The sequence below is a fragment of the Streptomyces rectiverticillatus genome (assembly GCF_013394065.1).
In the GTDB taxonomy this organism is placed as follows: Bacteria; Actinomycetota; Actinomycetes; order Streptomycetales; family Streptomycetaceae; genus Streptomyces; species Streptomyces rectiverticillatus.
Genome location: NZ_CP040752.1, coordinates 4,064,504 through 4,121,771, shown reverse-complemented (window position 1 = coordinate 4,121,771; position 57,268 = coordinate 4,064,504). Strand labels below are relative to the sequence as shown.

48 protein-coding genes and 1 tRNA gene (2 of these 49 cut by a window edge) are annotated in these 57,268 nt (G+C 72.1%); 17 read left to right on the top strand and 32 right to left on the bottom strand.

The window, feature by feature from the left end:
- The 4 genes in view from FGW37_RS17905 to FGW37_RS17890 are tightly spaced (at most 32 nt apart) and all read right to left on the bottom strand, a layout consistent with a single transcriptional unit that may run on beyond the window.
- Window positions 1–130 carry the 5' portion of a dipeptide ABC transporter ATP-binding protein gene (locus FGW37_RS17905; RefSeq protein WP_179081964.1) on the bottom strand. The gene continues 1,493 nt to the left of window position 1, outside the view, so 130 of the gene's 1,623 nt are visible here — the first part of the coding sequence; it begins with the start codon at window positions 128–130; the stop codon falls past the left edge of the window.
- A complete protein-coding gene (locus tag FGW37_RS17900) occupies window positions 127–1,056 on the bottom strand; it encodes an ABC transporter permease (protein WP_246430429.1) in 930 nt (309 codons plus the stop codon). The genes FGW37_RS17905 and FGW37_RS17900 overlap by 4 nt, the downstream gene beginning before the upstream one ends.
- Window positions 1,056–1,997, bottom strand: a complete 942-nt coding sequence (locus tag FGW37_RS17895) for an ABC transporter permease (RefSeq protein WP_179081963.1) — start codon at window positions 1,995–1,997, stop codon at window positions 1,056–1,058. The genes FGW37_RS17900 and FGW37_RS17895 overlap by 1 nt, the downstream gene beginning before the upstream one ends.
- A gap of 32 nt (window positions 1,998–2,029) precedes the next feature.
- Entirely contained in the window at window positions 2,030–3,565 is a 1,536-nt protein-coding gene (locus FGW37_RS17890) for an ABC transporter substrate-binding protein (RefSeq protein WP_246430428.1), read from the bottom strand.
- Window positions 3,566–3,898: 333 nt separating this feature from the next.
- On the opposite strand from FGW37_RS17890, the gene FGW37_RS17885 reads away from it, so the two are divergent.
- Window positions 3,899–4,921 carry a TauD/TfdA family dioxygenase gene (locus FGW37_RS17885; protein WP_179081962.1) on the top strand — a complete coding sequence of 341 codons (1,023 nt, stop codon included), beginning with the start codon at window positions 3,899–3,901 and terminating at the stop codon, window positions 4,919–4,921.
- Here the strand turns inward: FGW37_RS17885 and FGW37_RS17880 are convergent.
- Both FGW37_RS17880 and FGW37_RS17875 read right to left on the bottom strand, forming a co-directional pair.
- A complete protein-coding gene (locus FGW37_RS17880; RefSeq protein ID WP_179081961.1) occupies window positions 4,893–5,678 on the bottom strand; it encodes a 4'-phosphopantetheinyl transferase family protein in 786 nt (261 codons plus the stop codon). The genes FGW37_RS17885 and FGW37_RS17880 overlap by 29 nt on opposite strands.
- Window positions 5,675–6,547, bottom strand: a complete 873-nt coding sequence (locus tag FGW37_RS17875; protein ID WP_179081960.1) for a metallophosphoesterase family protein — start codon at window positions 6,545–6,547, stop codon at window positions 5,675–5,677. Before FGW37_RS17875 ends, FGW37_RS17880 begins: the two co-directional genes overlap by 4 nt.
- A 237-nt stretch (window positions 6,548–6,784) precedes the next feature.
- Between FGW37_RS17875 and FGW37_RS17870 the strand changes: the two genes are divergently transcribed.
- Both FGW37_RS17870 and FGW37_RS17865 read left to right on the top strand, forming a co-directional pair.
- On the top strand, window positions 6,785–7,543 hold the full coding sequence (locus FGW37_RS17870; RefSeq protein WP_179081959.1) for a thioesterase II family protein: 759 nt from the start codon (window positions 6,785–6,787) through the stop codon (window positions 7,541–7,543).
- Between the two features lie 129 nt (window positions 7,544–7,672).
- Window positions 7,673–7,746, top strand: a tRNA-Thr gene (locus FGW37_RS17865).
- 73 nt (window positions 7,747–7,819) lie between these two features.
- Here FGW37_RS17865 and FGW37_RS17860 read toward each other — a convergent pair.
- From FGW37_RS17860 to topA, 4 genes are all read right to left on the bottom strand, one after another.
- A complete protein-coding gene (locus FGW37_RS17860; protein ID WP_179081958.1) occupies window positions 7,820–9,574 on the bottom strand; it encodes an alpha/beta hydrolase in 1,755 nt (584 codons plus the stop codon).
- Between the two features lie 264 nt (window positions 9,575–9,838).
- On the bottom strand, window positions 9,839–11,059 hold the full coding sequence (locus tag FGW37_RS17855) for a DNA polymerase III subunit delta' (protein WP_179081957.1): 1,221 nt from the start codon (window positions 11,057–11,059) through the stop codon (window positions 9,839–9,841).
- A 283-nt stretch (window positions 11,060–11,342) separates the two neighbouring features.
- The gene (tmk, locus tag FGW37_RS17850) at window positions 11,343–14,690 is read right to left on the bottom strand and encodes a dTMP kinase (RefSeq protein WP_179081956.1); all 3,348 of its coding nucleotides are present in this window, start codon (window positions 14,688–14,690) and stop codon (window positions 11,343–11,345) included.
- A gap of 124 nt (window positions 14,691–14,814) precedes the next feature.
- Entirely contained in the window at window positions 14,815–17,685 is a 2,871-nt protein-coding gene (topA, locus tag FGW37_RS17845; RefSeq protein ID WP_179081955.1) for a type I DNA topoisomerase, read from the bottom strand.
- 556 nt (window positions 17,686–18,241) lie between these two features.
- Here topA and FGW37_RS17840 point away from each other — a divergent pair.
- Window positions 18,242–18,955, top strand: a complete 714-nt coding sequence (locus FGW37_RS17840) for a hypothetical protein (protein ID WP_179081954.1) — start codon at window positions 18,242–18,244, stop codon at window positions 18,953–18,955.
- A gap of 113 nt (window positions 18,956–19,068) precedes the next feature.
- Here the strand turns inward: FGW37_RS17840 and FGW37_RS17835 are convergent, their stop codons facing one another.
- The 5 genes from FGW37_RS17835 to bldG all read right to left on the bottom strand — a co-directional run bounded on the left by FGW37_RS17835 (window position 19,069) and on the right by bldG (window position 25,468).
- Complete coding sequence (locus tag FGW37_RS17835; protein ID WP_179081953.1) at window positions 19,069–20,595, bottom strand: DUF7059 domain-containing protein; 1,527 nt, start codon at window positions 20,593–20,595, stop codon at window positions 19,069–19,071.
- A gap of 150 nt (window positions 20,596–20,745) precedes the next feature.
- Window positions 20,746–21,321, bottom strand: coding sequence for a small secreted protein (locus FGW37_RS17830; RefSeq protein WP_179081952.1), 576 nt, complete (start codon window positions 21,319–21,321; stop codon window positions 20,746–20,748).
- 271 nt (window positions 21,322–21,592) lie between these two features.
- Window positions 21,593–23,998: a sodium-translocating pyrophosphatase gene (locus FGW37_RS17825; protein ID WP_179081951.1), complete on the bottom strand. Its 2,406-nt coding sequence runs from the start codon at window positions 23,996–23,998 to the stop codon at window positions 21,593–21,595.
- Window positions 23,999–24,557: 559 nt separating this feature from the next.
- Window positions 24,558–25,010 carry an ATP-binding protein gene (locus FGW37_RS17820; protein WP_179081950.1) on the bottom strand — a complete coding sequence of 151 codons (453 nt, stop codon included), beginning with the start codon at window positions 25,008–25,010 and terminating at the stop codon, window positions 24,558–24,560.
- 116 nt (window positions 25,011–25,126) lie between these two features.
- Window positions 25,127–25,468: an anti-sigma factor antagonist BldG gene (gene bldG, locus FGW37_RS17815; RefSeq protein ID WP_030367299.1), complete on the bottom strand. Its 342-nt coding sequence runs from the start codon at window positions 25,466–25,468 to the stop codon at window positions 25,127–25,129.
- A gap of 54 nt (window positions 25,469–25,522) precedes the next feature.
- Here bldG and FGW37_RS17810 point away from each other — a divergent pair, with 54 nt between their 5' ends.
- On the top strand, window positions 25,523–27,967 hold the full coding sequence (locus FGW37_RS17810) for a DEAD/DEAH box helicase (protein ID WP_179081949.1): 2,445 nt from the start codon (window positions 25,523–25,525) through the stop codon (window positions 27,965–27,967).
- On the opposite strand, the gene FGW37_RS17805 is transcribed toward FGW37_RS17810, so the two are convergent.
- From FGW37_RS17805 to ssd, 7 genes are all read right to left on the bottom strand, one after another.
- A complete protein-coding gene (locus tag FGW37_RS17805; protein WP_179081948.1) occupies window positions 27,942–28,310 on the bottom strand; it encodes an Rv3654c family TadE-like protein in 369 nt (122 codons plus the stop codon). The two genes, FGW37_RS17810 and FGW37_RS17805, sit on opposite strands and share 26 nt — an antisense overlap.
- Before the next feature lie 7 nt (window positions 28,311–28,317).
- Window positions 28,318–28,695, bottom strand: a complete 378-nt coding sequence (locus FGW37_RS17800) for a TadE family type IV pilus minor pilin (protein WP_425506648.1) — start codon at window positions 28,693–28,695, stop codon at window positions 28,318–28,320.
- A 10-nt stretch (window positions 28,696–28,705) separates the two neighbouring features.
- Complete coding sequence (locus FGW37_RS34165; RefSeq protein ID WP_425506549.1) at window positions 28,706–29,050, bottom strand: DUF4244 domain-containing protein; 345 nt, start codon at window positions 29,048–29,050, stop codon at window positions 28,706–28,708.
- Window positions 29,051–29,052: 2 nt separating this feature from the next.
- Window positions 29,053–29,664, bottom strand: a complete 612-nt coding sequence (locus FGW37_RS17790; RefSeq protein WP_343067122.1) for a type II secretion system F family protein — start codon at window positions 29,662–29,664, stop codon at window positions 29,053–29,055.
- A 182-nt stretch (window positions 29,665–29,846) separates the two neighbouring features.
- On the bottom strand, window positions 29,847–30,767 hold the full coding sequence (locus FGW37_RS17785; RefSeq protein ID WP_179084756.1) for a type II secretion system F family protein: 921 nt from the start codon (window positions 30,765–30,767) through the stop codon (window positions 29,847–29,849).
- A gap of 14 nt (window positions 30,768–30,781) precedes the next feature.
- Window positions 30,782–31,939, bottom strand: a complete 1,158-nt coding sequence (locus tag FGW37_RS17780; RefSeq protein WP_179081945.1) for a TadA family conjugal transfer-associated ATPase — start codon at window positions 31,937–31,939, stop codon at window positions 30,782–30,784.
- Window positions 31,936–33,048: a septum site-determining protein Ssd gene (ssd, locus tag FGW37_RS17775; protein ID WP_179081944.1), complete on the bottom strand. Its 1,113-nt coding sequence runs from the start codon at window positions 33,046–33,048 to the stop codon at window positions 31,936–31,938. Before ssd ends, FGW37_RS17780 begins: the two co-directional genes overlap by 4 nt.
- A 453-nt stretch (window positions 33,049–33,501) precedes the next feature.
- Between ssd and FGW37_RS17770 the strand changes: the two genes are divergently transcribed.
- Window positions 33,502–34,353, top strand: coding sequence for an HAD family hydrolase (locus FGW37_RS17770; RefSeq protein ID WP_168096045.1), 852 nt, complete (start codon window positions 33,502–33,504; stop codon window positions 34,351–34,353).
- Between the two features lie 308 nt (window positions 34,354–34,661).
- Here the strand turns inward: FGW37_RS17770 and FGW37_RS17765 are convergent, their stop codons facing one another.
- The gene (locus tag FGW37_RS17765; protein WP_179081943.1) at window positions 34,662–35,483 is read right to left on the bottom strand and encodes a Fic family protein; all 822 of its coding nucleotides are present in this window, start codon (window positions 35,481–35,483) and stop codon (window positions 34,662–34,664) included.
- 101 nt (window positions 35,484–35,584) lie between these two features.
- Between FGW37_RS17765 and FGW37_RS17760 the strand changes: the two genes are divergently transcribed.
- A complete protein-coding gene (locus FGW37_RS17760) occupies window positions 35,585–36,574 on the top strand; it encodes an ATP-binding protein (RefSeq protein WP_179081942.1) in 990 nt (329 codons plus the stop codon).
- Here the strand turns inward: FGW37_RS17760 and FGW37_RS17755 are convergent.
- A complete protein-coding gene (locus tag FGW37_RS17755) occupies window positions 36,555–37,784 on the bottom strand; it encodes a polysaccharide deacetylase family protein (RefSeq protein WP_179081941.1) in 1,230 nt (409 codons plus the stop codon). The two genes, FGW37_RS17760 and FGW37_RS17755, sit on opposite strands and share 20 nt — an antisense overlap.
- Before the next feature lie 285 nt (window positions 37,785–38,069).
- Here FGW37_RS17755 and FGW37_RS17750 point away from each other — a divergent pair, with 285 nt between their 5' ends.
- The 6 genes from FGW37_RS17750 to FGW37_RS17725 all read left to right on the top strand — a co-directional run bounded on the left by FGW37_RS17750 (window position 38,070) and on the right by FGW37_RS17725 (window position 46,096).
- Entirely contained in the window at window positions 38,070–40,421 is a 2,352-nt protein-coding gene (locus FGW37_RS17750) for a SulP family inorganic anion transporter (protein ID WP_179081940.1), read from the top strand.
- Between the two features lie 96 nt (window positions 40,422–40,517).
- Window positions 40,518–42,560 carry an acetate--CoA ligase gene (acs, locus tag FGW37_RS17745; RefSeq protein WP_425506548.1) on the top strand — a complete coding sequence of 681 codons (2,043 nt, stop codon included), beginning with the start codon at window positions 40,518–40,520 and terminating at the stop codon, window positions 42,558–42,560.
- 189 nt (window positions 42,561–42,749) lie between these two features.
- Window positions 42,750–44,147 (top strand): Na+/H+ antiporter NhaA, encoded by a 1,398-nt coding sequence (gene nhaA / locus FGW37_RS17740; RefSeq protein ID WP_179081938.1) that lies wholly within the window; start codon window positions 42,750–42,752, stop codon window positions 44,145–44,147.
- A 66-nt stretch (window positions 44,148–44,213) separates the two neighbouring features.
- A complete protein-coding gene (locus tag FGW37_RS17735; protein ID WP_058045547.1) occupies window positions 44,214–44,681 on the top strand; it encodes a phage holin family protein in 468 nt (155 codons plus the stop codon).
- Entirely contained in the window at window positions 44,678–45,700 is a 1,023-nt protein-coding gene (locus FGW37_RS17730; protein WP_179081937.1) for an alpha/beta fold hydrolase, read from the top strand. The genes FGW37_RS17735 and FGW37_RS17730 overlap by 4 nt, the downstream gene beginning before the upstream one ends.
- Before the next feature lie 183 nt (window positions 45,701–45,883).
- Window positions 45,884–46,096 (top strand): hypothetical protein, encoded by a 213-nt coding sequence (locus FGW37_RS17725; RefSeq protein WP_179081936.1) that lies wholly within the window; start codon window positions 45,884–45,886, stop codon window positions 46,094–46,096.
- Window positions 46,097–46,204: 108 nt separating this feature from the next.
- On the opposite strand, the gene FGW37_RS17720 is transcribed toward FGW37_RS17725, so the two are convergent.
- From FGW37_RS17720 to nth, 3 genes are all read right to left on the bottom strand, one after another.
- Window positions 46,205–47,404 (bottom strand): MarP family serine protease, encoded by a 1,200-nt coding sequence (locus FGW37_RS17720; protein ID WP_179081935.1) that lies wholly within the window; start codon window positions 47,402–47,404, stop codon window positions 46,205–46,207.
- 81 nt (window positions 47,405–47,485) lie between these two features.
- Entirely contained in the window at window positions 47,486–48,169 is a 684-nt protein-coding gene (locus FGW37_RS17715) for an NUDIX hydrolase (protein WP_179081934.1), read from the bottom strand.
- Window positions 48,166–49,065, bottom strand: coding sequence for an endonuclease III (nth, locus tag FGW37_RS17710; protein WP_179081933.1), 900 nt, complete (start codon window positions 49,063–49,065; stop codon window positions 48,166–48,168). Before nth ends, FGW37_RS17715 begins: the two co-directional genes overlap by 4 nt.
- A gap of 250 nt (window positions 49,066–49,315) precedes the next feature.
- Between nth and FGW37_RS17705 the strand changes: the two genes are divergently transcribed.
- On the top strand, window positions 49,316–49,990 hold the full coding sequence (locus tag FGW37_RS17705; RefSeq protein ID WP_030367278.1) for a Crp/Fnr family transcriptional regulator: 675 nt from the start codon (window positions 49,316–49,318) through the stop codon (window positions 49,988–49,990).
- Between the two features lie 186 nt (window positions 49,991–50,176).
- Here the strand turns inward: FGW37_RS17705 and FGW37_RS17700 are convergent, their stop codons facing one another.
- The 4 genes from FGW37_RS17700 to sp36 all read right to left on the bottom strand — a co-directional run bounded on the left by FGW37_RS17700 (window position 50,177) and on the right by sp36 (window position 52,646).
- A complete protein-coding gene (locus FGW37_RS17700; protein ID WP_179081932.1) occupies window positions 50,177–51,010 on the bottom strand; it encodes an MBL fold metallo-hydrolase in 834 nt (277 codons plus the stop codon).
- Entirely contained in the window at window positions 51,007–51,894 is an 888-nt protein-coding gene (locus tag FGW37_RS17695; RefSeq protein ID WP_179081931.1) for an NUDIX hydrolase, read from the bottom strand. The genes FGW37_RS17700 and FGW37_RS17695 overlap by 4 nt, the downstream gene beginning before the upstream one ends.
- Window positions 51,895–52,026: 132 nt before the next feature.
- Window positions 52,027–52,491, bottom strand: a complete 465-nt coding sequence (locus FGW37_RS17690; RefSeq protein ID WP_058045540.1) for a RidA family protein — start codon at window positions 52,489–52,491, stop codon at window positions 52,027–52,029.
- Window positions 52,488–52,646, bottom strand: coding sequence for a Sp36 family protein (gene sp36, locus FGW37_RS17685; protein WP_086785308.1), 159 nt, complete (start codon window positions 52,644–52,646; stop codon window positions 52,488–52,490). Before sp36 ends, FGW37_RS17690 begins: the two co-directional genes overlap by 4 nt.
- A gap of 284 nt (window positions 52,647–52,930) precedes the next feature.
- Between sp36 and bagA the strand changes: the two genes are divergently transcribed.
- Window positions 52,931–53,923, top strand: coding sequence for an ATPase BagA (gene bagA / locus FGW37_RS17680; RefSeq protein ID WP_179081930.1), 993 nt, complete (start codon window positions 52,931–52,933; stop codon window positions 53,921–53,923).
- A 14-nt stretch (window positions 53,924–53,937) separates the two neighbouring features.
- Complete coding sequence (gene bagB / locus FGW37_RS17675) at window positions 53,938–55,464, top strand: ArsA family ATPase (protein WP_218650646.1); 1,527 nt, start codon at window positions 53,938–53,940, stop codon at window positions 55,462–55,464.
- Window positions 55,465–55,540: 76 nt separating this feature from the next.
- Here the strand turns inward: bagB and FGW37_RS17670 are convergent, their stop codons facing one another.
- Window positions 55,541–55,876 carry a WhiB family transcriptional regulator gene (locus FGW37_RS17670; protein WP_058045538.1) on the bottom strand — a complete coding sequence of 112 codons (336 nt, stop codon included), beginning with the start codon at window positions 55,874–55,876 and terminating at the stop codon, window positions 55,541–55,543.
- A 384-nt stretch (window positions 55,877–56,260) separates the two neighbouring features.
- Between FGW37_RS17670 and FGW37_RS17665 the strand changes: the two genes are divergently transcribed.
- On the top strand, window positions 56,261–57,268 hold the 5' end (the start) of the coding sequence (locus FGW37_RS17665) for a transglycosylase domain-containing protein (protein WP_179081929.1). It continues 1,221 nt past the right edge of the window; 1,008 of the gene's 2,229 nt are visible here — the first part of the coding sequence; the start codon lies at window positions 56,261–56,263; its stop codon lies off the right edge, out of view.

The following is a 57,268-nucleotide window of genomic DNA, read 5'->3' as shown; positions in this document are numbered from 1 at the left end:
CGGAGCCGGACTCGCCGATGATGCCGACGCGCTCGCCCCGGTCCACGGTGAAGCCGACGCCCCGCACGAGCGGCCGGTCGCCTGCGCCGACGGTGAGGCCGTCGACCTCCAGCAGCCTGCTCCTGCTCACCGGACACCTTCCAGCGTGGGGTCGAAGCGGTCCCGCAGGCCGTCGCCGAGGAGGTTCAGGCCGAGGACGGCGGCCGCGACGGCGAGGCCGGGCCACAGGCACAGCTCGGGCTTGTCGAAGAGGAGCTCCTGCGAGTCGAGCAGCATGCGGCCCCAGGACGGGGTGGGCGGCGGGGTGCCGAGCCCGAGGTAGGACAGCGCGGCCTCGGCCAGCACGGCGGTCGCGAAGGCCACCGACGCCTGCACGATGACGACGTCCCGGATGTTCGGCAGGACGTGCCGCACGGCGATGGCGGCGCGCGTGCGCCGGGCGAGCCGGGCGGCGTCGACGTACTCCGCGGCCATGACGCGCAGCGTGGCGGCGCGGGCCACGCGCGCGAAGCCGGGTGCCGAGGCGATGCCGATGGCCACCATGGCGGTCAGCGTGCTCGTGCCGTAGACCGCCGCCAGCATGATGGCGAGCAGCAGCGCGGGGAAGGCCAGCAGGAAATCGCTCACTCTCATCAGCAGCGCACTGAGCGGGCCGCCCGACATGCCTGCGGCGACCCCCATCGGCACACCGATGACGACGGCGAAGCCGACGGCCACGACCCCGACGAAGACGGTGGTGCGGGCGCCGGTCATCAGCCGGGCGGCGACGTCGCGCCCGAACTGGTCGGTGCCCAGGAGGTGCTCGCCGCCGGGCGGCAGCAGCCTGCGGGCGGCGTCCACGTGCGTCGGGTCGTAGGGCGCCCAGACCAGGGACAGCAGGGCCAGGGCGAGGACGAAGGCGACGAGGACGCCTCCGGCGGTGAGGGCAGGCCGGCGGGCGAGCCGACCGAGGAGGCTCCTGGGCCGCCGCACCGGCGGAGTCGCCGGCGCGACCGGCTCCGGCCTTTCAGGCCTGTTCCCGGCCGGGTTCTCGGGCAGTTCCATCGGCGGCTGCATCAGCGGCTCCGCAGGCGCGGGTCGAGCAGGTGGTAGAGCAGGTCGGTGACGACGTTGACCACGAGCACCGCCACGACCAGGACGATCACCACGCCCTGGACGACCAGCAGATCGCGGTCGGCGACGGACTGCAGCAGCAGATCGCCCAGCCCCGGGATGACGAAGACCCGCTCGACCACGACGGCTCCGACGAGGACGGTGGACAGCTGCAGCCCGAGGACGGTCAGGACGGGCACCGCCGCATTGGGCAACCCGTGCCGCCACAGCGCGGCGCGGCGCCGGCGTCCCTTGGCCCGCGCCGTGCGCAGGAAGTCCTGGTGCAGGACGGTGAGGACGGCGGAGCGTACGTAGCGGGTGAGCACCGCGCCCTGGACGAGCCCGAGGGACAGGCACGGCAGGACGAGCTGCCGCGCCCAGGCCGCGGGGTCCTCGGCGAGCGGGGTGTACCCACCGGCGGGCAGCGCCCCGGCCCGGACCGCGAAGACGTAGACGAGCAGGATGCCCGCGAGGAAGGCGGGGACCGCGATCCCCGCCTGGCTGAGCGCGGACAGCAGCGCACCGGCCGGCCTGCGGTGCCAGGCGGCGGCCAGCACGCCCGCGGGCAGCGCGAAGAGGACCGCCACGAGCATGCCGCCGAGCGCCAGCCAGCAGGTGACGCCGAAGCGGTCGGCGATCCGGGGGCCGATGGGGTCGTGGCTGATGTACGAGGTGCCGAAGTCGCCGTGCAGCAGGCCCTGCGCCCAGTCGGCGTACTGGACGACGAGCGGCCGGTCGGTGCCGAAGGCGTGGCGCAGTGCGGCCAGCTCCGCCTCGCCGGCGTTCGTCCCGAGGACGACCTCGGCCGGGTCGCCGGGCAGGACGGAGAGGAACGCGAAGACGACAAAACTGGCGATCACGGCGCTGACCAGCAGCGACGCCGCTTTACGCAGGTACACCCGCATGCCGGGGCCGCTTCCTGTTCCGATTCCTGTTCCTACTTCTTCTTCGCCCAGCGGACGTTCGCGAGGTCGAGGCCCTCGCCGACCTGGTTGACCGGCAGGCCGGTGACGTCCTTGTCGGCCACCATCAGGTTGGGCATCAGGTAGAGCCAGTCGGCCGCGGCGTCGTCGGAGAGCAGGCGCGCGGCCTCGCGGTAGCGGGCGGCCTCGTCCTCGGGCCGGCCGGAGTCGGCGTCCTTGAGGAGCTTGGCATAGGCCGGGTTGCCGTAGCGGAAGTAGTAGCCGGGGTCGGCGAACGTCCACAGGTCGCGCGGCTCGGCGTGGGCGATGACGGAGAGGTCGTAGTCGGCCTTGTTGTAGACCTCGGACAGCCAGCGCGCGGGGAATTCGAGGGGCTCGATCTCCGCCTTGAGCCCGACCTGGTCGAGCTGGGACTTCACGACCTGCGCGGCGGACATCGCGTACGGCATGTTGGGCACCCGGAACTTCACGGTCCGGCCCTCGGCGCCGGCGTCCTTCAGCAGCTGCTTCGCCTTGGCCGGGTCGTACGGATAGCTGCCGGTCAGGTCCTCGTACCAGGGGTCGGTGGGGACGGCCATGGTGCCGATGAGCTTGCCGTGGCCGGCGCGGGAGGTCTCCACGAGCGCCTTGTGGTCGATGGCATGGCGCACGGCCTGCCGTACGCGCTTGTCCTTGAAGGGCTCGCGAGAGTTGTTCATCGACAGGACGACCTCGCCGGTGGAGGAGCCCTCGATGACCTGGAACCGGTTCTTGTCGGAGAAGCGGGAGAGCGACTCGGGGGCCTGGACCGTGCCGACGACGTCGATGCCCTTGGTGAGCAGGGCGTTGTTCATGGCCCCGGCGTCCTTGAAGTACTTCAGCGTGACCTTGCCGAGCTCCGGCTTGCCGCCCCAGTAGGAGCCGTTGCGGTCGAGGACGATGCGGTCGCCCCGGCGGCGCTCGCCCAGCTTGAAGGGCCCGGTGCCGACGGGGTGATTGGCGAGGTCGGCGACGCCGGTGCGGCTGAACATGGCGCCGATGCGCGTGGTCATGGCGTAGAGCCAGCCGTTGCTCGCGTGGTTCAGCGTGACCTTGACCGTGTGGTCGTCGGTCTTCTCCGCCTTGTCGACGACGTCCATCTGGCGGGCCGTCTTCAGCTTCCAGTCCTTCTTCACCCGCTCGATGGAGAACACCGCGTCGTCGGCGGTGAACTCGGCGCCGCTGGTGAACTTCACGCCCTTGCGGAGATGGAAGGTGTACGTGCGGCCGTCGCCGGAGCGCTCGTAGCGCTCGGCTAGCAGGGGCTGGACCTTCCCCTGCTGGTCCACCCGGACCAGGCCCTCGTAGATGCTGCCCAGGGTGGCCTGCGGAACGGCGGCGCCGTCGGTGGTGGTGAAGTCGAGGCTGGCGGGCTCGGCGATGAGGCCGATGGCGAGCGCGTCGGACGGGCCGGAACCGGAGCTGCCGCCCCCGGAGCCGCACGCGGCCGCCAGGGTGCCGGCCAGCAGGGCGCAGCCGGTCGCGCGAGCGGTACGCCGCAGCGCCGCCCCGGAGGCCGGCCCGGACGCCACCCTGGGCGATGTCCCGGGCGATGCCCCGGAGGAGTCCCCTGACGCCGACCCTGACCTGGCGGTTGACTTGGCCACTGTGTCTCCGTGTCTGTGCGTCCCGCTGCCGTCTTTTCTTTCTGTGTCGCCGTGCCTTCCCGGAAACTAACCACCGGCGCACTCCCCGCACCACGGAAGGGCGCGAAGGTGATCGAGTTCACGCGCAATCGCGACACTCCGCCCCCGCCGCCGCGCCGCCAACTCCATTGACCCTGCGCGGGCTTCGATTCATGATCGATGTGCCGCACACTTGCCACACACTTGCCGCAAGCGCCGAGAATCCCGAGTGGAGTCCGTATGCCTGCACCGTCCGCCGATGCCGAGGCCGCTGCCATCCTCACCGAACCCGTCACCGGACCGAGCGCCTGGCGGGCTTCCGACTTTACCGGTGAACATGACTGGACGGTCGTCCTCACCCCTGAGGAAATCGGTGAGTTGCAGACGGCACTCACTGTGGCGAAGAGCCGCGGACTTCCGCTCGACCGGCTCACCGTCGACGACTTCCCCCTTCCCGTCCTCGGCAAGACCTTCGAAGCGGCCGTCCACGACCTGGAGTTCGGGCGCGGTTTCACGCTGATCCGCGGCCTTCCGGTGGAGACCTGGTCGCCGGAGGAGGCCCGTCTGGCGTACTGGGGCATCGCCCTGCACCTCGGCACCCCCGTCTCCCAGAACGCGGCCGGGGAATTGATCGCGCACGTGAAGGACTACGGGGAGGGCGAGGTCACCGAATCCGCCACCCGTGCCTACCGGACCCGCTCCGAGCTGCCCTTCCACACCGACAGCTCCGACATCGTGGGCCTGCTGTGCCTGCGCCAGGCGGGCGAGGGCGGCGTCAGCACCCTCAGCAGCTCCATGACCGTCCACAATCACCTCCTCGCCCACCACCGGGAGCTGCTCGGCCTGTACTACCGGGGATTCGTCTACGACCGGCGTACGGAGGAGGGCTCGGACGAACTCCCGTACTACCGGAACTCCGTGTACGGCTATTTCGACGGGAAGTTGAGCTGCCGCTTCTATATGACCCACTACATCGACTCCGCGGTACCGAAGTCGGGAATTCCGCTGAGCGGGATCGAGCAGCACGCCCTGCGGGTCTTCCAGGAGGTCGCGGCCATGGACGAGCACCGCGTCGAGATGACCCTGCGCGCGGGCGACCTGCAGCTGCTGAACAACAACGTCGTCGTCCACGGCCGCTCCGCCTTCCGGGACGAGCCGGGCCGGCGCCGCGACCTGCTGCGGCTATGGCTCAACACCCGCCACGCCCGGGACCTCCCGGAGGGCTTCGCCGCCTTCAGGCACGGAATGCCGCGGACTCGCTGACCTGCGGCCCGCCGACGGGCCGCGGCCCCCGGGCAGGGGCGGGGAGGGCGATGGCGGTGAGCACGAAGCCGTCGCCCGCGGCCCACCGGCCGGTGAAGCCGCCCAGCCGGACGCCGCCCACCACGGGTCCGGGCACGAGGAGCCGGGCCGAGAAGGTGCGGGCGTCCGGGTCGATCTCCAGCTCCGCCTCCTCGAAGTCCAGCTCCTGCCCGGTCAGCGGATACCAGGTCTTGAAGACGCTCTCCTTGGCGCTGAACAGCAGCCTGTCCCAGTGCACACCGGGCCGCTCCGCGGCGAGCCGCTGGACGGCCGTGCGCTCGGACGGCAGCGCGATGACGCGCAGGACGCCTTCCGGGAGCGGCCCGTTCGGCTCGGCGTCGATGCCCACCGATGCCAGGGTGTCCGCCCGGGCCACGACGGCCGCCTGAAAGCCGTCGCAGTGCGTCATGCTGCCGACCACGCCGTCGGGCCACTGCGGAGCACCGCGCCGGTTGGGGACGAGCGGCACGGGCGGGAGGCCGAGCCGCCCCAGCGCCCGGCGCGCACAGGCCCGTACGGCCGCGAACTCCTGCTGCCGCTTGGGCACGGCGCGGGCCACGACGGCCGCCTCCTCGGGAAAGAGCCCGAGGGGGTCGCCGGGGAAGGTGCCGACAGGTTCCCCGGGCGCAGGGAGGGTGCCGGGGGAGGCGGACCGCTGCGACGGAACGGCGAAGCTCTCCTCCGCCATGGCCTCGGCGGGCAGGATCTTCTCGATCATTCCCAGAAGCCCTTCGCGCCGTCCCCCACGCGCTCACCGGCCGGGCGGGGCAGGATCTGCCGCAGGGGCTTGCGCGGCGGGCGCGGCCGCCACTCGCGCGGATAGCCGATGGAGACCTCCTCGAACCGCACCCCGTCGTGCCAGGTGACGCGGGGGATGTGGAGATGGCCGTAGACGGCCGCCGCCGCCCGGAAGCGGATGTGCCAGTCCGCGGTCAGCTCCGTGCCGCACCACTGCGCGAAGTCCGGGTAGCGCAGGATCCTGGTGGGCTCGCGCACCAGCGGGAAGTGGTTGACCAGCACGGTGCGGTGGGCGGGGTCGACGGCGGCCAGGCGGCGCTCGGTGTACTGCACGCGCGCGTGGCACCACGTATCGCGGCCGGAGTAGGGGTCGTGGTGCAGGAAGTGCTCGTCGGCGCAGACGACTCCGGCGTCGTAGGCGCGGCGCAGCGACTCCTCCTTGGTGTGCGCCCCGGGCACGCGGAAGGTGTAGTCGTAGAGCACGAACAGCGGGGCCACGGCGACCGGGCCGCCCTCGCCCTGCCACACGGGATACGGGTCCTCGGGGGTGGCGACGCCGAGGCTGCGGCACAGCTCCACCAGGTGCAGGTAGCGCTTCTCGCCGCGCAGGTCGACCGGATCCTGCGGGTGGGTCCACAGCTCGTGATTCCCGGGCGCCCAGACGACCTTGGCGAATCGCTCGGCGAGCACGCGCAGCGTCCATTCGACGTCCGCGTACTGCTCACCGACATCGCCCGCCACAATGAGCCAGTCGTCGTCGCTCTCGGGCCGGAGCGTTTCGACGAGCGCGCGATTCTCTTTGTAGGCGACGTGCAGATCGCTGACGGCCAGCAGTTTTCCGTTGGGCACTGTGTGTCCTTCTCGCGTCCTTCTCGACGAATCCCGGGTCCAAACCGGAACAGCCCTGTGTTCCAGCGCACTTCGAGCCGACACCACGTATGTCTGCACCCTGCAAGGGAACCTAATACGCCCGGGGTGCCCGAAGGAACCCCTACCGGCCACGAGCCTGCCCCTACGGCCGCCCGACGTATCCTGCCCGGGACCCGAAAGGCAGCAACTGAACGGCTCCGAAGGGAAAACAGCACGATGAGCATGTCCCCCGCTGACAACCAAAAGTGGATTCGCCGATTCCATCCCGCGCAGGACGCCCCGGTCCGCCTCGTGTGCCTGCCGCACGCCGGAGGGGCGGCGAGCTATTTCTTCCCGGTGTCGAAGGCGCTCTCGCCGGCGGTCGACGTGCTGGCGGTCCAGTACCCCGGCCGGCAGGACCGGCGTACGGACCCCTGCATCGAGAACCTGGCCGAACTGGCGGACCTGACGACCGAGGCCCTCCTCCCCTGGACCGACCGCCCCCTGGCCCTCTTCGGCCACAGCATGGGCGCGACGCTGGCCTACGAGGTCGCCCTGCGGCTGGAGGAGCGGGGCGTCAAGCCCACCGTCCTCTTCGCCTCCGGCCGCCGCGCGCCCTCCCGGCACCGCGACGAGACGGTGCACCTGCGCGACAAGCAGGGGCTGATCCAGGAGCTCCGCGCCCTGAGCGGCACCGACACCCAGATGCTGGACAACGAGGAAGTGCTGCAGATGGTCCTGCCGGCGCTCCGCGCCGACTACCGGGCGATAGAGACCCACCACGCCCGGCCCGGCCTCCGCGTCAACTGCCCCGTCCACGCCCTGACCGGCGACGACGACCCCAAGGCCACCGTCGACGAGGTCCAGGACTGGGAGCACCACACCACCGCTTCCTTCGCGATCAGCGTCTTCCCCGGCGGCCACTTCTACCTCAACGACCACCAGCGGGAGATCGTCGGCCTCATCTCGGACGCCATCGCGGCCCCGGCCCGCTGACCACGCCCCGGCCCGGCCCGGGCGGCCCACTGACCACGGAAGACCCCCGCTGACCACCGTGTACGGAGCACCCCTCCGGAGTGTGTAGACTTGGGCGCGCTGCTGAAGCCGGTCCGGATCAGGCAGCTTGCCGCCTTAGCTCAGTTGGCCAGAGCAACGCACTCGTAATGCGTAGGTCGCGGGTTCAAATCCCGCAGGCGGCTCCGCTGAAGCCCAGGTCACACCTTGTGTGACCTGGGCTTTTCTGGTTGTTACGGGCCTCGTGGGCCTCGGCCCTCAGGAGCACTTCCGGCCCGCCGGAGGCGGAGTCGAGGTCAGCAGGTAGGTGTTGACGGCATTGTCGATGCAGGCGCTGCCGCGGGTGTACGCGGTGTGGCCGTCGCCGTCGTAGGTCAGCAGGCGGCCGGAGGAGAGCTGGGAAGCCAGCGAGCGGGCCCAGCCGTAGGGGGTGGCCGGGTCGCGGGTCGTGCCGACGACGAGGATGGGCGCGGCGCCCTCGGCAGGGATGCGGTGCGGGACGCCCGTGGCCGGTACGGGCCAGTATCCGCAGGTCAGGGCCGCCCAGGCGAGGGGGGTGCCGAAGACGGGCGAGGCCTTGCGGAAGGCCGGGATCGCGTTGCGGACCTCGGCCGGGGAGCGGAAGGCCGGGGGGAGGTCGAGGCAGTTCACGGCCGCGTTGGCGTACATGAGGTTCTGGTACGCGCCGCGGGAGTCGCGCTCGTAATAGGCGTCGGACAGCTTCAGCAGCGGGGCGCCGTCGCCCAGGAAGGCGGACCGCAGTGCGGTGCGCAGCAGGCCCCACGCCGCCTCGTCGTACATGGCGGAGATCACACCCGTCGTGGCGAGGCTCTCCGTGAGCTTGCGGGACTTGCCGGTGGCCAGGGGCGTCGCGTCGGCCTTCTTGAAGAGCGCGGAGAGACGGTCGCCCGCCGCCGCCGGATCGGTGCCGAGCGGGCAGTCCTTGCGCCGGGCGCAGTCCTGGGCGAAGGAGTCGAAGGCGGTCTGGAAGCCCGCGGTCTGGTCGCGGTTGACCTGCTCCGAGTCGAGGGCCGGGTCGAGGGCGCCGTCGAGCACGAGGCGGCCGACGCGGGAAGGGAAGAGCCCGGCGTAGGTGGCGCCGAGGAACGTGCCGTACGAGGCGCCCACGTACGTCAGCTTGGCGTCGTCGAGGGCCGCGCGCAGGACGTCCATGTCGCGGGCCGCCTCGATCGTGGACACGTGGCCGAGGAGCTTGCCGGAACGGGCGGCGCAGCCGTCGGCGAAGTCGGAGTACGCGGCGACCAGTTCCCCGGTCTCGCCGGCGTCGTCGGGAGTCTGGTCGACCTCCGTGTACCGGTCCATGGCGGTGTCGGAGAGGCATGTGACCGGCTCGCTGCCCGCGACGCCGCGGGGGTCCATGGCCACCATGTCGTAGTGGGCGCGGACGGCGGCGGGATAGCCGACGCCCGCGTAGTGCTGGAGATAGCCAACCGCCGAGCCGCCCGGCCCGCCCGGGTTGACCATGAGGGAGCCCAGGCGCCTGGCGTGGCCCGCGCCGGTGGCCTTCTTGCGGGAGACGGCGAGCTTGAGGTCGTCCGCCTCGCGGGGGTGGTCGTAGTCCAGCGGGGCCTTCAGCGTGGCGCACTCGAACCCGCTCGTGCCGCAGGGGCGCCAGGTGAGCTTCTGCGCGTAGTAGCGGCGCAGGGCCGGGGGGAGGGCGGTCGGGAGCGGGGCGAGCAGCGGGGCGTCCCCGGGCCTGCCCGCGCCGCCCGCGGCCTGCCCCGGGCCGCTCGCACCGTCCAGGCCGCCCAGGCTCCCGAAAGAGCCCCCTGCGCCGAAGCCCCCGAAACTGGGGAGGCCGCGGCCGTCCCGCCCCTCCCCCGCGCGGCCGTGCCGGCTCCCCGCGGGCGAGGGCTGTCCGTCGCCCGGTCCGTACGCTCTCGCCGCCGCCGTCGCCCGCGGCGAGGTGTCCCCGAGGGCGGAGCCGGAGATCAGCAGCGCCGCTGCCGCGATGACGGTGCCGGAGGTACGGAGCAGGCGGCTGGAATCCATCGGCTGGTCCCTCGTCCCTCTGCGTGGGTGCATGGCTGCATGCATGGATGCGTGGAGTGCCGCTGCACGGAGGCATGGAACTGCCCGGCAGCGATGAGCTGAGCATCACGCAGCGTCACGGAGGATCGCTGCGCACCGACGGAGCGTATCCGCACCCCTGCGGGCTGCCGCCAGTCGCCGGGCCCAGGAGGCCTCATATGAGTGAGAGTGCGTAACCGGACGCATGCCCGGCTCCGGGCGGTCCGCCCACAGCGCTCAGCCGGTTCAGCCGGCCCGCAGCGCCATCGTCATCGCCTCGACCGCGAGCAGCGGCGACACGTTGCGATCCAGCGCACGACGGCAGTCGATGATCGCCTCGATGCGGCGCAGCGTCCGCTCCGGGCCGGACGCGGCGGCCACGCGCTCCAGCGCGTCCTGCATGTCCGCGTTGGCGATCTCCACGCGCGAGTGGAGCTGCATCGCCAGGACGTCGCGGTAGAAGCCCGTCAGGTCGACCAGGGCCAGATCCAGGCTGTCCCGCTGGGTGCGCGTGCTGCGGCGCTTCTGGCGGTCCTGCAGCTCCTTCATCGCGCCCGCCGTGCCGCGCGGGAGACGGCTGCCCGTACCGGCCGCCGCACCGAGCGCCGCCCTCAGCTCCTCGGTCTCCTTGGCGTCGACCTCCTCCGCGACCTGCTTGGCGTCCTCGGCGGCCGCGTCGATCAGCTCCTGGGCGGCCTTCAGACAGCCGCCGACGTCGTCGACGCGCAGCGGCAGCTTCAGCACGGCCGCGCGGCGGGCGCGGGCCCGCTCGTCGGTGGCCAGGCGGCGGGCCCGGCCGATGTGCCCCTGCGTGGCACGGGCCGTCCGCGCGGCCAGCTCGGACTCGATGCCGTCACGCCGGGCGAGAACCTCCGCCACGGCGGCCACCGGTGGCGTGCGCAGGGTGAGCAGGCGGCAGCGGGAACGGATGGTGGGCAGCACGTCCTCCAGGGACGGCGCGCACAGGAGCCACACCGTACGGGGCGCGGGCTCCTCGACCGCCTTCAGCAGGACGTTGCCCGCGCCCTCCGTCAGCCTGTCGGCGTCCTCCAGGACGATCACCTGCCAGCGGCCGCCGGCCGGCGACAGCTGGGCGCGGCGGACCAGCTCACGGGTCTCCTTGACGCCGATCGACAGCTGATCGGTGCGGACGATCTCCACGTCCGCGTGCGTGCCGACGAGCGCGGTGTGGCAGCCGTCGCAGAAACCGCAGCCGGGGGCCCCGCCGACGGCCTTGTCCGGGCTCACGCACTGCAGGGCGGCGGCGAACGCACGGGCGGCGTCGGCCCGGCCGGAGCCGGGTGGCCCGGTGAACAGCCAGGCGTGGGTCATCGACCCGCCGCCGACGGCCGCGGCGTCCTGCGCGGCCGACTCGGCGGCGGTGACCAGGGCATCCGCATCCCGCGCGGCGGCGGAGAGCTGCTCCGTCACCCGGTCCTGACCGACGACGTCGTCCCACACCGCCATGGCTGTCCTCCGCACTGGTTGTCCTGCGACGTCCATTGTGGGCCACACCACCGACACCGAACGCCGCCCACTCCCGCCGCACCGGCACAGCCCTGCGGCGCCAAGACGCGCCCGAAAACCCCCGGGCAAGCGCAAGCCGACGACCCCGCCCACCACAAGGACCGGTCAAGAAGGCCACGCCCCTCAAATCCGCCGCAACGGCGACCAGCCACAACGACGCAACCCGGCGGTGCCGAAGCCACCCCCGCCCCTCGCAAGGCCGGGCCCGGCAAGGGCCTCGGCCTCAGCGGCGGCGGTCGCCCCGCTCGTCGTCGTCACGACGGCCGCGACCGCGGCCGCCCCGCCCCAGGAGCTCGTCCGCGAGCGTCGGCTCGTCGTCGCCGGAGGTTTCATCCGCCCAGCCCGGACGGCGGCGGCCCCTGGCGGCGTCCTCGTCCACCTGCGGCAGCTCTCGCGTCTGCTCGGTGTCCGAGCCCGCGCGCTCCTCCGGACGGAACAGCCAGTCCGGCACCCGGTCCGCCGGGTCCTCGGTCCGCGGCTCGGGCCGTACGGGCGGCAGTACCTCCGTCACGTCCATGCCGGCATCGTCGTCGACGTCGGCGTCAGCGTCAGCAACCGGCGGCTGCGGCAGCACGGCCGTCTCCTCCGACTCCCGCGACGGCGCGGGCGCGGGCGCAGACTCAGGCGCAGGCCCCGCCTCCCGCGGCTCCAGACCCCAGGTCACGCGCTGCTGCTCCACAGGCCGTACGGCAGGCACGGGCGGCAGCACTTCGGTGTCGTCGGACGCCCGCGGATCGATCCGCGGCCGCTCCACCGTGGGCGTCGTGTCCGCAGTCAGGCCGGTGAAGTCCGTATCGCGCGGGTCCGGCCGGTGGACGGACGGGGTCTGAACGGACGGCGCTTGGACGGTCTGCGTCTCATCCGAGCTCCCCGGGGCCGCAGCCGCAGCCTCCTTGCGGAGCGAGGGCCGCTCGACGGTCGGGGCCTCGGAAGCCGAAGCCGCCTCGTCGTCGGAGCCCGGCGCAGCCGAAGCCGCAGCCGCAGCCGCCTCCGCCGCAACCCGCGCCCGCTCCGCCCGCAGCAGCGCCTCCTCCGCCTTGCGCTGCTTCTCCAGGCGCCGCTCCTCGGCCTCCGCGCGCAGCCGCGCCTCTTCCTCGGCCTGCTTGCGGAGCCGCTCCTGCTCGGCGGCGCGGGTGCGCTCCTCCGCCTCGCGGCGCTTGCGCTCCTCCTCCGCCCGGCGACGGGCTTCCTCGGCGCGCTGCCGGGCTTCCTCGGCGAGGCGCGCCTCTTCGCGGATGCGCGCCTCCTCGGCCTCGCGCCGCTTGCGCTCTTCCTCCTCGGCGCGCAGCTTGGCGAGCTGCTCCTGGCGCTCGCGCTCCAGCCGCGCCTCCTCCGCCTTGCGCGCGGCCTCTTCCTCGGCCTTGCGCCGCGCTTCTTCCTCGGCGGCCTTGCGGGCCTGCTCGCGGGCTTCGATCTCGGCCGCGGAGAGCGGCAGGACCTGGTCGAGGCGGTGGCGTACGACGGTGGTGATGTCCTCGGGCGCCTGCCCGGCGTCCACGACGAGGTAGCGCGAGGGGTCGGCGGCGGCCAGGGTCAGGAACCCGGTGCGGACGCGGTTGTGGAACTCCATGGGCTCGGATTCGAGCCGGTCGGGCGCCTCGGTGAAACGTTCTCGCGCGGTCTCCGGCGAGACGTCGAGCAGCACGGTCAGGTGGGGCACGAGACCGCCCGTGGCCCAGCGGTTGATGCGGGCGATCTCGGTCGGCGAGAGGTCGCGTCCGGCGCCCTGGTAGGCCACGGAGGAGTCGATGTAACGGTCGGAGATGACGATCGCGCCGCGCTGGAGGGCGGGCTGTACGACGGAGTCGACGTGCTCGGCGCGGTCGGCCGCGTAGAGCAGCGCCTCCGCGCGGTCGGACAGGCCGGCCGACGAGACGTCCAGCAGGATCGCGCGCAGCCGCTGCCCGATGGGCGTGGCGCCGGGCTCGCGGGTGACGACGACCTCGTGGCCCTTGGAGCGGATCCACTCGGCGACGGCCCGCACCTGGGTGGACTTGCCGGCGCCGTCGCCGCCCTCGAAGGCGAGGAAGAAGCCGGTCGCGGCGGGTGCCTGCTCGGGGTCGCCGCCGCGCAGCACGTCCAGCAGGTCGCGGCGGAAGGGGACGCCGTGCCGGTCGTCGGTCTTGCCGAGCACGATGGCGCCGACGGGGAGCAGCAGCGCGCCGACGAGCATCAGCGTGAAGGCCGCCCCGCCGTGCGCGAAGACGAAGCTGCCGCGCTCCAGCCGGTGCGGTCCGATGGCGGCGGCGAGCAGCGGCGCGGCGACCGCGCCCAGCGCGGCCGTGACGCGCACGACGGCGTGCAGGTGATCGGTCGTACGGGGCCGGCGGGCCTCTTCCGTCTCCTGGTCGAGGAGGGCGTGGCCGGTGTTGGCGGCGATGCCCGCGCAGACGCCGGCGAGCAGCACGAGCAGGAGCACCGTCGTGGGGTCGGGGACGAGGCCCGCCGCGAGCAGCGCCAGGCCGGTCAGCGCGATGGAGAGGGCGAGCAGGCGGCGCCGGGAGAAGCCGGGGAGCACCTTGACGGCGCTGCGGATGCCGATGACGGGGCCGCCGGCGAGGGCGAGCACGAGCAGCGCGAAGGCGACCGGCCCGCCGCCGAGGTCGACGGCCTGGAGGGCGGCCACGCCGACGGCGGCGGCGATGGCCCCCGCGACGGCCGCGCAGGCCAGGACGAGCACCGGGATGGCGCCCGTACGACCGGTGTCCGGCGTCCGCCCGGCGTCCGGGCCCTGGGTGGTCTTGGGGCGGCGCAGGCCTTCCAGCGGGGAGCGCACGCGGGGCGACTTCGCGCCGGGCAGCGCCAGGAAGTAGAGGATGGCGGCCGAGGTGCCGAACAGCACGGCCGCGAGGAACGACCCTAGGGCCGCCTGGTGCTGGTGGAACCAGTCGATACCGGCCCCGAGCAGATTGCCGATCAGCGTGGCGGCGAGGAGCGCGGCGGCCGCGAGGGGCAGCGAGACGAAGCTCGTGCGCAGCGAGAGGCGCCGCAGCGCGTCGTAGTGATCGGGCAGCGGGCGTACCGCCGAGCCTTCGACGGGGGGCGCGGGCAGGAGCGCGGGGGCCGCACCGTCCTTGACGACCGTCCACACGCGCTCGGCGACACCGATCACGAAGGCCGAGATCAGCAGGAAGGCGAGCGCTCGGCTGCCGGTCCAGTCGAGCCACAGGGGCGCGACGGCAAGCAGGCCGACCCGGACCCCGTCCGCGCCGATCATGGTCCACCGGCGGTCGAGGGGACCGGCCGGGGCGATGAGCGAGGAGAGCGGCCCGAGCAGGACCGCGCCGAAGAGGAGGGTTGCCAGGAGCCGTGCCGCGAGGACCGCGGCGACGGCGAAGGCCGCGCCCCGGTAGCCGCCCCCGAAGGAGCCCTCCGCGACGGCCGCCTGCAGCGAGAGCAGCAGGAGCACGAGAAGGGCGAGGGAGTCTCCGACACCGCCGGCGAACTGGGCGTTCCACAGCCGCCGCAGCGGGGGGAAGCGCAGCAGGGACCGGACGGCACGCTCGCGGGAGTCCGCGGCTAGGGCGCCGGAGGTGGAGGTCACCACGGTTGGCTGCTCGGCTCGCGTCATCCTGCCAGCCTATCCGGCCTGTCCGGGCTTCCGCGCTTCTGCCCGAACATGCGCCCGAACGAATGGATGGCCCACAAGCGCTGACGGACGCGGCGGGTGCAGGCCCCGCCGCGCCGTCGGCCGGTCACTCGTCGGCGGCCTGCGCAGCCGCAGCCACCTTCTTGGCGGTCGTCTTCTTGGCGGCCGTCTTGGAGGCCGTCTTGGACGCCGTCGTCTTCTTCGCGGTCGTCGTCTTCTTCGCCGCGGTCTTCTTGGCAGCCGTCTTCTTGGCGGCGGTCTTCTTCGCCGGCGCCTTCTTCGCGGCGGCCTTCTTGGCCGTCTTCTTCGCCGGGCCCTTGGCGCGCTTCTCCGCCAGGAGCTCGTAGCCGCGCTCAGGCGTGATCGTCTCGACGTCGTCGTCACGGCGCAGGGTGGCGTTGGTCTCGCCGTCCGTCACGTACGGGCCGAAGCGGCCGTCCTTGACCACGACCGGGCGCTCGCTGACCGGGTCGGTGCCCAGCTCCTTCAGCGGCGGCTTGGCCGCGGCGCGCCCACGCTGCTTGGGCTGGGCGTAGATGGCGAGGGCCTCGTCCAGCGTGATGCTGAAGAGCTGGTCCTCGGTCTCCAGCGACCGCGAGTCGGTGCCCTTCTTCAGATACGGGCCGTAGCGGCCGTTCTGCGCGGTGATCTCGACGCCCTCGGCGTCGGTGCCCACCACGCGCGGCAGCGACATCAGCCGGAGCGCGTCGTCGAGGGTGACCGTGTCCAGGGACATGGACTTGAAGAGCGAGGCCGTGCGCGGCTTGACCGCGTTCTTGCCGGTCTTCGGGGTGCCCTCGGGAAGGACCTCGGTGACGTAAGGGCCGTAGCGGCCGTCCCTGGCGATGATCTGGTGACCGGTGCCGGGGTCGGTGCCCAGCTCGAAGTCGCCGCTCGGCTTGGCGAGCAGCTCCTCCGCGTACTCGACGGTCAGCTCGTCGGGCGCGAGGTCCTCGGGCACGTCAGCCCGCTGGTGGCCCTCGGCGTCCTTCTCGCCGCGCTCGACGTACGGCCCGTAGCGGCCGACGCGCAGCACGATGCCGTCGCCGACGGGGAAGGAGGACACCTCGCGGGCGTCGATCGCACCGAGGTCGGTCACGAGCTCCTTGAGGCCGCCGAGGTGGTCGCCGTCGCCGTTGCCGGCCTCGGCGGCGCCGCCCGCGGCACCCTCGGTGCCCTCGCCGAAGTAGAACCGGCGCAGCCACGGCACAGCCTGGGCCTCGCCGCGGGCGATGCGGTCGAGGTCCTCCTCCATGGAGGCGGTGAAGTCGTAGTCGACGAGCCGGCCGAAGTGCTTCTCCAGCAGGTTGACGACGGCGAAGCTCAGGAAGGACGGGACGAGCGCCGTGCCCTTCTTGAAGACGTAGCCGCGGTCGAGGATGGTGCCGATGATCGACGCGTAGGTCGACGGGCGGCCGATCTCCCGCTCCTCCAGCTCCTTGACCAGCGAGGCCTCGGTGTAGCGGGCGGGCGGCTTGGTGGCGTGGCCGTCGGCCGTGATCTCCTGGGCCGCCAGCGGGTCGCCCTCGGCGACCTGCGGGAGGCGGCGCTCGCGGTCGTCGAGCTCGGCGTTCGGGTCGTCCGCGCCCTCCACGTAGGCCTTCATGAAGCCGTGGAAGGTGATGGTCTTGCCGGAGGCGCTGAACTCGGCCTCCCGGCCGTCGCTCGCCCGGCCGGCGATCCGGACAGTGACCGAGTTACCGGTCGCGTCCTTCATCTGGGAGGCGACGGTCCGCTTCCAGATCAGCTCGTAGAGGCGGAACTGGTCGCCGGTCAGACCGGTCTCGGCGGGCGTGCGGAAACGATCACCCGAAGGCCGGATCGCCTCGTGCGCCTCCTGGGCGTTCTTGACCTTGCCGGCGTACGTGCGCGGCTTCTCCGGCAGGTAGTCGGCGCCGTAGAGCTGGGTGACCTGCGCACGGGCGGCGTTCACGGCGGTGTCGGACAGCGTCGTGGAGTCCGTACGCATATAGGTGATGAAGCCGTTCTCGTACAGCTTCTGGGCCACCTGCATGGTGGCCTTCGCGCCGAAGCCCAGCTTGCGCGAGGCCTCCTGCTGCAGCGTCGTCGTGCGGAACGGGGCGTACGGCGAGCGGCGGTACGGCTTGGACTCGACCGAGCGCACCGAGAACGAGGTGTCGGCGAGGGCGGCGGCCAGCGCGCGGGCGTTGGCCTCGTCCAGGTGGAGCACCTGGGCGGCGTCCTTCAGCTGGCCGTTCGAGCCGAAGTCGCGGCCCTGGGCCACGCGCCGGCCGTCGACCGAGGCCAGACGGGCAGTGAGGGTCGCGGGGTCGCTGTTGTCACCGGAGCGGCCGGTGCTGAAGCTGCCCGTGAGGTCCCAGTACTCGGCGGAGCGGAAGGCGATGCGCTCGCGCTCCCGCTCGACGACGAGGCGGGTGGCCACGGACTGCACGCGGCCGGCCGACAGCCGCGGCATGACCTTCTTCCACAGGACCGGCGAGACCTCGTAGCCGTAGAGGCGGTCGAGGATGCGGCGGGTCTCCTGGGCGTCGACGAGCTTCTTGTTCAGCTCGCGCGGGCTGGCGACGGCGGCCTGGATCGCGTCCTTGGTGATCTCGTGGAAGACCATGCGGCGGACGGGGACCTTGGGCTTGAGGACTTCCTGCAGGTGCCAGGCGATGGCCTCGCCCTCGCGGTCCTCATCGGTGGCGAGGAAGAGCTCGTCGGACTCGGCCAGCAGCTCCTTGAGCTTCTTGACCTGGTCCTTCTTGTCGTGGTTCACGACGTAGATCGGCTGGAAGTCCTTCTCGACGTTGACGCCGAGGCGGGCCCAGGACTCGCCCTTGTACTTCGCCGGGACCTCGGCGGCCCCGTTCGGCAGGTCACGGATGTGCCCGACGCTCGCCTCGACGACGTATCCGGGGCCGAGGTAGCCCTTGATCGTCTTCGCCTTGGCAGGCGACTCGACGATGACGAGTCGGCGGCCGCCCTTTGCGGTCTCGCTGGTCGGGGACAACTTCGCTCTTCTTCCGGTCGGCACTCGGTGTGGGCGCTGCGGTGACGCTGCGGAGTGTGACGGTACATCCCGCCCCCGTGTCAAACGGAAAAAGCCCGCAACGCCACTCGAACGGTAACCCGATGTACGTTCTAACCAGCACGGTATCCAACATCACACTCTTAGGGTCGTAATGAAGGCTACGTCCACTCCGCCCCCGGTGCCGCGCTTCACAGGGCCCTGGCCAAGGGTGTGACGGCGGAGAGACGGACGGCGGACCGCGCGCCGCAAGGGCGCGGGCTTGGACCCGAAAGAGTCACGGAAGCCCCGGACGATCCTTGACATGGCCCTGCCCGAGATGTCGGACGCATAAGCGTACGGACGGACCGCGGGCGACAGGTTGTCCAGAAAACGATGTCCAGAATTGCGTTTCGCAAACACCGGCGGGACGTGGAACCCGTCACGTGGCCCCCACGGGCACCGGCCGTCAGCGGGCGCCGGCCGTCTGCAGGCACCGGCCGTCTACAGGCACCGGCCGTCTGCGGGCATTGTCAGTGGCGGGCGCTTCAATGCGGGCATGACCGACACCGCCGCTGAGCTCGCCACCGTCCACGACCTCATACCGAGGCTGCCGGACCCGGAGGCGCTCCTGGCGCACTGCAAGGCCGTCGCCGTGCTGGACATCACCATGGACCGGGACGTCCCGTGGGGCGGGATGCACGCCTTCGACCCCCACTGGGGTGACGGCGTGGCGCTGGCCTCGATGGACAACGGCTCGGGCGATCTCTACGCGGTCGCCTTCGGCCCGGCGGGCGTGTTCCTGTACGGCTTCGACCACGAGTGCGACGCCACGCCGTGGCGCGAGGAGCCCCGCGTCCACTGGCCCGGGCTGCTCGACGGGCTGCCCGCCGCGCTCGCCGCGTACCCGGCCGAGGAGGCGTTCCTGTTCGACGGCTTCTTCGACGCCACGCTCTGCGCCTGGCGCGAAACCGGCGCCGGCGCGTGGCAGTGCGGCCCGGTGGTGTTCGAGGACGGCGAGACGGACGGTGCGTGGCTGTTCGAGCTGCTGGCGGACGGCACCCTGGAAGCGCGCGCGAAGGCCTACGCGGAGGACGCCGAGGACTACTGGGAACGTCCCGTGGACCGCGCCGCCGTGGCCTCCGTCCTCGCGGGCGAACCGCTCACGGCAACCGTCGTCGCCGCGCTCAACCCCTCGGCGGACTTCGCAGCCGTCGCCGCGGAGGCCGCCGCCCTGGGCTTCCCCGTCACGGCGGCCGGCGTCGCACCGTGACCGGAAGCCGTGACCGGAAGCCGTAACCCGAGTGACCCGAAGCCGTGACCGAAGCCGTGACCGAAAACACGCCCTGATCAGGCAGCAGCGGCCACTGCGGGGCCGCTACTCCGCTACTCCGCCACGGGCCTCAGGAAACCCTGCTCGACGAGCATCCTGATCGACTCCGGCGTCCGGTCCCGCAGCAGCACCGGGTCCTCGCCGATCAGCTGGGCGATGGCGTCCAGGATCCGCCCTGCGCTCAGGGAGCCGTCGCACACGCCCGCGAAGCCCGCGCCGACGGTGTCCACCTTGGTGGCCCGCCGCATGCCACGGTTCTGGCGGAGCACCACATGCTCGGGGTCCTCCGCGCCCGGCAGGCCGACCTGCTCCTGCACGACCTCGTCGGCCAGGACGAAGCGCGCGGCGAGCAGCCCGGCGTCGTCGTGCCTGCGCAGGAAGTCCTGCCGGTCGAAGTGGGCGCGGACGGCCGGGCCGAGCGGCTGCTCGACCGGGTGCGGCCATTCCTCGGCGACGACGGACGGCCGGTCGGCACCCGACTTGCGCAGCGTGATCCAGCCAAATCCGATGCCCTTGGTCTTGCGGGCCTCGAACTCGTCCAGCCAGGCGTCGTAGCGGGCCGCGTACTCCTCCGGGCCTGCGCGGTGGTCGCCCGCGTCGCGCAGCCACAGCTCGGCGTACTGGGCGACGTCCTGCACTTCGCGCTGGACGATCCAGGCGTCGCAGCCGCGCGGCACCCAGGAGGAGAGCCGCTCGCGCCAGTCCTCGCCCTCCACGTGCTGCCAGTTGGCGAGCAGCTGGCAGTAGCCGCCGTCGTTGAGCCGCTCGGCCGACTGCTGGACGAGAGTGCGGCACAGGTCGTCGCCGCCCATGCCGCCGTCGCGGTAGGTCAGGCGGGCGCCGGGCGAGATGACGAACGGCGGGTTGGAGACGATCAGGTCGAAGGTGTCCTGGGCGACCGGCTCGAAGAGCGAACCCTCGCGCAGGTCGGCCTCGGCGGCGCCGGAGAGCTCGAGGGTGAGCCGCGTGATGTGCAGGGCGCGCGGGTTGAGGTCCGTCGCGGTCACGCGCGTGGCGTGCTGACTCGCGTGCAGCGCCTGGATGCCGGAGCCCGTGCCCAGGTCGAGGGCGCTCGCGACGGGCGTGCGGACGGTGAGCCCGGCGAGGGTGGTCGAGGCGCCGCCGACGCCGAGGACGAGCTCGGAGCGGTCGGTTCCCGAGGGGCCGGTCCCGCCCCCGGCGATGCCGCCGGCGCCGCCGACCGCACAGCCGAGGTCGGAGACGATCCACCAGTCCTGCCCGTCCGGGCCGCCGTACGGGCGCACGTCCACGGTGGCGCGCACGGCGTCCCCGTCGCGGACGAGCCAGCCGCCGGCGAGGCAGTCGTCGACGGGCAGCGCGGCCGCGGCCCGTGCGTAGGGGGCGGGGCGCTGCAGCAGGAAGAGCCGGACGAGCGTCTCCAGCGGGCTGTCGCCGCGCGTGGCCCGCAGGGCGGGCACGGTCTCGCTGCGGGCGAGCGCGGCGTAGGCGGGGGCGCCCAGCAGGTCGAGGAGGCCGTCGGCGGTGAAGGCGGCGGCGAGCAGGGCGTCGCGCAGCCGGGAGGTGCGCGCGCGGTCGGCGGCGGGAAGGAGCGTACTCACGGGACCATTGTCGGGGGCGGCACCGTCAAACGACGAAAGCGGCGGGCTGCGGCGTCGCGTCCGTGGGGACGCGACGCCGCAGCCCGCCGTTCACCCGGCCGGTTCACCCGGCCGGTTCACCCGGCCGGTTCACCCGGCCGGTTCTCCGGGTCAGCTCTTCGCAGGCGACGGGGAGAGCGAGTTCTTCTGGCAGCCCGGCTGCTTGGCCATGGCCTTGCCGACGTCGCCCGACTGCAGCTTCTTCAGCGCCTCGGAGCTCTGACCGCTGAGCTTGGAGATGTCCCCGCCGATCGCCCTGAGCCCCTCACCGAACTTGTTCTTGTCACCGGTGTCGAGGGCGTCGCTCCGCTTCTTCAGGTTCGCGTACGCCGTGGAGAGGTCGTTGAGCGCCTTCACGGCGTTCTTCTGGCTGGTCTCGCCGTCCTTGACGGGCGGAGCACCCGCGTCCTGCACCGCGTTGGCGAGCGCCTTGTACGCGTCGACGCTGACCTGGAAGCCCGCGGAGTCGGTCTGCTGGACCTTCTTGGAGTCCTCCTCGGTCTGAACGCTCGCGATCGACCGGTTGGCGTCCAGGATCTTCTGCACCTGGGGTTGCATCTGGTCGCAGACCTTCTTGGCCCAGTCGTCGAGCTTCTTCTTGCTCTCGTCCTCGTCGCTGCCGCAGCCGGTCAGGGCCAGCAGGAGCGCCGTACCGCCGGACAGTACGGCCGCAAGCTTCTTGTTCACCGGATCGGTCCCTTCGATGGCTCTCGGCCCGGAACTTACACGTCCGAGCGGGACCGCCCGGGAGGCGAGCACACCATATGCCTCCTTTTGAAGCCATTTGCACCAAGCGCAGCGTGGCATTCACCGCAACCGCGCCGGTGCCGCAACCGCGCGGGGCCGTCACGGGCCGGCAGCGCGCCCCGGGCCGGCAGCTCGACCGCACGCCGCCGACCTGGGCCCGAGCTGTCGGAGCATCAGTTCGCCACGAGACCGCGCTTCACGACTGCGCTCTTCACGACACCACCGCCGGATCGGCGGGCTTCGCCGCCCGCTCGGCGTTCCCGTCGTCGTCCACCGCGACCCCGCGCCGCTTGGAGACGTACACCGCACCGACGATGACGACGATCGCCAGCACCGCGATCCCGATCCGCAGGCCCTTGTTGGCGTCGACGCCGTAGGAGAACTTGACCACCGCAGGGGCGATCAGCAGCGCCACCAGGTTCATCACCTTCAGCAGCGGGTTGATGGCCGGCCCGGCGGTGTCCTTGAACGGGTCGCCGACCGTGTCGCCGATGACCGTCGCCGCGTGCGCCTCGCTGCCCTTGCCGCCGTGGTGCCCGTCCTCCACCAGCTTCTTGGCGTTGTCCCAGGCTCCACCGGAGTTGGCGAGGAAGACGGCCATCAGAGTGCCGGTGCCGATGGCCCCCGCCAGGTACGAGCCGAGCGCTCCGACGCCGAGCGAGAACCCGACCGCGATGGGCGCCATCACGGCCAGCAGGCCGGGCGTGGCGAGTTCGCGCAGCGCGTCCTTGGTGCAGATGTCCACCACACGGCCGTACTCCGGCGTCTCGCTGTAGTCCATGATCCCGGGGTGCTCGCGGAACTGCCGCCGCACCTCGTAGACCACCGCACCCGCCGACCGCGACACGGCGTTGATCGCCAGCCCGGAGAAGAGGAAGACGACGGCGGCTCCGAGGATGAGCCCGACGAGGTTGTTGGGCTGCGATATGTCCAGACTCAGGCCCAGCTCCCCGGACTTCGCATGCACGTCCTTCACCGCGGTGGCGATGGCGTCGCGGTACGAGCCGAAGAGCGCCGACGCGGCCAGGACGGCCGTGGCGATCGCTATGCCCTTCGTGATGGCCTTGGTGGTGTTGCCGACCGCGTCGAGGTCGGTGAGCACCTGGGCTCCGGCGCCCTCGACGTCGCCGGACATCTCGGCGATGCCCTGGGCGTTGTCGGAGACCGGGCCGAAGGTGTCCATGGCGACGATGACGCCCACCGTGGTCAGCAGGCCGGTGCCGGCGAGCGCGACGGCGAACAGGGCCAGCATGATGGACGTGCCGCCGAGCAGGAACGCCCCGTAGACACCCAGCCCGATGAGCACGGCCGAGTAGACGGCCGACTCCAGGCCGATGGAGATGCCCGCGAGGACGACCGTCGCCGGTCCGGTCAGGGACGACTTGCCGATGTCCCGCACGGGCCGCCGGGTGGTCTCCGTGAAGTACCCCGTGAGCTGCTGGATGAGCGCGGCGAGGACGATGCCGATGGCCACCGCCACGAGCGCGAGCACCCTCGGGTCGCCCGCGTGGCCGCGGATGGCCTCGTCCCCGATGCCCTTCAGATCGGCGTAGCTGGAGGGCAGGTACGCGAACACCGCGACGGCCACCAGGACGAGCGAGATGACGGCCGAGATGAAGAACCCGCGGTTGATCGCGGTCATCCCGCTGCGGTCGGCGCGGCGCGGCGCGACCGCGAAGATGCCGATCATCGCCGTGAGCACGCCGATCGCGGGGACGAGCAGGGGGAAGGCGAGCCCCGCGTCGCCGAAGGCGGCCTTGCCGAGGATCAGCGCGGCGACCAGCGTCACGGCGTACGACTCGAAGAGGTCGGCTGCCATGCCCGCGCAGTCGCCGACGTTGTCCCCCACGTTGTCCGCGATGGTGGCGGCGTTGCGCGGGTCGTCCTCGGGGATGCCCTGTTCGACCTTGCCGACGAGGTCGGCGCCGACGTCGGCCGCCTTGGTGAAGATGCCGCCGCCGACCCTCATGAACATCGCCAGCAGCGCCGCACCGAAGCCGAATCCCTCCAGCACCTTGGGTGCGTCGGCCGCGTACACGAGCACCACGCAGGAGGCTCCCAGCAGGCCGAGCCCGACGGTGAACATCCCGACGACGCCACCCGTCCGGAACGCAATCTTCATGGCCTTGTGGGAAACGGCCGTCAGATCCTTCTCGGGCTCGCCCTGTGCCGGAGTGGCCTCGCGGGCCGCCGCGGCGACCCGGACATTACTGCGCACGGCGAGCCACATGCCGATATAGCCGGTGGCCGCCGAGAAGAGCGCTCCGATCAGGAAGAAGACCGAACGCCCGATGCGCTGCGACCAGTTGTCGGCCGGCAGGAGCATCAGGAGGAAGAACACCGCCACGGCGAATACGCCGAGGGTGCGCAACTGCCGTGCGAGATAGGCGTTCGCCCCCTCCTGCACCGCTGCCGCGATCCTTCTCATGTTGTCGGTTCCCTCGCCCGCCGCGAGGACCTGCCGCACCAGGGCGACGGCGACCACGAGCGCCGCGAGTGCGACGGCCGCGATCACGATCACCATGGTGCGGTTGCCCTGGGTGAGTTCGGCCGCGAGATTCCGAGTGAAGTCGAGCTGTCGAAAGTCCACCTGTCGATGGGTGAAGGGCCCCGCCATTCGTCCTCCCTGACGTTTGGCACATGGGCGCGCAGCTGTTCCGCGATCACGAAAAGGAGATCACGGGACAGCGGCGACGCTCAGGCGTCCTGAGCTCAAGATGGACGGATTGTAGGGAGCATGGCGAGATCAAAACAGAGCGCGGCAAATGGAATTGGCCTGTGCAAGTGAAGATCGAGTGAATGATCGGCCGGATAAACGATCGCGGGCGGAGATCCGGAACGGGGATCAATGGCGATCAATGACGATCAGCGGTGATCGGCGAAAGGGGTCCGGCACGAGATCCATTTCGGAAGATCACCGGAATCACGAGAATCAGGCGGAAGATCAATGGGCCCTGAAGGAACGATCCACGGGGGCCGCGGCGATCGCCGCCCACGAGACGCCGGTGGATGCGGCAGGGCGGTAAAGGGATCGCAGAATTATGGCTGCTCGGTGCGCAGGAAGCCGGTGAACCCTACGAGGGCCGTCCAACGGGCGTCATCGAAACGGCCGCACAAGGCAGCCGGGAGTTACGGCCGTCCGAGGAGGGCCGGCTACGGCGATACGCCCGGACGGGCTACGGCGCCACGGCCGCGGGGGCGATCGGCCAGCTCATCCGGATCAGGCCGCCGCGCTCGTCCGCCGTCACCTCGACGTCGTCGACCAGGCCGCTGATGACCGCGAGGCCCATGTCGTCCTCGCTGTCGGCAGCGCTCTCCTCGGGGCCGCCGGCGGCGCGCTCCGAGCCGTTCGCGGCAGCGAGCGCCTCCGGTGCGGGACCGGGGGCGTCGTCCCCGACCTCGATGGAGAACTTCTTCTCGTCCTCGATCAGCGTCACCCGGACGGGGGTGGCCACCTCATTGCTGATGTGCAGCCCCACCGCGCGCGAGCAGGCCTCGCCCACGGCGAGCCGGACCTCGTCCAGCACGGCCTCGTCCACACCGGCGCGGCGCGCCACCGCGGCCGCCACCAGCCGGGCGGTCCGGACATGCTCGGGAAGGGCACTGAAGAGCAGTTCGACGGTGGCCATGCCATCCCCCTCGGTCGTACGTGCCCTCTCCCCCTCATCCGGAAAAGGGCGGACTCACGAGGGGGCCGGACCCGCGAGCCCGGGTGCCCCCCGCGTGACAGTCTTCCCCGGCGACCTCAGTCGGTCGCCTGCACCGCATCCTCGACCGAGGTGTGGATGGGGAACACCTTGGTGAGGCCGGTGATACGGAAAATCTTGAGAATGCGCTCCTGGTTGCAGACCAGGCGCAGCGAGCCCTCATGGGCCCGCACCCGCTTCAGCCCGCCGACCAGGACGCCGAGCCCGGTGGAGTCGAGGAAGTCGACGCCCTCCATGTCCACGACGAGGTGATAGCTGCCGTCGTTGACAAGCTCGACCAGCTGCTCACGCAGCTTGGGCGCGGTGTACACATCAATCTCGCCACCGACCCGGACAACCGTACGGTCGCCTACGGTCTCGGTCGACAGGGACAGGTCCACGGATCCTCCAGCACCTTGCATCGAGCGGTCGCCCCCCATGGATCGGCAGCCGCGATGGCATTCAATCACTTACCGGCAGGCGCGCACGACGCCTTGCCGCCATTGTCCGTCACGCCAGTGACACACTCGGTGCCGATGGCCAACGATCAACTCCCGCCGGAGGCGGGCGTACATCCCGCTCCCCGGGCAGTCCTGGACCGACTGACCGCCGGGGCCGACAGGGCTGCACGCATCACTCATACGGAGCACTTGCCCCCGCGTCCCGGACGTCATGCCCCCTGGCCTGAGAAGATCCGGCCGGAAGTGGTGGAGGCCGTCCGGGCGGCCGGCATCGAGCGCCCGTGGGCCCACCAGGCGCTCACCGCCGAGCACGCACTGCGCGGCGAATCGGTGGTCGTGGCCACCGGAACCGCCTCCGGGAAGTCCCTGGCGTACCTGGCGCCGGTCCTCAGCGCGCTGCTGGACGGCTCCGAGGCCCCGAACGGCCGCGGGGCGACCGCGCTGTACCTCGCCCCCACCAAGGCCCTCGCCGCCGATCAGCGGCGCGCCGTGAAGGCCCTCGCCGAGCCCCTGGGCAAGGGCGTGCGGCCCGCCGTCTACGACGGGGACACCCCAGTCGAGGAGCGGGAGTGGGTGCGTCAGTACGCCAATTACGCGCTCACCAACCCCGACATGCTCCACCGCTCGATCCTGCCCGCCCACCCCAAGTGGTCCTCCTTCCTGCGTGCCCTGCGCTACGTCGTCATCGACGAGTGCCACACCTACCGGGGCGTCTTCGGCTCGCACGTCGCCCAGGTGCTGCGCAGGCTCCGGCGTGTCTGCGCCCGCTACGGGGCCGATCCGGTCTTCCTCCTCGCCTCGGCCACCTCCTCCGATCCGGCCACCGCCGCCGGCCGGCTGACGGGCGTGCCGGTGGTGGAGATCACCGAGGACGCCTCCCCGCGCGGCGAGCTGGTCTTCGCCCTCTGGGAGCCGCCCCTCACCGAGCTCCACGGCGAGCGAGGGGCCCCCGTGCGCCGCACCGCCACCGCCGAGAGCGCCGACCTCCTGACCGACCTCGTCGTCCAGGGCGTCCGCACGGTCGCCTTCGTGCGGTCACGGCGCGGCGCCGAGCTCGTCGCCCTGATCGCCCAGGAGCGCCTCGCGGCCGTAAACCGCTCCTTGCCCGGGCGTGTCGCCGCCTACCGCGGCGGCTACCTCCCCGAGGAGCGCCGCGCCATCGAGCGCGCCCTGCACAGCGGCGAACTGCTGGGCCTGTCCGCGACGACCGCCCTGGAGCTCGGCGTCGACGTCGCCGGCCTCGACGCCGTCCTCCTGACCGGCTATCCGGGCACACGGGCCTCCTTGTGGCAGCAGGCCGGCCGCGCGGGCCGTACGGGCCGGGGTGCCCTCGCCGTGCTGGTCGCCCGCGACGACCCCCTGGACACCTATCTGGTCCACCACCCCGAGGCGCTCTTCCGGCAGCCCGTGGAATCCACCGTCCTCGACCCCGACAACCCCTACGTCCTCGCCCCCCATCTGTGCGCCGCGGCCGCCGAGCTGCCGCTCACCGAGGCCGACCTGTCCCTGTTCGGGCCCGAGACGCCGGGCCTGCTCACCCAGCTCGAGGCGCGCAAGCTGCTCCGCCGCCGCGGCGCCGCCTGGCACTGGACCCGGCGCGAGCGCGCCGCCGACCTCACCGACATCCGGGGCGGCGGGGGCCGCCCCGTCCAGGTCGTGGAGGAGGGCACCGGGCGGCTGCTGGGCACCGTGGACGCGGGCGCCGCCCACGCCTCCGTCCACGAGGGCGCGGTCCACCTCCACCAGGGCCGCACCTACCTCGTCCGCCGGCTCGACCTGGAGGACTCCGTCGCCCTCGTCGAGCAGGCCGACCCGCCGTACTCGACGACGGCCCGCGACACGACGGCCATCTCCATCCTGGAGACCAGCGCCGAGATCCCCTGGGGCGAGGCACGGCTGTGCTTCGGCTCGGTCGAGGTCACCAACCAGGTCGTCTCCTTCCTCCGCCGCCGGCTCATCACCGGCGAGGTCCTCGGCGAGTCCAAGCTGGACCTGCCGCCGCGTACGCTGCGCACCCGCGCCGTGTGGTGGACCGTCACCGAGGACCAGCTCGACGAGGCCCGCATCGCCCCGGAGGCCCTCGGAGGGGCCCTGCACGCCGCGGAACACGCCTCCATCGGCATGCTCCCCCTCTTCGCCACCTGCGACCGCTGGGACATCGGCGGCGTCTCCGTCCCCTTGCACCCCGACACGCTCCTGCCGACCGTCTTCGTCTACGACGGGCACCCCGGCGGCGCGGGCTTCGCCGAGAGGGCCTTCTACACCGCCGCGGGCTGGCTCACCGCCACGCGCGAGGCGATCGCCGCCTGCGAGTGCGACACCGGCTGCCCCTCCTGCGTCCAGTCCCCCAAGTGCGGCAACGGCAACGACCCTCTCGACAAACGCGCCGCCATACGCCTCCTGGCACGGCTCCTCAAGGACGCCCCGAAGGGCGGGTGAGCTGCACAGACGCAACGGGCTCGATCCCCGCCGCCTCCGCGGGCCCCGCCCGCGACCGCACCCGGACGGCGTACGGCCCGACCCTCGCCTCGGCCGCGACCTCGGCGATCTCGCCGCTCACGGCGCAGCGCACCACTCTCGCCCCCTGGGCGGCAGCCACCCGCCGGGCGAGACCGCACGCGGTCTCCTGCCCGTCGAGGGCGTGGTCGGCCGCCGCCAGCGCCGACAGGTCCGCCGCACCGCCGGCGCGATGGCGGGCCACCACTGCCTGCCCCATGGCCAGCAACGCCACGAACACCGCGCAGAGCGCGGCGGCCGCGACCGCCACCCACACCGTCGCCACGCCCCGGTCACCGCACCGTCTCCTCCGCAAGGGCCACCGCCTCTCCGCCCAGCCTGAGAGCCAGCGGACCGGCCGCCCTGGCCTCGACCCGCACCCGTACGAGATCGCCCTCGCGCATGACGGCGATGCGGGAACCCGGCGGTGCGGCGGACCGCGCCGACGCGACCGCGACGCCCACAGGATCGGACCGGGCCGCCGCCCGGGCCCCCGCCCGGGCGGCGTCCACGCACTGGATCTGCGCGCCGGCCGCCATCAGCCCCCAGATCAGGGCGGCACCGAACAGGATCAGGGCGGGGAGCGCCATCGCCGCCTCGGCGGTCACATAGCCACCGTCAGTTCCCTTGCAGGGCTGACAACTGGACGCCACATCAGTTTCTGTGACCACCGACGGCCCGTCAGAATGGCGCACTGAGCGCCCTCCCGATGAGCCCCTGAAGCGCCGCGCTGACCGCGCCGCTCGTGACCACCTTGTAGAGCACCGCGGCGAGCGCACAGGCGGCCACGGTGCCGACGGCGTACTCGGCAGTCGACATGCCCGCCTCTGCGCCGGCAAGGGCCCACGGACGGCCGTTCGGCCAGGCCGCCGGCCACAGCCGCGGCCGGGTCGGCATCCACCGCCGTCCACTCCCGGCACCCTGCCGCGACCGCGGCACCTCCCGCCGGACTCCGCGCCCCGGCATTCCTCGCAGGACCATCGCCTTCTCCCCCGTCCGTACCGCCACGACCTTCACTCCACTCACCGTCAATGTCCTTTCGTCAGACCGCTCGCCAGCCCGATCACCACGGGCACCACTCCGACCGTCAGGAACGCGGGCAGGAAGCACAGCCCGAGAGGGGCCGTCGCCAGGACGCCCGCGCGCCGGGCCCGTATGCCGGCCGCCCTGCCGCGCTCGGCCCTCAGGCGGCCGGCGAGCCGGGACATGGGCTCCACCGCGGGCACTCCCGTCGCCTGGGCCCGCTCCAGGCAGCGGGCGAGCCCTCGGGCGCCGGGAAGGCTGCCCAGCCGGCTCCAGGCCGTGGCCGGGTCGCCGCCGAGCCGGACCTCCGCCGCGGCGCGGGCGAGCCGTTCGCCCACCGGGCCGCCCAGGGACACGCCGACCGCTTCGGCGGCCTCCCTCGGTCCTGCCCCCGCGGCCAGGCACGCCGCCATGAGGTCGGCGGCCAGCGGAAGTTGCCGCTCGACCTCCTCGACCGGGAGGCCGTCCGGCCCGCCGTCCCGCTTCCGGCGCCGCAGCCACCGCCACATGCAGTACGCGGCGGCGAGTCCCGCTGCGCAGCCGACGGCTCCTCCTAGGAGGATGACCCCTGCGGCTCCGGCCCCGGCCGCGAACAGCCCGTCCCGGATCCCCGGCATCCGGCCGGTCAGGACGCGTAGTCGCCGTCCCTCAGCCGCCCTTGGCGGCGCCCCGCCGAACAGTCCGGCGATCCGGCGGCGTACCGTCCGCCTCCTGCGCACGCGGACCGCCACCACCACTGCGCCAAGGGAGGCGATTCCCGGGAGAATCATCATCCACAGGCTGTGGATAACATTTTCCCTCACGGCGCCTTCCCTTCCGCCGGGCCGGGCGCGCCGGGCCCACCGGCCCTTCCGCGCTCCCCCGCCGCCGCCCGTACGATCCGCCCGGTCCAGGCGATGCCGGCGGCCTCCAGGAGCCCGCCGAGGAGCAGACAGCCCAGCCCGGCCGGGGTGTGCAGCAGCACTCTCAGCGGCGCCGCGCCCAGCGCACTGCCCATCAGCAGGGCGAGCACGGGCAGCAGGGCCAGCATCACCGCGGTGGACCGCGCGCCCGCCAACTGCGACCGCAGCTCCTCCCTTTGGTCACGCTCGGCGCTCAGGGCCGCCGAGACCCGCTCGAGCCCGGCGGCGAGCCCGGCACCACCGTCGACGGCGACGCGCCAGCAGGCGGCCACACCGTGCAGCCCCTCGGCGCCTGGGCGGGCGGCCACGGCCCTCAAGGCCTCCGGAACGTCCCCGCCGAACCTCGCCGCCGCCGAGACCGCCGTCCATTGCGGCCCCAAGTCCCCCGCGGGCACACCGGCCAGCGCCTGGCCGGGCTGCCGGCCGGCTCGCAGTTCGCCCGCGACGGTCCCGCAGAGCTCGATCACGGCCGCTTCCCGCCGCTCCCTCTCGCGCTGCTCCCCGCGGGCGGCCAGCCACCTGCGCACGAGCGGCACGGCCACCAGCGCCGCCAGCAGCGGCAGCACCGACCCGCCCAGCAGAGCCACGGCACCACCGAGCGGGAGGCACGCCAGCTCCCTCCGGGCCCGCACCCAGCGCCGCACGCAAGCCCCCCACTCGCCCACCAGAACGGGCGGCCAGGGTGCAGGGGGTACGAGCGACCCACCGCCTGCGAACATCAGCCGGGCGCGCCGCAGCTCCCTCCCGGAGCCGCCCGGCGGCCAGGCCATAAACAGGGCACCCAGTGCGGCGACACCCGCGAGCGCGGCCGGCGGCATCGTCCCGGCGGCCGTCACGGCGTCACTCCGCCCCGCTCGCACAGCTCCACCAGCCGGGCCCGGCCTCGCGCCTCCTGAAAGCCGGTGGGCCCCCATACGGCGGCGGGCACCGTGGTGACGAACCCGGCAGCGTCCCGCTCGAGCACATGCACCTCGGCGACGCGCCGACGGCCGCTACGCTCCCGCACCAGGTGGATCACGAGCGACAGCCCGGCCGCCAATTGGCTGTGCAGCGCGGCACGGTCGAGCCCGGCGGCGGAGCCGAGCGCCTCCAGCCGGGCGGGCACGTCCGCCGCGGCGTTCGCATGCACCGTGCCGCAGCCGCCCTCATGGCCCGTATTGAGCGCGGCCAGCAGGTCCGTGACCTCCGGTCCGCGGACCTCGCCCACCACCAGCCGGTCCGGCCTCATCCGCAGGGCCTGCCTCACCAGATCCCGCAACGTGACCAGACCCATGCCCTCCTGGTTCGCCGGACGGGTCTCCAGCCGGACGACGTGCGGGTGATCCGGGCGCAGTTCGGCGGAGTCCTCTGCGAGGACGATCCGCTCGTCCGCCGCCACCAGTCCCAGCAAGGTGGTCAGCAACGTCGTCTTGCCGGAGCCCGTTCCGCCGCTCACGATGAACGACAGCCGCGCCTCCAGCACCGCCCGCAGCAGCCGGTCCCCGCCCGGTGGCACGGTCCCGGCGGCCGTCAGGTCCGCCAGGGTGAAGGCGCGGGGCCTGACGACACGCAACGACAGGCAGGTTGAGCCGACGGCGATCGGCGGCAGCACCGCATGCAGCCGGGTCCCGTCGGGGAGCCGCGCGTCGACCCAGGGCCGGGCATCGTCCAGCCGACGGCCCGCGATCGCGGCGAGCCGCTGGGCGAGCCTGCGCACTGCCACCGCATCAGGGAAGGTCACGTCCGTGCGCTCCAGGCCGGCGCCGCGGTCGACCCAGACCTCGTCGGGCGCCGTGACCAGGACGTCGGTGACGTCCGGCTCGGCGAGCAGCCGCTCCAGCGGGCCGGCGCCGATCAGTTCGGAGCGCAGCCGGGCCGCGACACCGAGGATCTCGGCGTCCCCCAGCAGCCGCCCCTCTTGGCGCAAGGCCTCGGCGACCCTGGCGGGCGTGGGGTCGGCGCCGCTTTCGGCCAGCCGCAGCCGCACGGCGTCCAGCAGTCCGGTGCTCATGCCGACGCCCCCTGGGTGGCCTCGAAGCAGGCCCAGAAGTCGGTGCAGAACCGGGCCAGCGGGCCGCGCTCGCCGCCCGGCGGTCTGCCCGCCGCGAGCGCAGCCTGCAGGCCCGTCTCCGGGGAGAGGTCGCCTGCGAGGGGCAGGCCGAGGAGGCGGGCGATCTCCTCTCCGTCGAGCCCGGAGGCGCGCGGGCCGCGGACGACCACCCGCAGGTCACCGAGGACGGCGCCGACGGTAGCGGCGACGCGATGCGCCGCGGCCACAGCCCGCAGCTCGGCAGGCACCACCAACAAGCCCGCATCCAGCTGCCCGAGGGCTTCGAGGGCCGCTTCGTCCAGCCTGCGCGGCAGATCGACGACGACCGCGCCGCCCCGGCGGCGCGCGGCGGCCAGCACGGCCTTCATCGCATCGGGCGGCACGGCCGTACACGGGCTCCGGTCCCAGCTGAGCAGGCGCAGCGAGTGGAGCTCGGGCAGGGCCTCCTCCAGCGCGTGACACGCCACCCGGCCCCGGGAGTCGGCGAAGGCGGGCCAGCGCAGCCCTTCGGCTCTCTCGCCCCCGAGCAGAACGTCGAGGCCGCCGCCCAATGGGTCACCGTCGATGAGCATGGTGCGACGCCCGGCGCCGGCCGCACCGACGGCGAGCGCGCACGCGAGCGTGCTCGCCCCCGCGCCGCCCCGCCCGCCGATCACCCCCACGGTGAGGGCGGGTCGCCCGGCCCCTTCGACGGCATCGGCGATCCGCTCCACGAGCCGGCCCTCGCAGCCCGGCAGCAGCGCCACATCCCGGGCACCGATCTCCATGGCCAGCCGCCACACCCCGGCGTCGCCGCGGTCCCGGCCGACGAGCAGCACCGCCTCCCCGCGGGCCGCGAGGCGGGACCCGCGCAGCCGGCGGGCGCAGTCCTCGCCGACCAGGATCAGCGGCGGATCCTGCCCCGCGCCTCGGCGTGCCGGCGCCCCGTGCGCCACTTCGGGCACTGCTCCGGCCGCCGCGCACAGGCGCAGCAGGTCATCGAGCAGCTCTTCGTCCTCGGCGATGATCAGTGGGCCGCGCCGCCTCCTGCCGGCGGCGGGCGGCCAATCGGATGCGCTGGATCCGGCCACGGCGTCCTCCCCGTCTCACTGCGCGCTCTCGCATCCGCGGACATCGCGGAAGAGCGCGGGGAATCACCGTGCAGGGAACTGGAAAATAATGTGGATCTTGGTCAAAAGCTGTGGACAACTCAACCGCTGTGAATATCCCGGTCACCTATACCGGTGACTTCCGGAGAGCAGCCCGCCGATTACGCTGCGTAGCGTGTATGAAGGTGGGGAGGCGGCTGCCGAGCGGGCGGCGCGGGAGGGAGGAATGCCGGGTGGGGCTCTGTAAAAAGCATCCGGACATGCGACGACCCCCGCCGGGGGGGAGAGCGGGGGTCGTCCCCACGGCCGACTCGGGGGGGGAGGAGTCGGACCGGGTTAGACACGGTCGCGAACGATCCGTGACTTCCATGGTGTACCCGAGAGCCTTCTCAGGCAAACCCACACGCCTCAGCTTACGCCGAATGGAGGGCGCCTATGCTCGGCACCGTGGAAAACCACTCGTTGCCCCGGACAGCCGCGTTCTTTGATCTGGACAAGACGGTCATTGCGAAGTCGAGCACGCTCACCTTCAGCAAGTCGTTCTACCAAGGTGGCTTGATCAACCGGCGTGCCGTTCTGCGCACCGCGTACGCGCAGTTCGTCTTCCTCGCCGGCGGAGCCGACCACGATCAGATGGAGCGGATGCGCGAGTATCTCTCCGCGCTCTGCAGGGGCTGGAATGTCCAGCAGGTCCGCGAGATCGTCGCCGAGACCCTGCACGAACTCATCGACCCGATCATTTACGACGAAGCCGCCTCCCTCATCGAAGCACACCACACCGCCGGGCGCGACGTGGTGATTGTCAGCACGTCGGGCGCCGAGGTCGTCGAGCCCATCGGTGAACTCCTGGGCGCCGACCGCGTGGTCGCCACCCGCATGGTCGTCGAGAACGGCGCCTTCACCGGCGAAGTGGAGTACTACGCCTACGGCCCCACCAAGGCCGAGGCCGTCAAGGAGCTCGCCGAATCCGAGGGATACGACCTGTCCCGCTGCTACGCCTACAGCGACTCGATCACCGACATTCCCATGCTCGAGACCGTCGGCCACCCTCACGCGGTCAACCCCGACCGGGCGCTGCGCCGCGAGGCCGCGGCCCGCGACTGGCCGGTTCTCACCTTCAACCGCCCGGTGCGACTCAAGCAGCGGGTGCCCGCGCTGTCGATGCCCTCGCGGCCCGCCCTCGTGGCCGCGGCGGCAGTCGGCGCCGCCGCAGCTACGGCGGGCCTCGTCTGGCTGGCCGGCAGGCGTCGCGAACCAGCCGTCCGCATTGCCCGGATTCAGCATTAAATACAAAGATCTGCGGCTCCGCCTTCCACTTCGACAGCGACAGGAGTAGAAAGGACTTAACGGCCCGCGAGACCAGGGACATCCGGGAGGACGCCCTTCACGCACCACGGCCCCACGGACCGATGCATGAACGTCGGGCACCCACGCGACGCCGACCCGTCGATTACGGGCCAGCCGCACCAGGTGACGGGCGAAGTCCCCGGCCTGATGGGCAAATATCGTGCACGCATGGTAACCCGGCGAACATGCCAGCGGCGGTACCGGAATTGACCGGTACCGCCGCAACCCTGTCCGGCGCCTTCCGCCGCTCAGGCGGCCCCGCGCTGAAGCGCCTCGCACACCGCCGTGCTCTCCCGTACGCCGAGCTCGACCGCGCGGCCGCAGTGCGCGATCCAGGCTCCGACGCCCTCCGGCGTCCCGGAGGCATAGCCGTCGAGCGCCGCCATATAGGCCTCCGCACCGAGTTCGGCGTGGCCCACCTCGGCCGGGCAGATCGACTTGGGGTCGAGGCCACTGCCCACCAGCACGATCCGCTCGGCCGCCCGGGCCACGAGCCCGTTGCACGAGCCGAAGGGGCGCAGGGCGAGCAGTTCGCCGTGCACTACTGCCGCCGTCACCAGCGCGGGCGCCTCGGTCCCCGCGAGGAGCAGCCCCGCCAGGCCCTCGAGCCGCCCGGCCACCTCCGACGCGCTGGGCACCGCCAGCCGGACCAGCGGCTCCTCGACCGGTTCACCGGCCAGCCGGGGCCGGCCCACCGTCTCGTCCGGTCGTGTGCCGCCCGCGGCCACCAGGTGCAGCCTGGCCAGCACCCGCAGCGGGGACTGCCGCCACACGCTCAGCAGCTGCCCGGCCTCGGCGGTCAGCCGGAGGGACGCGCCCACGGTCCGCGCCTCGCCCTCGACGCCGAAATCGGTGCGGCGGCGCACCTCTTCGAGCGCCCAGTCGGCGCCGGACAGCGCGGCCGAGCCGCGTGCGCCGCGGAGCGCGGCCTCGGAGGTGATCTCGTTGCTGCGGCGGCGCATCACCCGGTGCCCGTAGACGCGGTCCACGGCTTTGCGCACGGAGTCCACGGAGTCGGCCACTCCGGGGAGCGAGGCCAGGGCAGCGAGCGGATCGGCAGTCGTACTCATGCGTAAGACAGTACGCACTTCGGGTCTACACCCCTCGAACGAGTGGTCTTCTTCACGCGCAGCTCTCACTCCGTGCACCCTCACACCTACGCTTGGTGAACATGAAGATCGCTTTCGTAGGGAAGGGCGGCAGCGGCAAGACCACGCTGTCCTCGCTGTTCATCCGCCACCTCGCCGCTGACCGCGCCCCTGTCGTCGCGGTGGACGCCGACATCAACCAGCACCTCGGCGCGGCGCTCGGGCTGGACGAGGAGGAGACCTCCGCACTGCCCGCGATGGGTGCTCAGCTGCCCCTGATCAAGAACTACCTGCGCGGCAGCAATCCGCGCATCACCTCTGCCGAGACCATGATCAAGACGACCCCTCCCGGCGAGGGCTCGCGCCTGCTGCGTATTGGCGAGGACAACCCGGTCTACGACGCGTGCGCCCGGCCCGTAGAGCTCGACGGCGGCGCCGTGCGGCTGATGGTGACGGGGCCCTTCACCGAATCCGACCTCGGGGTCGCCTGCTACCACTCCAAGGTCGGCGCCGTCGAGCTCTGTCTCAACCACCTGGTGGACGGCCCCGGCGAGTACGTGGTGGTCGACATGACGGCCGGAAGCGACTCCTTCGCCTCGGGCATGTTCACCCGCTTCGATATGACGTTCCTGGTCGCCGAGCCCACTCGCAAGGGCGTGTCCGTCTACCGGCAGTACAAGGAGTACGCGCGCGACTTCGGCGTCTGCCTGAAGGTCGTGGGCAACAAGGTGCAGGGCCCGGACGACGTCGACTTCCTGCGCGAGGAAGTGGGCGAGGACCTGCTGGTGACCTTCGGCCACTCCGACTGGGTGCGGGCGATGGAGAAGGGCCGGCCGCCCCGCTTCGGCCTGCTCGAAGAGCACAACCACCAGGCGCTGCGAGCCCTGCGCGAGACGGCGGACGGCTCGTACGAACTGCGGGACTGGCAGCGCTACACCCGCCAGATGGTGCACTTCCACCTGAAGAACGCGGAGAGCTGGGGCAACGCGAAGACGGGCGCCGACCTGGCGGCTCAGGTCGACCCCGCCTTCGTCCTGGACGAGCGCTGGGCGCCTAGCCCGCAGCCCGCCTGACCCGCTGGGCGGCCGGGAAACGCTCCCAGCCGCCCTTGGGCGCCTTGCCCACGTCGAGTCTGCGCAGTTCCGTGAGGAGCCTGCTGTCCTGCGCATCGAGCCAGTCGGCCAGTTGCTTGAAGGACACGCAGCGCACCTCCTCTTTCGTGCAGACGGTTTTGATGGTGCTCTCGACCGCCCTCATATAGGTGCCGCCGTTCCAGGACTCGAAGTGGTCGCCGACGAAGAACGGCGCCCTGTTGCCACGGTAGGCGCGGCGGAAGCCCGCGAGCAGGCCGTCGCGCATCTGCTTGCCCCAGGCGCGGTGCAGGGAGCGGTCACCGCGGGTCGTCCCGGACTGGTTGGCAAGGAAGTTGTAGTCCATCGAGAGGGTCTCGAAGCCCCGTCCGGGGACCGGGATGTCCTGCAGCGGGAAGTCCCAGAGACCCTCGATCTTGTGCGGCCAGACCTGACGCCCGCCCACGGAGCTCGCGTCGTAGCGGAAGCCCATGGTCCTGGCGGCCTTGACGAGGTTGCGCTGGCCTTCGAGGCACGGGGCGCGGCCGCCGACGAGCTCCTTGGTGTAGTCGAAGGGCAGCGGATCCTCCTCCTTCAGCGCCGCGTTGGTCTTCCAGCGCCGGACGAGGGAGCGCGCCTGCCGGATCTCGCTCCCCCACTCCTTGGGCGACCAGGTGCCGACGCCCCGGTCGGGCCCGCAGAAGTGCCCGTTGAAGTGCGTGCCGATCTCGTTGCCGTCCAGCCATGCGCCGCGGAGCTGCTCGACGGTGTCCTTGACGCCCTTGACGGTGTTGAAGCCGATGTCCGAGGCTCCGGCGCGGTGTCTGGGCGGTTTGTAGACCCGCCGCTTCCCGGTGGGAAGCATGTACACGCCGCTGAGGAAGTACGTCATCGTGGCGTGGTACTTCTGGCCGACCCGGCGGAAGTGCGAGAACAGGTGCTGCCCGTCCTCGCCCGCACCGTCCCAGGAGAAGACGACGAACTGCGGCGGCCGGTGACCGGGCTGCAGACGGTCGGGGGCGGGCTGGCCGGGCTGGGGGCCCGTGTCCGCGGTGGAGCCGTCACCGATGAGGCGGACGGGCCGCCGGGCGGCCTCCGGGTCCACTGAGCCGCGCAGCTCCCCGGGCTCCGCATCGCCCGAGCAGCCGGCCGAACCCGTCGCCAGGGCGAGGGCCGTGAGGGCGCCCAGCGCCACTTTCCATCCAGCGGCCATCAGCCACCTCTGCCTTCGCTGCTGCCCGACTCGGCGCTTCAACGTCGCACGTGGGGAGCCAACACGCGGGAATGACAAGCAGATGAAAGGAGGAATTCACTCGATAGACGGAACCGCGCCTTTATTCGACCCGTCATCCTTTCCTCATCTCTTTACTCTCCATTACGATTCGTTTACCGAGAGTTGAGTTAACGCCCGCCACCGCAGCCGCTCCCGCCGCTGCGCGCCGTGTCCACGGCCGCGTCTTCACCGCATTCGCGCCGCCCGACGAAGACGGGAACGACCATGCAGCCTCAGCCCCCATCGACACACCGTCCGCCGGCAGCCGACGGCAGCGGCCCGCAAGCCCCCGACCAGTCCACCTGGCGCCGGGATATCTCCGCTTCCCTCGTCATCTTCCTCATCGCCGTCCCGCTCTCCCTGGGCATTGCGCTGGCCACTGGAGCCCCGCTCCAGGCCGGGCTGGTGGCGGCGGCGGTCGGCGGGATCGTGGCGGGCGTGCTGGGGGGCGCGCCGCTCCAGGTCAGCGGTGCCGCAACAGGCCTGGTCGTGGTGACCGCCGAGCTGGTCGGCCAGTACGGCTGGCGGGCCACCTGCGCGATCACGGCCCTCGCGGGTCTGACGCAATTCGCCCTCGGCGCCGCCCGGGTGGCGCGCGGCGCACTGGCCGTCAGCCCGGCGATCGTGCACGGCGTGCTCGCGGGCATCGGTGTGACGATCGCGCTCAGCCAGCTCCACGTCGTCCTGGGCGATACGCCGAACAGTTCCGCGCTGGAGAATCTTGCCGCGCTCCCCTCGGAGCTGAGCCATCCGCACCCGTCGGCCCTGCTGGTCGGAGCCGTCACCGCGGCCGTGCTGGTGGCCTGGCCCCGGCTGCCCGGCCGAGGCGGGCACTGGCTGCGCACGGTCCCCGCGCCCCTCGCCGCCGTGGCCGCCGCCACCGGAGTGAGCACCGGCATGCCCGTGCCCCGCGTCTCCCTTCCCGAATGGCGGTTGCAGGCGCTGCCCGCCCTGCCGGACGGGCCGGTGCTGGGCATCTTCGCGGCCGTGCTGACGGTGACGCTCGTGGCGAGCATGGAATCCCTGCTGTCCGCCGTGGCCGTGGAACGGCTGCGTGCCGAACGCGCAGGCATGCAGGACGGCCCGGCCGACCTCGACCGCGAGCTCGCGGGCCAGGGCGCCGCCAATGTCGTCTCCGGGCTCCTGGGCGGCCTGCCGATCGCCGGCGGCGCGATCCGCGGCTCGGCGAATGTGGAGGCGGGTGCCGCCTCCCGCAAGTCCACCGTGCTGCACGGGCTGTGGGTGCTGCTCTGCGCCGGCCTGCTCACGACGGTCCTGGAGCTGATCCCGCTGGCGGCCCTGGCCGCTCTGGTGATGGTGGTGGGAGTGAAGATGGTGAGCTTCGCGCACATCAAGCACGTACAGCGGCACCGCGAGTTCCCCATGTACGCGTCCACGCTCGGGGCCGTGGTGCTGTTCGGCGTCCTGCAGGGAGTCGCCGTCGGCATCGTGGTCACGGCGTTCCTCTCCCTGCGGCGGCTCGCCTACACGCGCATCACCGTGGAGCAGGACGGCGCCGCCCATTTGGTCCGCGTCAGCAGCCAGCTGACGTTTCTGGCGGTTCCGCGGCTGAGCCGCGCGCTCGCTCAGATCCCGGCGGGAGCCGTGGTGATCGTCGAGCTGGGCGGCTCCTTCATGGACCACACCGCCTACGACACCCTGCAGTCGTGGACCAATGCCCACCGCGCGCGGGGCGGATGGGTCACGCTCAGGGGCCGCGGCGGACGGCCGATCGCCGAACCGGTCAGCACGCACGCGTGCCGCCCCTGGACGCCCTGGCGCAATCACCACTGCACCCGGCCGTCAGCCCCGGCGAATGCCCACGCACCGGGGGGCGGGCAGCAACTTCTGGGCGGCGTGAGCGCATTCCAGCGCAACACCGCCCCGCTCGTACGGGACGAGCTGGCACGGCTCGCCCGCGAGGGCCAGTGCCCGACGCAGCTCTTCCTCACCTGCGCCGACTCCCGGCTGGTCACCAGCATGATCACCTCCAGTGGGCCGGGCGACCTCTTCACCGTGCGCAACGTGGGCAATCTGATCCCGCCGCCCGCCACGGACGGCTCCTGCGACTCCGTCGGCGCCGCAGTGGAGTACGCGGTCGAGGTGCTGAAGGTCGGCAGCATCACCGTGTGCGGGCACTCGGGGTGCGGCGCGATGCAGGCGCTGCTCGACTCGGCCGTCCAGAGCACCACGGGCCGGAGTGCCACGGGCCGCGGTGGCGACGGCATGGCATACGGCGGCAAGGCCCCTGCCGATCCGCAGACGCCGCTCGTGCGCTGGCTGCGGCACGGCCGTCCGAGCCTGGCCAGAATGCAGCGGATCGGGCGGCTCGGCCGCGGCGAGGTGGCGATGGCGGACCGTCCCGTGGCGGACGCCCTCGAACGGCTCGCACTCGTCAACGTGATGCAGCAGCTCGACCACCTGATGGCCCACGACTGCGTCGCTCGCCGGGTGGCCGAGGGGTCGCTCCAGCTCCAGGGCATGTACTTCCACGTGGGCGAGGCCCAGGCCTATGTGCTGGACCCGCCCTCGCGCACCTTCACGGCCGTACGCCCCGAGGTCCTCGACGCTGTCTGACCCCTGCGCCGTCCAGGCCGATCACCAGGCTTTCTACAGGTCTAAACCAATTTTTATCAACAGCCCTTGTCAGGGTGTGCCCCGGGCTGGTGAGCTATGCCCCGGGACACTACGGGCACCCACCGGGCACAGCACGGTCACCCAACGGGCACCCTGGGAAAGGGAGATGTTGTGAGCAACGAGAGCCTGGCCAACCTCTTGAAGGAGGAGCGCCGCTTCGCACCGCCTGCCGCCCTGGCCGCGAGCGCCAACGTCACCGCGGAGGCGTACGAGCAGGCGAAGGCTGACCGGCTGGGCTTCTGGGCCGCGCAGGCCCGCCGCCTGAGCTGGGAGACCGAGCCGACCGAGACCCTCGACTGGTCGAATCCCCCGTTCGCCAAGTGGTTCGCCGACGGCAAGCTCAACGTCGCGTACAACTGCGTCGACCGCCACGTGGAGAACGGCCTGGGCGACCGCGTCGCGCTGCACTTCGAGGGCGAGCCCGGCGACACCCGCACCATCACCTACGCCGACCTCCAGCGCGAGGTCTCCAAGGCCGCCCACGCCCTCACCGAGCTGGGCGTCAAGGCAGGCGACCGGGTCGCCATCTACCTGCCGATGATCCCCGAGGCCGTCGTCTCGATGCTCGCCTGCGCCCGCATCGGCGCCCCGCACTCGCTGGTCTTCGGCGGCTTCTCCGCCGACGCCCTCGCCACGCGCATCAACGACGCCGACGCCCGCGTCGTCATCACCGCCGACGGCGGCTACCGCCGCGGCAAGCCCTCCGCCCTGAAGCCCGCCGTGGACGAGGCCCTCACCCGCCCCGGCACGGAGAACGTCCGCAGCGTCCTCGTCGTCCGGCGCACCGGCCAGGAAGGCATCGGCTGGACCGAGGGCCGTGACGTGTGGTGGCACGACCTCATCGACCGCCAGCCCGAGCAGCACACGCCGCAGGCGTTCGACGCCGAGCACCCGCTCTTCATCCTCTACACCTCGGGCACCACGGGGAAGCCGAAGGGCATCCTGCACACCACCGGCGGCTATCTCACCCAGGCGTCGTACACCCACCACGCCGTCTTCGACCTCAAGCCCGAGTCGGACGTCTTCTGGTGCACCGCCGACGTCGGCTGGGTCACCGGCCACTCGTACATCGTCTACGGCCCCCTCAGCAACGGCGCCACCGAAGTGCTCTACGAGGGCACGCCCGACAGCCCGCACCAGGGCCGCTGGTGGGAGATCGTCCAGAAGTACGGCGTCACGATCCTCTACACCGCACCGACCGCGATCCGTGCCGCCATGAAGTGGGGCGACGACATCCCGGCCAAGTTCGACCTGTCCAGCCTGCGCATCCTCGGCTCGGTCGGCGAACCCATCAACCCCGAGGCCTGGGTCTGGTACCGCAAGCACATCGGCGCCGACCGCACCCCGGTGGTCGACACCTGGTGGCAGACGGAGACCGGCAGCATCATGATCAGCCCGCTGCCCGGCGTCACCGAGACCAAGCCGGGCTCGGCACAGGTCCCGCTCCCCGGCATCGCCGCCACGGTCGTGGACGACGAGGCCCGCGAGGTGCCCGACGGCCACGGCGGCTACCTCGTCCTCACCGAGCCGTGGCCCTCGATGCTCCGCACCATCTGGGGCGACGACCAGCGCTACCTCGACACCTACTGGTCCCGCTTCGAAGGCAAGTACTTCGCGGGCGACGGCGCCAAGAAGGACGACGACGGCGACATCTGGCTGCTCGGCCGCGTGGACGACGTCATGCTCGTCTCCGGCCACAACATCTCCACCACCGAGGTCGAGTCGGCCCTCGTCTCGCACCCGAAGGTCGCCGAGGCGGCGGTCGTCGGCGCGACCGACCCGCAGACCACCCAGGCGATCTGCGCCTTCGTCATCCTGCGCGGCGACGCCGACGCCCAGGAGGAAGGACTGGTCGAGGAGCTGCGGGCGCACGTCGCCAAGCAGCTCGGCCCGATCGCCAAGCCCAAGCGGATCCTCCCGGTCGCCGAGCTGCCCAAGACCCGCTCGGGCAAGATCATGCGCCGGCTCCTGCGCGACGTCGCGGAGAACCGCACCCTGGGCGACGTCACCACCCTGACCGACTCCTCGGTCATGGACCTCATCCAGTCCCAGCTCCCCGCCGCGTCCAGCGAGGACTGACCGAAGAGCAGCGATCCCCGAAAAGGGCGCCCGGCAGCGGCCGGGCGCCCTTTCGCTCGTGTCGAGTCACTCGTTCCGGTTAAGGTAAGGGGTGGTCGCGTAAAAAATGCGACAAGAATCAGAGGCGCGCCGGGAAGTCTGGTCGGCACACAGCACACGTGTACCCGACGACCCTGGAGGTCCCCCGCCGTGGCCGCGCCCAAGAACCGCCGTTCCGTATTCCTCGGCCGGTTGCCGCTGCCCGAGCGGAACTTCCTCGCCGATGCCCTGCGTACCGAGACCGTGGGCGGCGTGCTGCTGCTCGTCGCCGCCGTCGCCGCACTGATCTGGGCGAACACCCCGCTGCGCGACAGCTACGAGACCGTGCGCGACTTCCACTTCGGGCCGGGTTCGCTGGGGCTGAACCTCTCCGTCCAGCACTGGGCGGCCGACGGCCTGCTCGCCGTCTTCTTCTTCGTGGCAGGCATCGAGCTCAAGCGCGAGCTGGTGGCCGGCGAGCTGCGCGACCCCAAGGCCGCGGTGCTGCCCGTCGTCGCCGCGATCTGCGGCATGGCCATGCCCGCGATCGTCTATCTCACGGTCGCCACCAGCGGAAACGGTTCCACGGCCGGCTGGGCGGTACCCACCGCCACCGACATCGCCTTCGCCCTGGCCGTCCTGGCCGTCATCGGCACGGCGCTGCCCTCGGCGCTGCGCGCGTTCCTGCTCACCCTCGCCGTCGTCGACGACCTGTTCGCGATCCTGATCATCGCGGTCTTCTTCACCTCGGGCCTGAACTTCACTGCCCTCGGCTTCGCCGTGCTGGGCCTGGTCGTCTTCTGGCTCCTGCTGCGCAAGGGCGTCCGCGGCTGGTACGTCTACGTGCCGCTGGCGGTCGTCAACTGGGCCCTGATGTACAACAGCGGCGTCCACGCGACCATCGCGGGCGTGGCCATGGGCCTGATGCTGCGCTGCCACCGCCACGAGGGCGAGCGGCACTCCCCCGGCGAGCACATCGAGCACGTCGTGCGCCCGCTCTCGGCGGGGCTGGCGGTGCCGCTCTTCGCCCTGTTCTCGGCGGGCGTGGTGGTCTCCGGCGGCGCACTGTCGGACGTCTTCACCAAGCCCGAGACGCTGGGTGTCGTCCTCGGTCTGGTGGTCGGCAAGGCGGTCGGCGTGTTCGGCGGGACGTGGCTCGCGGCCCGGTTCACCCGGGCCGAGCTCAACCCGGACCTGCGGTGGCCCGACGTGCTGGCCGTCGCCTCGCTCGCGGGCATCGGCTTCACGGTCTCGCTGCTGATCGGTGAGCTGGCCTTCGGCACGGACCCGGTCCTGGCCGACGAGGTCAAGGCGGCCGTGCTCGTCGGGTCGCTGATCGCCGCGGTCGTGGCGAGCGTCCTGCTCAAGCTGCGCGACAACAAGTACAAGAAACTGTGCGCGGACGAGGAGCGCGACGACGACCAGGACGGCATCCCCGACATCTACGAGCAGGGCAACCCGGCCTACCACCTGCGGATGGCGGCGATCCTGGAGGCGAAGGCCGCCGAGCACCGCAGGCTGGCCGAAGTCGCCTCCGGGCACACCACCCGTGACGATGGTCCGGCATGATCTGAGAGTCTTTACATCCGCCGAAAGCCCGCGGATGACGTGGCGACGAAGATGAGGGAGCAGCCGATGAGCGCAGCCGACGACGGTGCGAACGGTGCGAACCGCACTCTCGGCCAGCTGGTGGCTACGGCCACCACCGAGCTGTCCGCGCTGGTGCACGACGAGATCGCACTGGCCAAGGCCGAGCTGCGGCAGGACGTCAAGCGGGTCGGCATCGGCGGTGGCGCGATCGGCGCGGCCGGGACGCTCGCGCTCTTCTCGCTGCCCGTGCTCAGCTTCGCGGCCGCCTACGGCATCCACAACCTCGGCCTCGGGCTCGCCTGGTCGTTCCTGATCGTCGGCGGTGCGTTCCTGCTGATCGCGGCGCTGCTGGGACTGCTGGCGGTGGCCAAGTTCAAGAAGGTGAGCAAGCCCGAGAAGAGCATCGCCTCGGCGAAGCAGACGGCCGCGGTGCTGGGCACCGTCAAGCCGCACCCGCGTCCGCTCACCGACACGAGCCCCGCCGACGCATCTGTGACACGCTCGACCGTATGACGGTGCCCGAAACCCCCGCAGCGACCGCGTCGTCCGACCCTGCTTCCCCGGCCGCCCCGGCGGGCCCGGCCCGGCCGGGGCCGGCTCCGACGGGCGTCCCGGGGGGTTCCGCCACATCGGTCGTACGGCCCGAGGGGCCCTGGGCCCACCGGGACGTCGCGGCGAACGGCGCACGGTTCCACATCGCCGAGATGGGCGACGGACCGCTGGTCCTGCTGCTGCACGGCTTCCCGCAGTTCTGGTGGACGTGGCGGCACCAGCTGCCCGCGCTCGCCGACGCGGGGTTCCGGGCCGTGGCCATGGACCTGCGCGGGGTGGGCGGCAGCGACCGTACGCCTCGGGGCTACGACCCGGCCAACCTCGCCCTCGACATCACGGGCGTGATCCGCTCCCTGGGCGAGCCGGACGCCGCGCTGGTCGGCCACGACCTCGGCGGCTACCTGGCGTGGACGGCGGCCGTGATGCGGCCCAAGCTGGTCCGCAGGCTCGCGGTCTCCTCGATGCCGCACCCGCGCCGCTGGCGCTCGGCGATGCTCGCCGACCCCAAGCAGAGCTCGGCGGGCAGCCACATCTGGGGCTTCCAGCGGCCGTGGATCCCGGAGCGGCGGCTGGTCGCCGACGACGCGGCTCTGGTGGGGCGTCTGGTGCGGGAGTGGTCAGGGCCGCGTCAGCCGGAGGACGAGGCCGTGGACACCTACCGGCGGGCGATGACGATCCCGTCGACGGCGCACTGCTCGATCGAGCCCTACCGCTGGATGGTGCGGTCGATGGCGCGGCCGGACGGCATCCAGTTCAACCGGCGCATGAAGCGGCCCGTACGGGTGCCCACGCTGCACCTGCACGGTTCCCTCGATCCGGTGATGCGTACGCGCAGCGCCGCGGGCTCCGGGGAGTACGTGGAGGCGCCGTACCGCTGGCGGCTGTTCGACGGCTTGGGCCACTTCCCCCACGAGGAGGATCCGGCGGCGTTCTCGACGGAGCTCGTGAACTGGCTCAAGGACCCCGAGCCGGACCGGTAGCGGGCGGCCGGAAGGCCCCGGCGGGGCCGGTTCCGGGCAGGTGGCGGGCCCTTCCCGTACGTCCCTCGCACCGCACAGCGGGCAGGAACGTCCGTTCTTCGAACGGCCAATTGCCCGGCGCATAGGCCAACTGGGGGACCCCCGGGCGATTACCGACCTTTCGGCCCGGGCACAGAGCACGGTATGGGCTGGACGCACGACTACCGTGACGTGACTCAGGAGCGGGGCGCCGAGGGCGACGCCGCGCTGATCATGAGCGAGCTGCCGGAGAGGGCCGGGAGGGGTGAGCACCGGCCGTCCGCCGAGCACGATCCGCGCATCGGCATTCCGCGCATCATCCGCCGCCGCGCCCGCTGGGTGTCGGCGCGGCTGCGCCATCACCCGCGCAGCCGCTGACCCACCGGCCGGTGGGTCAGCGCCCGACCAGTGCGGTCGGCGCCCGACTGGTGCGCGTGATCCCGGGGGTGACCCCGGCAAGCTCCCGGAAGGGCCCTCAGAAGGGCCTCAGAGGGCGCAGCCCTGGGTGTTGACCCGCTCGGTCGCCCGGCGGCCGCTGGTGGCGTCGCCGCGCACCTCGTCCGCCGTGAGGGCGTAGCCGGTCTCGGCGTCGTCGAGGGACTTGGCGAAGACGACCCCGTAGACCCGGCCGTCCGGCGTGAGCAGGGGCCCGCCGGAGTTGCCCTGGCGGACGATCGTGTAGAGCGAGTACACATCGCGGCGGACGTTGCCGCGGCGGTAGATGTCCGGGCCGTTCGCCTGGACGCGGCTGCGGACGCGCGCGGCGCGCACGTCGTAGGAGCCGTTCTCCGGGAAGCCGGCCACGATGGCGCCCTTGCCGCTCTCCGCGTCGGCCTCCGCGAACCGCAGCTCGGGCGCTTCCAGGTCCGGCACGTCCAGCACGGCGATGTCGCGCTTCCAGTCGTAGAGGACGACCTTCGCCTCGTACTGCCGGCCCTGCCCGCCGACCTGCACGGTCGGCTCGTCGACGCCGCCGACGACGTGGGCGTTGGTCATCACCCGCTGCGGGGCGAAGACGAAGCCGGTGCCCTCCAGGACCTTGCCGCAGCTGGGCGCGGTGCCGACGACCTTGACGATGCTGCGCTGGGCCGCCGTGGCGACGGGGCTGCCCGCGAGCGCGGGGTCGGGGGCGGGCACGTTGGTGATCGGCTCGGTGGAGAAGGGCGCGAAGACCTGCGGGAAGCCGTTCTGCGCGAGGACTGTGCTGAAGTCCGCGAACCAGGTGTTGGCCTGCGGGGGCACCACCCGGGCGACGCCGAGCAGCACCTTGGAGTTGCGGACCTCCTTGCCGAGCGTCGGCAGGGAGGTACCGGCGAGGGCGGAGCCGATCAGCCAGGCCACCAGCAGCATCGCGAGGACGTTGACGAGGGCGCCGCCCGTGGCGTCCAGGGCGCGGGCCGGGGACCAGGTGATGTGGCGGCGGAGCTTGTTGCCCAGGTGGGTGGTGGCGGCCTGGCCGACGGAGGCGCACACGATGACGATGACGACGGCTGCTATGGCGGCGGCGGTGCCCGGAGTGGCCTCGCCGGTGGCGCTGTCCCAGATGACGGGCAGCAGATAGACCGCCACGAGGCCGCCGCCGAGGAACCCGATCACCGAGAGCACACCGACCACGAAGCCCTGGCGGTAGCCGACGACGGCGAACCACACGGCGGCGATCAGCAGCACGATGTCCAGCACGTTCACCGGGTATGCCTCGCAATGATGTCGTCTGCGGTGTCGCCGGCCCGGGGGACGGCGGGAGCCGGGATCACCGTCTCATGCCCGTCAGGAACGCCAGTCCAGCGGGACCTGCCGTTCGCGGTCCCAGGGGCGCTCCCAGCCGGCGTAGTGCAGGATCCGGTCGATCACGCCTGCGGTGAAGCCCCACACGAGGGCGTCCTCGACCAGGAAGGCCGGGCCGGTATGACCGCTCGGGTGTATCGCGGTGGCCCTGTTCTCCGCATCGGTCAGGTGGGCCACCGGGACGGTGAAGACCCGGGCCGTCTCGGCCTTGTCGACCGGCTTGACCGGGGTCGGCTCGCGCCACCAGCCGAGGACGGGCGTGACGACGAAGCCGCTCACCGGGATGTACAGCTGGGGCAGGACGCCGAAGATCTGGACCCCCGAAGGGTCGAGCCCGGTCTCCTCCTCCGCCTCGCGCAGGGCGGCCCGCACCAGCCCGCCGGAGGCCGGGTCGCCGTCCTCCGGGTCGAGGGCGCCGCCGGGGAACGACGGCTGCCCGGCGTGCGAGCGCAGCGTCCCGGCCCGCTCCAGGAGGAGCAGCTCCGGGCCCTTGGGTCCGTCGCCGAAGAGGACGAGCACGGCGGACTGCCGGCCGCCGGTCTCCGGCGGCAGGAAGCGGCTGAGCTGATGGGGCTCGATCGTCTCCGAGGCGCGCGCCACCGGCTCCAGCCACCCGGGCAGCCCCTCGGCGGTGACCGTGGCTCCTCGGCCGTACGTGCTCGTCATGCGTCGCCTCCCAGCGGCGGGGCCGGCAGGCCCGGGTAGTCGGGCGGGGGCTTGAGCCGCTGACCGGGCTTGCCGCCCTTCTCGTACTTCAGGAGCTTGCTGGCCTTCTCGGGATCCGTCTCGCCCTCCCCGTACGAGGGGCAGAGCGGAGCGATCGGGCAGGCACCGCAGGCCGGCCGGCGGGAGTGGCAGATGCGCCGGCCGTGGAAGATGACGCGGTGCGAGAGCATGGTCCACTCGCTCTTGGGGAAGAGCGCGCAGATCTCCGCCTCGACCTTCTCGGGGTCGGTGGCGTCGGTCCACTTCCAGCGCCGCACGAGCCGCCCGAAGTGGGTGTCCACGGTGATCCCCGGCCTGCCGAAGGCATTGCCGAGGACGACGTGGGCGGTCTTGCGGCCGACGCCGGGGAGGCTGACGAGATCCTCTATGCGGCCGGGCACCTCTCCGCCGAAGCGGTCGCGGATGGCGGCGGACAGGCCGATGAGCGACTTGGCCTTGGCGCGGAAGAAGCCCGTGGGCCGGATGAGCTGCTCCAGCGCCTCGGGGTCGGCGGCGGCCATGTCCTCCGGCGTGGGGTAGGCGGCGAAGAGGGCCGGGGTGGTCTGGTTGACGCGCAGGTCCGTCGTCTGGGCGGAGAGGACCGTGGCGACCAGGAGCTCGAAGGGATTCTCGAAGTCGAGCTCGGGATGGGCGTAGGGATAGACCTCGGCGAGCTCGCGGTTGATGCGGCGGGCACGGCGGACGAGAGCGGTGCGGGATTCCGGCTTCGCCGAAGTCTTGGCGACCGGCTTCGGCGCCTTTGCGGCCGATGCATCAGATGCGGAAGATGTCCTTCCGCTTTCCTTTTTGTCCTTGCTTGCGACTTTCGCCGCCCCCGCGGGCGGGCGTTCGCCCACAGCGGAATTACGAGGCGGAGTCACCCTTCCAGCCCCCTTGCCCTGTGCTCTCACCGGCGTATTGGACACCCGGCCAGACTAAGCCCCGCCACTGACATCCGGCCCTCACGCAGGAAAACCACAGCCCAATCGGACCCCTGCCGTAGGGCTTCGGGCGACGATGCGCGACACTTGTGTTTGATCACACAGTTTTACCGACGGGCATCATGGGGACCACGGTCCTCTGTGCATGTCGACAAGGAGAGAACTCGTGGACGACGTTCTGCGGCGCGCCCCGCTTTTCGCGGCGCTCGATGACGAGCAGGCCGCTGAGCTGCGCGCCTCCATGGGCGAGGCCACCCTCGCGAGGGGCGACGCCCTGTTCCACGAAGGGGACCCCGGCGACCGCCTCTACGTGGTGACCGAGGGGAAGGTGAAGCTCCACCGCACCTCCCCCGACGGCCGCGAGAACATGCTGGCCGTCCTGGGCCCCGGTGAGCTCATCGGGGAGCTGTCGCTCTTCGACCCCGGGCCGCGCACCGCCACCGCCACCGCCCTCACCGAGGTCAAGCTGCTCGGCCTCGGCCACGGCGACCTGCAGCCCTGGCTCAACGCCCGCCCGGAGGTGGCCACCGCACTGCTGCGCGCCGTCGCCCGCCGGCTGCGCCGCACCAACGACTCGATGTCGGACCTCGTCTTCTCGGACGTCCCCGGCCGCGTCGCCAAGGCCCTGCTGGACCTGTCGCGCCGCTTCGGCGTGCAGTCCGAGGAAGGCATCCACGTGGTGCACGACCTCACCCAGGAGGAGCTGGCCCAGCTCGTCGGCGCCTCCCGCGAGACGGTCAACAAGGCGCTCGCCGACTTCGCCGGCCGCGGCTGGCTGCGTCTGGAGGCCCGTGCAGTGATCCTCCTCGACGTGGAGCGGCTCGCGAAGCGCTCCCGCTGACGCAAGCCGTGCGGGGCGTGCACGCCGCACGCCCCGGGCGCACGGCATAACGGGAGCGCCCTCCGGCGCGCCCACAAGCTCGGAAGGCCCCTGCCGGGAACGGCAGGGGCCTTCGGCATGCCCGGGTCACGAGTCATGCGCTCGTACTGCGCGCACAGGGCGGCGTCGGCGACGCGGGAGCGCCGCTCACTGGATCAGCCCGTGCTCCCCCAGGTACTCCAGCTGCGCCCGTACGGACAGCTCCGCCGCCGGCCACAACGAGCGGTCGACGTCCGCGTAGACGTGGGCGACCACCTCCGCGGCCGAGCGGTAGCCGTTCTCCACGGCGGTCTCCACCTGAGCCAGCCGCTTCGCCCGGTGCACGAGGTAGAAGTCGATGGCACCGCGCGCGTCGTCGAGGACCGGACCGTGCCCGGGAAGGATCGTCCGCACGTCCTCCTCCACGGCGAGCGCGCGAAGCCGGCGCAGGGAGTCGAGGTAGTCGCCGAGCCGGCCCTCGGGGTGGGCGACGACCGTCGTGCCGCGGCCCAGCACCGTGTCGCCGGTGAACAGCGCCCGGTCGGCGGGCAGGTGGAAGCACAGCGAGTCGGCGGTGTGGCCGGGCGTAGAGAGCACGTGCAGCTCCAGGCCGCCGGTGGTGACCACGTCACCGATGCCGAGGCCCTCCCCGCCCAGGCGCAGCGCCGGGTCCAGGGCGCGTACGCGGGTGCCGGTCAGCTCGGCGAAGCGCGCGGCGCCGTCGAAGTGGTCGGGGTGGCCGTGGGTCAGCAGGGTGAGGGCGACGCGCTTCCCGGCGGCCTCGGCGGTCGAGACGACGGCCTGCAGGTGGGTGTCGTCCAGCGGCCCGGGATCGATGACGACGGCGAGGTCGGAGTCCGGTTCCGCGACGATCCAGGTGTTGGTGCCGTCGAGCGTCATGGCGGAGGGGTTGGGCGCGAGGACGCAGGTCGCGCGGGCGGTCGCCGGACCGCCGATGGCCCCTGCGCGCGGGCGGCCGGGGAGTTCGGTCGCGGATGTCATCGGTCGGCCTCCGAAGGTCCCGAGGGTTTGCCGGCGACGCGCCGGGTGAATTCGTCGTGTCCGGGCCAGCTCAGCACGATCTCCTCCCCTTCGAGCCGCGCTCGGGCCAGGACGGGGGTGAGATCCCTGTCACGCGCGGCGGTCAGCGCTTCGGCGACGCTGCCGTACGGGCGCAGCTCGCGCAGTGTGGAGATGGTGGGCGGCATCATCAGCAGCTCGCCGCGGTCGAAGCCGTCGGCCGCGTCGGCGGGGCGGATCCACACCGTACGGTCCGCCTCCGTGGAGGCGTTGCGGGTGAGCTGGCCCTCGGGGAGCGCGGCGACGAAGAACCAGGTGTCGTAGCGGCGCGGTTCGAACTCGGGCGTGATCCAGCGCGCCCAGCCGCCCAGGAGGTCGCTGCGCAACAGCAGGCCGCGCTGCACGAGGAAGTCGGCGAACGACAGCTCGCGGCTGACGAGGGCGGCCCTCTCGGCCTCCCACTCGGGGCCCGTGGTGTCCGCGACGACCGTGCCGGGAGTGGGCCCGGCGAGCAGCACCCCGGCCTCCTCGAAGGTCTCCCGGACCGCGGCGCACACGATGGCCTGGGCCGAGGCGGCGTCGACGCCCAGGCTCCGGGCCCACTGCGCGGGCGCCGGTCCGGCCCAGGGCACGTCCCGCTCGTCGCGCGGGTCGACGGAGCCGCCCGGATACGCGTACGCGCCTCCGGCGAAGGCCATGGAGGCGCGTCTGCGCAGCATGTGGACGGCGGGGCCGTCGGCTCCGTCGCGCAGCAGCAGGACGGTCGCGGCGCGGCGGGGGCTCACGGGGTGGAGCTCCCCGCGCGTGAGCGCTCTGATCCGGTCCGGCCACTCCGGCGGGTACCACTGGCCGTTCGAAGTCGACATGGCCGGATGCTATGCGCTCGCGCGCGGATGTTCGAGGGGACGAGACCCGTGGCGGACCGGGGCGGCCGGGCGGTGCCCGGCCCCGGTCCGGCCGCTACTCGGCCGCCGGCCCGCTCGGGAGTCGGTCCCGGCTCAGTCCCGGACCTCGACCACGATCTCGACCTCGACCGGCGCGTCCAGCGGCAGCACCGCGACGCCGACGGCGGAGCGGGCGTGCACGCCCTTCTCGCCGAGCACCTCGCCGAGCAGCTCACTGGCGCCGTTGAGGACACCCGGCTGGGCGGTGAAGTCGGGGGCGGAGGCGACGAAGCCGACGACCTTCACCACGCGCACGATCCGGTCCAGGTCACCGATGACCGACTTGACGGCGGCCAGGGCGTTGAGCGCGCAGGTCGCCGCGAGCTCCTTGGCCTGCTCGGCACTGACCTCGGCGCCGACCTTGCCCGTCACGGGGATGGAGCCCTTGACCATGGGCAGCTGGCCCGCGGTGTACACGTACGCCCCGGACCGCACGGCCGGCTGGTAGGCCGCGATCGGCGGCACGACGTCCGGCAGGGTCAGGCCGAGCTCGGCGAGCCGGCTCTCGACGGCGCTCACGGCTTCGGCCGCTTGAGGTAGGCCACCAGCTGCTCGGGGTTGTTCGGCCCCGGCACGACCTGGACGAGCTCCCAGCCGTCCTCGCCCCAGGTGTCCAGGATCTGCTTGGTCGCGTGCACGAGCAGCGGCACGGTGGCGTATTCCCATTTGGTCATAGGCCGACTGTAATGCCTCGCGCCGACAGCCCCGGCCGGGCCCGTCCACGGGGTCGTCCATGCGGTCGGCCGAGCTGCCGTCGTGCGGTCGCCACGGAGTCGGCCGTGCGGTCGCCGAGCGGTCGCCGTGCGGTCGCCGTCTGCTCGTCCTCCGGTCGCCGAGGGCCCCGCGGGCCGCCCTCCTAACGGGCGTGGCCGAGCGCCGGCGCACCCTCATCGTTCGAACAGCCTCATGTCGCCACCTGCCGCCACAAGGCCGTCGGAAAGGAATTAGGCTCCGAATCATGAGCAGGCTCCATGTCGTCAGCGGCAAGGGCGGAACCGGCAAGACCACGGTCGCCGCGGCACTCGCGCTTGCCCTCGCCGCCGAGGGCAAGCGCACTCTCCTGGTGGAGGTGGAAGGCCGGCAGGGCATTGCCCAGCTGTTCGAGACGGAGGCGCTGCCCTACGAGGAGCGCAAGATAGCCGTGGCGCCGGGCGGGGGCGAGGTGTTCGCCCTGGCCATCGACGCCGAGCGGGCGCTCCTCGACTACCTCCACATGTTCTACAAGCTCGGCAGTGCCGGCCGGGCGCTGAAGAAGCTCGGCGCCATCGATTTTGCGACAACCATCGCGCCCGGGCTGCGCGACGTCCTGCTCACCGGCAAGGCCTGCGAGGCGGTGCGCCGCAAGGACCGCACGGGCCGCTTCGCCTACGACCACGTCGTCATGGACGCCCCGCCCACCGGCCGCGTCACCCGCTTCCTCAACGTGAACGACGAGGTGGCAGGCCTCGCCCGGATCGGCCCGATCCACAACCAGGCGCAGGCCGTCATGCGGGTGCTCAAGTCGCCCGAGACGGCGGTGCACTTCGTGACGCTGCTGGAGGAGATGCCCGTCCAGGAGACGTGCGACGGCATCGCGGAGCTCCGCGCGGCGGGCCTCCCCGTGGGCGGCGTCGTCATCAACATGGTCCGGCCGGAGATCCTGGACGCCGCGGCCGTCGAGGCCGCCGCCAACGGACAGCGGGCCGCCGTGGCGCAAGCCCTGTCGCACTCCCTGGAGCGCACCGGCTTCGGTGGCGCCCGCAACCCCGGCCTCGCCGAGCAGCTCGTCGATCCCCTGCTGGCCGAGGCCCGCGAGCACATCGAGCGGCTCGCCCTGGAGCACCGCGGGCGGGCCGGGATAGCGGAGCTCAGCCTCCCCACGTACGAACTGGAACTGCTCGGCGACGGCGTTGACCTGGCGGGGCTGTACCGCATGGCGCGCGAACTGCGGAAGCAAGGAGTGGCCCGTTGACAGCAGCAGCACAGGTGCCGGCCCAGCGCAGGGGTCTCGACGACGCGTCCGTCCTCGCCGTCGACCCCGTCCTGGACAATCCCCGCACGCGCATCGTCGTGTGCTGCGGCTCCGGCGGCGTCGGCAAGACGACCACTGCGGCGGCCATCGGCCTGCGGGCGGCGGAGCGCGGCAGGAAGGTCGTCGTCCTGACGATCGACCCGGCGCGCAGGCTGGCGCAGTCGATGGGCATCGAGGAGCTCGACAACGTGCCCCGCCGGGTGCCCGGAATCGACACATCCGCCGGCGGCGAGCTGCACGCCATGATGCTCGACATGAAGCGGACCTTCGACGAGATCGTGGAGGCCCACTCCGACAAGGAGCGCGCCCGGGCGATCCTCGAGAACCCCTTCTACCAGTCCCTGTCGGCCGGCTTCGCGGGCACGCAGGAGTACATGGCCATGGAGAAGCTCGGCCAGCTGCGCTCCCGCGACGAGTGGGACCTGATCGTCGTGGACACCCCGCCGAGCCGCTCCGCGCTCGACTTCCTCGACGCCCCGGGGCGCCTCGGGTCGTTCCTGGACGGCAAACTCATCAAGCTGCTGGTCGCTCCGGCGAAGCTCGGCGGGCGGGCCGGGATGAAGTTCCTGGGCGTCGGCATGTCCGTGATGAGCGGGCCGCTGAACAAGCTGATGGGGGCCCAGCTCCTGCGGGACGTCCAGACGTTCGTGGCGGCCATGGACACCATGTTCGGCGGCTTCCGCACGCGCGCGGATGCCACGTACCGGCTACTGCAGGCCCCCGGTACGGCCTTCCTGGTCGTCGCGGCGCCGGAGCGGGATGCGCTGCGCGAAGCGGCGTACTTCGTGGAGCGGCTGGCCGCGGAACGGATGCCGCTGGCGGGGCTCGTCCTCAACCGGGTGCACGGCAGTGCGGCCGATCAGCTCCCGGCGGACCGGGCGCTCGCCGCGGCCGAAGCCCTGGCGGAAGGGCTCCCGGACGCGGCCCCGGGCGCGACCCCGGAAGGAACATCGGAAAATCTTGCCGACGGCGGCATTGTGGATCGTGAGAGCGGGCAAGCTGGCTCACGTACCGCCCGCGTCGCAGGAACCGGCGCTCCCACGGTCCCGTCCCCTCCCGAGAGCGGCCTCCCCCAGCCGGCATCCTCAGGAGATCCGGACACAGATCCGGGCACAGATCCGAACACAGCCTCTGCAGCTTCAGCGGTCTCAGCGGCGGCTTCAGCGATTTCGGCGGCTTCAGCGGTTTCAGCAGCCGACGATGCTTCGAAGACCGCGGCCGGTCTGCTGCGGCTGCACGCCGAGCGCATGCAGGTGCTCGCCCGCGAGCGGCGCACGCGTGACCGCTTCACCGCTCTGCACCCGGAGGTCGCGGTGGCGGAAGTGGCAGCCCTGCCCGGTGATGTGCACGACCTGGCGGGACTGCGGGAGATCGGCGAGCGCCTCGCCGTCCAGCCTGCCGCCACCGCCTCCGTGGATGCCTCCGAGGGCGCCTCTACGGGCCCGTCGGGCGCCGAAGTGGGCACCATCGACGTGGAGTGAGCCGAGCGCTGCAGGTACCCCGCGCGTACGGGCTGCGGATGCCCCGCGCCTGCGGGGGCCCGCCGACCGAGCAGCTCTACCCGACGGCGGCGTAGTCCCCGTACTCGTCGTCGCCGAGGGACAGGATTCCCGCCCCGCGCTCGTATTCCGTGCGGGCGGTCTCCAGGAGCCTGCGCCAGGAGGTGACCGTCGGCCTGCGTCGCAGCAGCGCCCTGCGCTCGCGCTCGGTCATCCCGCCCCACACGCCGAACTCGACGCGGTTGTCCAGCGCATCCGCCAGACACTCCGTGCGCACCGGGCACCCGGTGCATACCGCCTTGGCCCTGTTCTGTGCAGCGCCCTGAACGAATAGTTCATCCGGATCGGTAGTGCGGCAGGCTGCCTGCGCACTCCAGTCGGTTACCCAGCCCATGCTGGCGCCGTCCTCTCCCGAATCGGGGCTCCCCCACGGCGGCAGCGGCATATTCACCGTTGCCAGTTGAGGACGTTACGGAAGGCGGGCAGGGGGCAACACCCCCTTCGGGCCCAATCTTGGATGGCCCGAACGGACTATGCGTACGCGGCAGATCACCCAACGGAGTGAGCGGACGACATTGCCGACTAACTCGTCATATCGGGGCAGGTCACCCGGGGCTCATAACCCAGAGGGTGACACCGACGGCAATACGGACACCTCTCATCACCCACAAGAGTGAGAGTGGAGATGATGCTGAATCACACCGCAGTGACTGGCGTGAAACAGCGTAGGCGAACACACGGGCGTCTGTCCGCCGAATGAGAACGTAGGCTTCCCTCCATGGGTAAGAAGCGCTCGGGCGAGGGGTCCAGCAGGACCCGGATGGCCGCCAAATTCCTCGGTGTCAGCGTGCTCTCCGGAGCGGTTCTGGCGGGCCTGGCCCTGCCTGCCGTCGGGGCATTCGGCCTAGTGGCCAAGGAGTCGGTCGAGGGGTTCGACGAGATCCCGGCCAGTATGAAGACCCCACCGCTCAGCCAGCGCACCACAATCCTGGACGCCGAGGGCGGTGAAATCGCCAAGGTCTACTCCAGAGACCGTACGGTCGTACCGCTGAACGAGATCTCCCCGTACATGCGGAAGGCGATCGTCGCCATCGAGGACGCGCGGTTCTACGAGCACGGCGCGATCGACCTTAAGGGCGTGCTCCGGGCGCTCAACAAGAACGCGCAGTCGGGCGGCGTCTCCGAGGGCGCCTCCACGCTCACCCAGCAGTACATCAAGAACATCTTCGTGGAGGAGGCCGGCGACGACCCCGACAAGGTCGCCGTGGCCACCCAGCAGACCCTCGGCCGCAAGGTCAAGGAGCTGAAGTACGCCATTCAGGTGGAGAAGGAGCTCGGCAAGGACCGAATCCTCAACAACTACCTGAACATCACCTTCTTCGGGCAGCAGTCCTACGGCGTCGAGGCCGCCTCCCAGCGCTACTTCAGCAAGCGCGCGAAGGACCTCACCCTGGCGGAGTCGGCGATGCTGGCCGGCATCGTGCAGTCGCCGAGCCGCTACGACCCCGTCAACGCCCCGAACGAGGCCGTCAAGCGGCGCAACACCGTGCTGCAGCGCATGGCCGAGCTCAAGGCCGTGACCCCGCAGGAGGCCGCGGCCGCCAAGGCCGAGCCCCTCAAGCTCAAGGTCACCCGGCCCAAGAGCGGCTGCATCACCGCTGTGAACGGTGCCGGCTTCTTCTGCGACTACGTCCGCGAGGTCTTCCTCAAGGACCCGGCCTTCGGCAAGACCAAGGAGGCGCGGGCCAAGCGCTGGAACGAGGGCGGCATGACGATCCGCACCACC

Excerpts from the sequence above, each read along its gene's own strand:
- FGW37_RS17725 (WP_179081936.1), top strand. The coding sequence starts at position 45,884 with ATGGGCTGGACGCACGACTACCGTGACGTGACTCAGGAGCGGGGCGCC.
- FGW37_RS17735 (WP_058045547.1), top strand. The coding sequence starts at position 44,214 with ATGAGCGCAGCCGACGACGGTGCGAACGGTGCGAACCGCACTCTCGGC.
- FGW37_RS17880 (WP_179081961.1), bottom strand. The coding sequence starts at position 5,678 with ATGATCGAGAAGATCCTGCCCGCCGAGGCCATGGCGGAGGAGAGCTTC.
- FGW37_RS17790 (WP_343067122.1), bottom strand. The coding sequence starts at position 29,664 with ATGCCGGGGATCCGGGACGGGCTGTTCGCGGCCGGGGCCGGAGCCGCA.
- FGW37_RS17895 (WP_179081963.1), bottom strand. The coding sequence starts at position 1,997 with ATGCGGGTGTACCTGCGTAAAGCGGCGTCGCTGCTGGTCAGCGCCGTG.
- FGW37_RS17780 (WP_179081945.1), bottom strand. The coding sequence starts at position 31,939 with ATGAGCACCGGACTGCTGGACGCCGTGCGGCTGCGGCTGGCCGAAAGC.
- FGW37_RS17750 (WP_179081940.1), top strand. The coding sequence starts at position 38,070 with ATGCAGCCTCAGCCCCCATCGACACACCGTCCGCCGGCAGCCGACGGC.
- acs (WP_425506548.1), top strand. The coding sequence starts at position 40,518 with ATGCCCCGGGACACTACGGGCACCCACCGGGCACAGCACGGTCACCCA.
- FGW37_RS17695 (WP_179081931.1), bottom strand. The coding sequence starts at position 51,894 with ATGTCGACTTCGAACGGCCAGTGGTACCCGCCGGAGTGGCCGGACCGG.
- FGW37_RS17810 (WP_179081949.1), top strand. The coding sequence starts at position 25,523 with ATGGCATTCAATCACTTACCGGCAGGCGCGCACGACGCCTTGCCGCCA.
- FGW37_RS17820 (WP_179081950.1), bottom strand. The coding sequence starts at position 25,010 with ATGGCCACCGTCGAACTGCTCTTCAGTGCCCTTCCCGAGCATGTCCGG.
- FGW37_RS17700 (WP_179081932.1), bottom strand. The coding sequence starts at position 51,010 with ATGACATCCGCGACCGAACTCCCCGGCCGCCCGCGCGCAGGGGCCATC.
- FGW37_RS17730 (WP_179081937.1), top strand. The coding sequence starts at position 44,678 with ATGACGGTGCCCGAAACCCCCGCAGCGACCGCGTCGTCCGACCCTGCT.
- FGW37_RS17765 (WP_179081943.1), bottom strand. The coding sequence starts at position 35,483 with ATGAGTACGACTGCCGATCCGCTCGCTGCCCTGGCCTCGCTCCCCGGA.
- bagA (WP_179081930.1), top strand. The coding sequence starts at position 52,931 with ATGAGCAGGCTCCATGTCGTCAGCGGCAAGGGCGGAACCGGCAAGACC.
- FGW37_RS17670 (WP_058045538.1), bottom strand. The coding sequence starts at position 55,876 with ATGGGCTGGGTAACCGACTGGAGTGCGCAGGCAGCCTGCCGCACTACC.
- FGW37_RS17870 (WP_179081959.1), top strand. The coding sequence starts at position 6,785 with ATGAGCATGTCCCCCGCTGACAACCAAAAGTGGATTCGCCGATTCCAT.
- FGW37_RS17900 (WP_246430429.1), bottom strand. The coding sequence starts at position 1,056 with ATGCAGCCGCCGATGGAACTGCCCGAGAACCCGGCCGGGAACAGGCCT.
- FGW37_RS17715 (WP_179081934.1), bottom strand. The coding sequence starts at position 48,169 with ATGACGAGCACGTACGGCCGAGGAGCCACGGTCACCGCCGAGGGGCTG.
- FGW37_RS17855 (WP_179081957.1), bottom strand. The coding sequence starts at position 11,059 with ATGGCGGTGTGGGACGACGTCGTCGGTCAGGACCGGGTGACGGAGCAG.
- sp36 (WP_086785308.1), bottom strand. The coding sequence starts at position 52,646 with ATGACCAAATGGGAATACGCCACCGTGCCGCTGCTCGTGCACGCGACC.
- FGW37_RS17785 (WP_179084756.1), bottom strand. The coding sequence starts at position 30,767 with ATGCCGCCGGCCGCGCTCGCGGGTGTCGCCGCACTGGGTGCCCTGTTT.
- FGW37_RS17825 (WP_179081951.1), bottom strand. The coding sequence starts at position 23,998 with ATGGCGGGGCCCTTCACCCATCGACAGGTGGACTTTCGACAGCTCGAC.
- FGW37_RS17755 (WP_179081941.1), bottom strand. The coding sequence starts at position 37,784 with ATGGCCGCTGGATGGAAAGTGGCGCTGGGCGCCCTCACGGCCCTCGCC.
- FGW37_RS17770 (WP_168096045.1), top strand. The coding sequence starts at position 33,502 with ATGCTCGGCACCGTGGAAAACCACTCGTTGCCCCGGACAGCCGCGTTC.
- FGW37_RS17760 (WP_179081942.1), top strand. The coding sequence starts at position 35,585 with ATGAAGATCGCTTTCGTAGGGAAGGGCGGCAGCGGCAAGACCACGCTG.
- FGW37_RS17885 (WP_179081962.1), top strand. The coding sequence starts at position 3,899 with ATGCCTGCACCGTCCGCCGATGCCGAGGCCGCTGCCATCCTCACCGAA.
- tmk (WP_179081956.1), bottom strand. The coding sequence starts at position 14,690 with ATGACGCGAGCCGAGCAGCCAACCGTGGTGACCTCCACCTCCGGCGCC.
- FGW37_RS17840 (WP_179081954.1), top strand. The coding sequence starts at position 18,242 with ATGACCGACACCGCCGCTGAGCTCGCCACCGTCCACGACCTCATACCG.
- FGW37_RS17860 (WP_179081958.1), bottom strand. The coding sequence starts at position 9,574 with ATGGATTCCAGCCGCCTGCTCCGTACCTCCGGCACCGTCATCGCGGCA.